At 41.1% G+C, this 57671-nt stretch carries 48 protein-coding genes and 1 tRNA gene (1 of these 49 cut by a window edge); 20 read left to right on the top strand and 29 right to left on the bottom strand.

Features of this window, described 5'->3' with window-relative positions; all coding sequences use genetic code 11:
* Window positions 1-32 precede the first annotated feature (32 nt).
* From dnaG to SJY38_RS00750, 11 genes are all read left to right on the top strand, one after another.
* Window positions 33-1784 (top strand): DNA primase, encoded by a 1752-nt coding sequence (gene dnaG / locus SJY38_RS00800; protein WP_024031414.1) that lies wholly within the window; start codon window positions 33-35, stop codon window positions 1782-1784.
* Between the two features lie 124 nt (window positions 1785-1908).
* A complete protein-coding gene (gene rpoD / locus SJY38_RS00795; protein ID WP_004588628.1) occupies window positions 1909-3756 on the top strand; it encodes an RNA polymerase sigma factor RpoD in 1848 nt (615 codons plus the stop codon).
* Between the two features lie 67 nt (window positions 3757-3823).
* Entirely contained in the window at window positions 3824-4705 is an 882-nt protein-coding gene (gene prmA / locus SJY38_RS00790; protein WP_004588629.1) for a 50S ribosomal protein L11 methyltransferase, read from the top strand.
* A 282-nt stretch (window positions 4706-4987) separates the two neighbouring features.
* Window positions 4988-5959, top strand: a complete 972-nt coding sequence (gene dusB, locus SJY38_RS00785; protein WP_004588630.1) for a tRNA dihydrouridine synthase DusB — start codon at window positions 4988-4990, stop codon at window positions 5957-5959.
* 19 nt (window positions 5960-5978) lie between these two features.
* Window positions 5979-6269: a DNA-binding transcriptional regulator Fis gene (gene fis / locus SJY38_RS00780; RefSeq protein ID WP_002957804.1), complete on the top strand. Its 291-nt coding sequence runs from the start codon at window positions 5979-5981 to the stop codon at window positions 6267-6269.
* A 190-nt stretch (window positions 6270-6459) separates the two neighbouring features.
* Window positions 6460-8046 (top strand): bifunctional phosphoribosylaminoimidazolecarboxamide formyltransferase/IMP cyclohydrolase, encoded by a 1587-nt coding sequence (purH, locus tag SJY38_RS00775; protein WP_377109097.1) that lies wholly within the window; start codon window positions 6460-6462, stop codon window positions 8044-8046.
* Between the two features lie 97 nt (window positions 8047-8143).
* Window positions 8144-8965, top strand: a complete 822-nt coding sequence (locus tag SJY38_RS00770; protein ID WP_121638028.1) for a class I SAM-dependent methyltransferase — start codon at window positions 8144-8146, stop codon at window positions 8963-8965.
* 16 nt (window positions 8966-8981) lie between these two features.
* A complete protein-coding gene (purD, locus tag SJY38_RS00765) occupies window positions 8982-10265 on the top strand; it encodes a phosphoribosylamine--glycine ligase (protein ID WP_377109095.1) in 1284 nt (427 codons plus the stop codon).
* A 374-nt stretch (window positions 10266-10639) separates the two neighbouring features.
* Window positions 10640-13180 carry an EAL domain-containing protein gene (locus SJY38_RS00760; protein WP_377109093.1) on the top strand — a complete coding sequence of 847 codons (2541 nt, stop codon included), beginning with the start codon at window positions 10640-10642 and terminating at the stop codon, window positions 13178-13180.
* A gap of 28 nt (window positions 13181-13208) precedes the next feature.
* Window positions 13209-14018 carry a DUF2797 domain-containing protein gene (locus tag SJY38_RS00755; protein ID WP_055252638.1) on the top strand — a complete coding sequence of 270 codons (810 nt, stop codon included), beginning with the start codon at window positions 13209-13211 and terminating at the stop codon, window positions 14016-14018.
* A 2-nt stretch (window positions 14019-14020) separates the two neighbouring features.
* Entirely contained in the window at window positions 14021-14314 is a 294-nt protein-coding gene (locus tag SJY38_RS00750; RefSeq protein WP_377109091.1) for a hypothetical protein, read from the top strand.
* Between the two features lie 48 nt (window positions 14315-14362).
* Here the strand turns inward: SJY38_RS00750 and SJY38_RS00745 are convergent, their stop codons facing one another.
* From SJY38_RS00745 to SJY38_RS00720, 6 genes are all read right to left on the bottom strand, one after another.
* Window positions 14363-15280 (bottom strand): histone deacetylase family protein, encoded by a 918-nt coding sequence (locus SJY38_RS00745; protein WP_377109090.1) that lies wholly within the window; start codon window positions 15278-15280, stop codon window positions 14363-14365.
* Window positions 15281-15357: 77 nt separating this feature from the next.
* Window positions 15358-16899, bottom strand: coding sequence for a serine hydrolase (locus SJY38_RS00740; protein ID WP_138579473.1), 1542 nt, complete (start codon window positions 16897-16899; stop codon window positions 15358-15360).
* A gap of 11 nt (window positions 16900-16910) precedes the next feature.
* On the bottom strand, window positions 16911-17405 hold the full coding sequence (locus SJY38_RS00735; protein WP_273611685.1) for a gamma-glutamylcyclotransferase family protein: 495 nt from the start codon (window positions 17403-17405) through the stop codon (window positions 16911-16913).
* Between the two features lie 15 nt (window positions 17406-17420).
* Window positions 17421-18047: a LysE family translocator gene (locus tag SJY38_RS00730; RefSeq protein ID WP_054983275.1), complete on the bottom strand. Its 627-nt coding sequence runs from the start codon at window positions 18045-18047 to the stop codon at window positions 17421-17423.
* Window positions 18048-18058: 11 nt separating this feature from the next.
* Window positions 18059-18832, bottom strand: coding sequence for a hypothetical protein (locus SJY38_RS00725; protein WP_377109088.1), 774 nt, complete (start codon window positions 18830-18832; stop codon window positions 18059-18061).
* 9 nt (window positions 18833-18841) lie between these two features.
* The gene (locus SJY38_RS00720; RefSeq protein ID WP_004588642.1) at window positions 18842-19324 is read right to left on the bottom strand and encodes a CreA family protein; all 483 of its coding nucleotides are present in this window, start codon (window positions 19322-19324) and stop codon (window positions 18842-18844) included.
* Between the two features lie 168 nt (window positions 19325-19492).
* Here SJY38_RS00720 and SJY38_RS00715 point away from each other — a divergent pair, with 168 nt between their 5' ends.
* Window positions 19493-19822 (top strand): 5-carboxymethyl-2-hydroxymuconate Delta-isomerase, encoded by a 330-nt coding sequence (locus tag SJY38_RS00715; protein WP_004588643.1) that lies wholly within the window; start codon window positions 19493-19495, stop codon window positions 19820-19822.
* 113 nt (window positions 19823-19935) lie between these two features.
* On the opposite strand, the gene SJY38_RS00710 is transcribed toward SJY38_RS00715, so the two are convergent.
* Together SJY38_RS00710 and SJY38_RS00705 are read right to left on the bottom strand one after the other, a co-directional pair.
* Window positions 19936-21816 (bottom strand): methyl-accepting chemotaxis protein, encoded by a 1881-nt coding sequence (locus SJY38_RS00710; protein WP_377109086.1) that lies wholly within the window; start codon window positions 21814-21816, stop codon window positions 19936-19938.
* A gap of 195 nt (window positions 21817-22011) precedes the next feature.
* Complete coding sequence (locus SJY38_RS00705; protein ID WP_377109084.1) at window positions 22012-22965, bottom strand: LysR family transcriptional regulator; 954 nt, start codon at window positions 22963-22965, stop codon at window positions 22012-22014.
* Window positions 22966-23109: 144 nt separating this feature from the next.
* Here SJY38_RS00705 and SJY38_RS00700 point away from each other — a divergent pair, with 144 nt between their 5' ends.
* A complete protein-coding gene (locus SJY38_RS00700) occupies window positions 23110-23931 on the top strand; it encodes a DUF4437 domain-containing protein (protein ID WP_377109083.1) in 822 nt (273 codons plus the stop codon).
* Between the two features lie 72 nt (window positions 23932-24003).
* Here the strand turns inward: SJY38_RS00700 and SJY38_RS00695 are convergent, their stop codons facing one another.
* The 4 genes from SJY38_RS00695 to SJY38_RS00680 all read right to left on the bottom strand — a co-directional run bounded on the left by SJY38_RS00695 (window position 24004) and on the right by SJY38_RS00680 (window position 25988).
* Window positions 24004-24585: an outer membrane beta-barrel protein gene (locus tag SJY38_RS00695; protein WP_377109082.1), complete on the bottom strand. Its 582-nt coding sequence runs from the start codon at window positions 24583-24585 to the stop codon at window positions 24004-24006.
* A 266-nt stretch (window positions 24586-24851) separates the two neighbouring features.
* A tRNA-Ile gene (locus tag SJY38_RS00690) sits at window positions 24852-24928 on the bottom strand.
* Window positions 24929-25197: 269 nt separating this feature from the next.
* Window positions 25198-25356, bottom strand: coding sequence for a YqaE/Pmp3 family membrane protein (locus SJY38_RS00685; RefSeq protein ID WP_004587604.1), 159 nt, complete (start codon window positions 25354-25356; stop codon window positions 25198-25200).
* A 65-nt stretch (window positions 25357-25421) separates the two neighbouring features.
* Window positions 25422-25988 (bottom strand): BON domain-containing protein, encoded by a 567-nt coding sequence (locus SJY38_RS00680; RefSeq protein WP_377109080.1) that lies wholly within the window; start codon window positions 25986-25988, stop codon window positions 25422-25424.
* A 317-nt stretch (window positions 25989-26305) separates the two neighbouring features.
* Here SJY38_RS00680 and SJY38_RS00675 point away from each other — a divergent pair, with 317 nt between their 5' ends.
* Window positions 26306-26962, top strand: a complete 657-nt coding sequence (locus SJY38_RS00675; RefSeq protein ID WP_377109078.1) for a LiaF domain-containing protein — start codon at window positions 26306-26308, stop codon at window positions 26960-26962.
* Window positions 26963-27032: 70 nt separating this feature from the next.
* Here SJY38_RS00675 and SJY38_RS00670 read toward each other — a convergent pair whose 3' ends face one another.
* Window positions 27033-27449, bottom strand: a complete 417-nt coding sequence (locus SJY38_RS00670) for a VOC family protein (RefSeq protein ID WP_121638041.1) — start codon at window positions 27447-27449, stop codon at window positions 27033-27035.
* 404 nt (window positions 27450-27853) lie between these two features.
* Between SJY38_RS00670 and suhB the strand changes: the two genes are divergently transcribed.
* On the top strand, window positions 27854-28657 hold the full coding sequence (gene suhB / locus SJY38_RS00665; RefSeq protein WP_004587608.1) for an inositol-1-monophosphatase: 804 nt from the start codon (window positions 27854-27856) through the stop codon (window positions 28655-28657).
* A 53-nt stretch (window positions 28658-28710) separates the two neighbouring features.
* Here suhB and SJY38_RS00660 read toward each other — a convergent pair whose 3' ends face one another.
* The 7 genes from SJY38_RS00660 to queA form a co-directional block, all read right to left on the bottom strand.
* Window positions 28711-29520, bottom strand: coding sequence for an ABC transporter substrate-binding protein (locus SJY38_RS00660; RefSeq protein WP_004587609.1), 810 nt, complete (start codon window positions 29518-29520; stop codon window positions 28711-28713).
* Between the two features lie 16 nt (window positions 29521-29536).
* Entirely contained in the window at window positions 29537-31327 is a 1791-nt protein-coding gene (locus SJY38_RS00655) for a bifunctional diguanylate cyclase/phosphodiesterase (protein WP_286743085.1), read from the bottom strand.
* A 318-nt stretch (window positions 31328-31645) separates the two neighbouring features.
* Entirely contained in the window at window positions 31646-32593 is a 948-nt protein-coding gene (secF, locus tag SJY38_RS00650) for a protein translocase subunit SecF (RefSeq protein WP_004587611.1), read from the bottom strand.
* A gap of 9 nt (window positions 32594-32602) precedes the next feature.
* A complete protein-coding gene (gene secD / locus SJY38_RS00645) occupies window positions 32603-34462 on the bottom strand; it encodes a protein translocase subunit SecD (protein ID WP_004587612.1) in 1860 nt (619 codons plus the stop codon).
* 19 nt (window positions 34463-34481) lie between these two features.
* Window positions 34482-34817, bottom strand: coding sequence for a preprotein translocase subunit YajC (gene yajC, locus SJY38_RS00640; RefSeq protein WP_004587613.1), 336 nt, complete (start codon window positions 34815-34817; stop codon window positions 34482-34484).
* 25 nt (window positions 34818-34842) lie between these two features.
* Window positions 34843-35967: a tRNA guanosine(34) transglycosylase Tgt gene (tgt, locus tag SJY38_RS00635; protein ID WP_004587614.1), complete on the bottom strand. Its 1125-nt coding sequence runs from the start codon at window positions 35965-35967 to the stop codon at window positions 34843-34845.
* Window positions 35968-36142: 175 nt separating this feature from the next.
* Window positions 36143-37174, bottom strand: coding sequence for a tRNA preQ1(34) S-adenosylmethionine ribosyltransferase-isomerase QueA (queA, locus tag SJY38_RS00630; protein ID WP_004587615.1), 1032 nt, complete (start codon window positions 37172-37174; stop codon window positions 36143-36145).
* Between the two features lie 201 nt (window positions 37175-37375).
* Between queA and SJY38_RS00625 the strand changes: the two genes are divergently transcribed.
* Window positions 37376-39907 (top strand): EAL domain-containing protein, encoded by a 2532-nt coding sequence (locus tag SJY38_RS00625; RefSeq protein WP_377109076.1) that lies wholly within the window; start codon window positions 37376-37378, stop codon window positions 39905-39907.
* A gap of 187 nt (window positions 39908-40094) precedes the next feature.
* A complete protein-coding gene (locus SJY38_RS00620; RefSeq protein WP_024031438.1) occupies window positions 40095-40307 on the top strand; it encodes a hypothetical protein in 213 nt (70 codons plus the stop codon).
* A 118-nt stretch (window positions 40308-40425) separates the two neighbouring features.
* On the opposite strand, the gene SJY38_RS00615 is transcribed toward SJY38_RS00620, so the two are convergent.
* The 7 genes from SJY38_RS00615 to SJY38_RS00585 form a co-directional block, all read right to left on the bottom strand.
* A complete protein-coding gene (locus tag SJY38_RS00615) occupies window positions 40426-41346 on the bottom strand; it encodes a hydrogen peroxide-inducible genes activator (RefSeq protein ID WP_004587618.1) in 921 nt (306 codons plus the stop codon).
* A gap of 82 nt (window positions 41347-41428) precedes the next feature.
* The gene (locus SJY38_RS00610; RefSeq protein ID WP_024031439.1) at window positions 41429-42697 is read right to left on the bottom strand and encodes an inorganic phosphate transporter; all 1269 of its coding nucleotides are present in this window, start codon (window positions 42695-42697) and stop codon (window positions 41429-41431) included.
* A 40-nt stretch (window positions 42698-42737) separates the two neighbouring features.
* Window positions 42738-43415 carry a TIGR00153 family protein gene (locus SJY38_RS00605; protein WP_004587620.1) on the bottom strand — a complete coding sequence of 226 codons (678 nt, stop codon included), beginning with the start codon at window positions 43413-43415 and terminating at the stop codon, window positions 42738-42740.
* A gap of 150 nt (window positions 43416-43565) precedes the next feature.
* Entirely contained in the window at window positions 43566-44267 is a 702-nt protein-coding gene (gene phoU / locus SJY38_RS00600) for a phosphate signaling complex protein PhoU (RefSeq protein ID WP_004587621.1), read from the bottom strand.
* Window positions 44268-44312: 45 nt separating this feature from the next.
* Entirely contained in the window at window positions 44313-45140 is an 828-nt protein-coding gene (gene pstB, locus SJY38_RS00595) for a phosphate ABC transporter ATP-binding protein PstB (RefSeq protein ID WP_377109073.1), read from the bottom strand.
* Window positions 45141-45166: 26 nt separating this feature from the next.
* The gene (gene pstA, locus SJY38_RS00590; RefSeq protein ID WP_004587623.1) at window positions 45167-46816 is read right to left on the bottom strand and encodes a phosphate ABC transporter permease PstA; all 1650 of its coding nucleotides are present in this window, start codon (window positions 46814-46816) and stop codon (window positions 45167-45169) included.
* A gap of 15 nt (window positions 46817-46831) precedes the next feature.
* Entirely contained in the window at window positions 46832-49066 is a 2235-nt protein-coding gene (locus tag SJY38_RS00585) for an ABC transporter permease subunit (protein ID WP_039972240.1), read from the bottom strand.
* A 656-nt stretch (window positions 49067-49722) separates the two neighbouring features.
* On the opposite strand from SJY38_RS00585, the gene SJY38_RS00580 reads away from it, so the two are divergent.
* From SJY38_RS00580 to ppx, 3 genes are all read left to right on the top strand, one after another.
* Entirely contained in the window at window positions 49723-50229 is a 507-nt protein-coding gene (locus SJY38_RS00580) for a glycine cleavage system protein R (protein ID WP_024031441.1), read from the top strand.
* Window positions 50230-50408: 179 nt separating this feature from the next.
* The gene (gene ppk1, locus SJY38_RS00575; RefSeq protein WP_377109071.1) at window positions 50409-52496 is read left to right on the top strand and encodes a polyphosphate kinase 1; all 2088 of its coding nucleotides are present in this window, start codon (window positions 50409-50411) and stop codon (window positions 52494-52496) included.
* Window positions 52489-53976 carry an exopolyphosphatase gene (gene ppx, locus SJY38_RS00570; protein ID WP_096042371.1) on the top strand — a complete coding sequence of 496 codons (1488 nt, stop codon included), beginning with the start codon at window positions 52489-52491 and terminating at the stop codon, window positions 53974-53976. Before ppk1 ends, ppx begins: the two co-directional genes overlap by 8 nt.
* 192 nt (window positions 53977-54168) lie before the next feature.
* On the opposite strand, the gene SJY38_RS00565 is transcribed toward ppx, so the two are convergent.
* Entirely contained in the window at window positions 54169-54624 is a 456-nt protein-coding gene (locus tag SJY38_RS00565; RefSeq protein WP_004587628.1) for a hypothetical protein, read from the bottom strand.
* Between the two features lie 293 nt (window positions 54625-54917).
* A protein-coding gene (locus tag SJY38_RS00560) for an efflux RND transporter permease subunit (RefSeq protein WP_377109070.1) crosses the window boundary here: on the bottom strand, window positions 54918-57671 show its 3' portion. Its footprint extends 369 nt past the window's final position; the window shows 2754 of its 3123 coding nt (coding positions 370-3123); the start codon falls outside the window, past its right edge; it ends in the stop codon at window positions 54918-54920.

Here is a 57671-nt window from a genome sequence, read left to right as displayed (position 1 = left end):
ACCTCACCAATTGTTAGGACTACTTACAAAACATGGCTGGAAAGATCCCACGAAATTTTATTGACGATTTACTCGCCAGAACAGATATTGTAGAGCTAATAGACTCTAAAGTTGGTCTTAAAAAAGCAGGCAAAGACTACCAAGCTTGCTGCCCTTTCCATAACGAAAAATCCCCCTCGTTTACTGTTTCTCAAGATAAACAGTTTTACCACTGCTTTGGCTGTGGTGCTAATGGCAACGCTATTTCGTTTGTTATGGAATACGACAAGCTTGAATTTGTTGATGCCATAGAAGAGCTCGCAAGCCTTTTAAATTTAGACGTACCTCGCGAGAAAGGCAGTAGCTCAGCACCTGAGCGCACGGCAGCGCAAAAGCGCTCAGATTACGATTTAATGTTACACACGGCACGCTTTTACCAGCATCAATTAAAGCACCACAGTAACTCTGCTGCGGTGATTGACTATGTAAAAGGGCGTGGTTTAAGTGGCGAAACCGTTAAAAAGTTTATGATTGGTTATGCGCCGAGCGAATGGGAAGCGCTGTGCCAACAACTTGGCCGAACAAAAGAGCAAAAAGAACAGCTGGTCGAGCTTAAGCTCGCCTCAGAAAAAACACCAGGTAGGCAGTTTGATTTTTTCCGTGATCGGTTAATGTTCCCTATTCGTGATAAACGTGGCCGTGTTATTGCCTTTGGCGGGCGTGTAATGCAAGCCGACCAAGGGCCAAAATACCTCAACTCACCTGAGACCCGCATTTTTCATAAAGGCTTTGAGCTATATGGTCTGTATGAGGCAAAACAAGCACATAAAAAGCTTGAACATGTACTCATTGTAGAAGGTTACATGGATGTAGTTGCACTTGCAGAGCAAGGTATTGAATATGCCGTAGCTGCGCTTGGTACCGCAACAACAAGCGAGCATATGCATACGCTATTTAGAACCACTGACAAAGTTATTTGTTGTTACGATGGCGACAGAGCTGGCCGCGACGCGGCATGGCGAGCACTAGAAAATGCCCTGCCCTACTTAAACGATGGCAAAGCATTACACTTTGTATTTTTGCCTGACGGCGAAGACCCCGATTCACTGGTTCAGCAAGAAGGTAAAACACAGTTTGAGCAACGTTTAAGCCAAGCAGATGATTTTACCAAAGTGTTATTTAATAAGCTTAGCCAAGAAGTAGACCTAACACTCGACTCAGGCAAAGCGAAGCTATTAAGTGCCGCCTTGCCGTTAATTGAAAAAATTCCGAGTGAATTTTACCAAGAAAATATTTTAGAGCAGTTAGGGCGATTAATTGGCCGTACGCGTGAGCAACTAAATAGCCGCTTAAAAACACCAAAGCAACAACACGCTGTTGAGCGAAAATTTAAAATTACCCCAATGCGCCAAGCTATTGGTATTTTAATTCAGCACCCACAGTTAGCTAAAAGTGTGCCCCATTTGCCAGAATTGGCGCAAATGAACATAGCGGGTATTGGTTTGCTACTGCGCTTACAAGAGCGCGCACTGCAAAAAGACAATGCGAACACAGCAGTTTTACTTGAATCATTTAGAGATTCCGAGGATTACGAACCGCTAGTAAAGCTTGCCACATGGCAGCACCAAATTAGTGATGAGCGTTTAGAGACTGTTTTTCAAAATACTTTTAAATTTATTGAAGATCAGTGTTTAAATTATCGACTAGAGACCCTATTAATAAAGGACAAGACACAGGGCTTATCAAGTGATGAAAAACTAGAATGTCATTTACTTATGACAGCGCTAAAAGCGAGTAACAGCTAGTCAGACTTGATTTAAACTGTTATACTGTGCTATTCACTGCGTCACATTATTAAAGTTAGTTAAAAGGCTAACTCTATGATGACGCCTGTTGTATCAACTTATCAGAGTGGAAGAAACAATCTCTATGGATCCAACTCCTCAGTCACAATTAAAACTTCTGATTCAAAAAGGTAAAGAGCAAGGCTACTTAACTTTTGCTGAAGTAAATGATCACCTTCCACAAGACATAATCGACTCAGATCAAGTAGAAGATATCATTAGCATGATTAATGACATGGGTATCAAGGTTAGCGAAAACGCGCCTGATGCTGATGAATTAATGATGCAAGAAACCACGACAGACGAAGACGCAGCAGAAGCTGCTGCTGCAGCCCTTGCAACTGTAGAAAAAGAAATTGGCCGTACAACTGACCCAGTGCGCATGTATATGCGTGAAATGGGTACTGTTGAACTTCTTACACGTGAAGGCGAAATTGTAATCGCTAAGCGTATTGAAGAAGGTATCAACCAGGTACAAATTTCTGTTGCCGAATACCCTGAAGCGATTACTTACCTACTTGAACAGTGGGATAAGTTTGAAGCAGAAGAAATGCGCTTAAGCGACATTATTTCAGGCTTTTTCGACCCTAACGAAGACGAAGCGCAAATCTCAGCAACTCACATCGGCTCTGAATTAAGTGAAGAACAACTTGATGAAGACGATAATGAAGATGACAAAGACAGCGATGACGATGAAGACGAAGAAGAAGTAGATACAGGCCCAGATCCAGAAGAAGCCCGTATTCACTTTGAAAACTTACGTGATTTATACGTTAAAGCTCGCGCTACCTTTGATGAAAAAGGGCGTTCGCACCCAGATTCTCAAGCCGCTATTTTTGAAATTGGCGAGCTTTTCAGAACCTTTAAATTAGTACCAAAACAGTTTGATCGCATGGTTAACAACATGCGTGAAATGATGGATAGAGTGCGTATTCAAGAACGCCTTATCATGAAACAAGCGGTACAAATTGCTAAGCTACCTAAGAAAACGTTTATTAAGCACTTTGCTAATAACGAAACTGACTCAGCGTGGCTTGACCTAGAAATAAATGCTAACGAAAAACATTCAGCTAAACTTGAAGAAGTGAAGCCTGAAATTATTCGTTGCATCCAAAAGCTATGTGTAATTGAAGAAAGCACAGGCTTAAGCATTGAGCGTATTAAAGACATTAACCGTCGTATGAGCATTGGTGAAGCAAAAGCGCGCCGTGCGAAAAAAGAAATGGTTGAAGCTAACTTACGTCTTGTAATCTCAATTGCTAAAAAATACACAAACCGTGGTTTACAGTTCTTAGATTTAATCCAAGAAGGTAACATTGGCTTGATGAAAGCGGTAGATAAGTTTGAATACCGCCGTGGTTATAAGTTCTCGACTTATGCTACGTGGTGGATTCGCCAAGCGATTACCCGCTCAATTGCTGACCAAGCAAGAACAATCCGTATTCCGGTACATATGATAGAAACGATTAATAAACTTAACCGTATCTCTCGTCAAATGTTACAAGAAATGGGTCGTGAGCCAAATCCTGAAGAATTAGCAGAACGCATGATGATGCCTGAGGATAAAATCCGTAAGGTACTTAAAATTGCCAAAGAGCCAATTTCGATGGAAACACCAATCGGTGATGATGAAGATTCGCACTTAGGTGACTTTATCGAAGATACCACTATTGATTCGCCAATCGACTCGGCAACTATGGAATCTCTTCGTGGCGCAACAAACGACGTGCTAGCAGGCCTTACAGCCCGTGAAGCTAAAGTACTTCGTATGCGCTTTGGTATTGATATGAATACCGACCACACCTTAGAAGAAGTAGGTAAACAGTTTGACGTAACACGTGAGCGTATTCGTCAAATAGAAGCGAAAGCACTGCGTAAATTACGCCACCCTTCTCGCTCTGATTTACTAAAAAGCTTTTTAGACGCTAAATAATTTAGCGCTTCATATAAACTAAAAAAGGCCGCTGTAGCGGCCTTTTTTCTATTTAAAGGAATCAACCATGGCTTGGATCCAAATCCGTATCAATGCCAATGCTGCTACCGCAGATGCAGTGAGTGACTTATTAATGGAAGCAGGCAGCGCCTCTGTTACTTTTATTGACGCTAAAGACACACCTATTTATGAGCCTAAAATTGGTACCGTTGAGTTTTGGGCCGATACCACTGTAATTGGTCTATTTGAAGCCAATCATGATATGAACGCGGTAATTGCATTACTTAAGCGTCATGATGAAATTAAAGACACACTGGTATACAAAATTGAGCAACTAGAAGATAAAGACTGGGAACGTGAGTGGATGGATAACTTTCACCCAATCCAGTTCGGCGAAAAACTGTGGATATGCCCAAGCTGGCGCGACATTCCAGACCCAGATGCAGTTAATGTACTGCTCGACCCAGGCCTTGCGTTTGGTACGGGTACGCATGCAACAACGGCACTGTGCCTTAAATGGCTAGAAAGCCAAGACCTAACCGGCAAAACGGTAGTTGATTTTGGTTGTGGCTCGGGCATTTTAGGTATTGCAGCCATTAAACTTGGCGCAGAGCGCATGATAGGTATTGATATCGACCCGCAAGCTCTAGAAGCAAGCTTAGATAACGCACAACGTAATGGCGTAGCCGATAAGCTTGAGGTATACCTACCAGAAAACCAACCTGAGTTTAGTGCTGATATTGTAGTCGCTAATATTTTAGCGCAGCCGCTGCGTGAGCTTCACAGTGTAATTTTGGGATTACTTAAACCGGGTGGCAAAATTGCTATGTCGGGCATATTAGAAGAACAAGCCCAATCGGTTGCCGATATTTACGCACCGTTTATTGAGCTTGACGATATTGCACTAGAGGGTGATTGGACCCGTGTAAGCGGTACAAAAAATAGCTAACCGCATACATTTATAAATTTAGAGTTTTAACTCAAAACTTGCATGTAAAGCCTGTATTTAACAGGCTTTACTATTTTTTTACAGTTAGAAAATTAGCACGCATAATTTGACAAAATTATTTTTTGTTTAAATTTCAAACAAATCGACCCACTTGTCATGCGGTTATCAAAAGTCAATACGAAAAGGGCAAAAAAAAGTCACTTTTGTTCAATTTATAGCCTTTGATTTTTCCTAAAAAAACCGTAAACTTAGCGCCCCTTGAAAAGAGGCCTATTGAATACAGTGCGTATCGGTTCATACCAACTTGAGAATAATGTAATAGTCGCGCCAATGGCAGGTATTACAGACAGACCATTTAGACAGCTTTGCCGCCGCTTAGGCGCAGGCTTGGCCGTGTCTGAAATGTTATCGTCAAACCCGAAGGTTTGGAAAACTGAAAAATCGATGAACCGTATGGATCACAGCGGTGAGTCGGGTATACGCGCGGTGCAAATTGCAGGAGCTGATCCTGAGCTTATGGCGCAGGCCGCACAATTCAATGTTGCTAACGGTGCACAGATCATAGATATCAATATGGGGTGCCCAGCAAAAAAAGTGAACAAGAAACTCGCAGGCTCTGCATTATTACAGTTTCCTGAACTTGTGGAAGAGATAGTTGATGCAGTGGTTAACGCTGTTGATATCCCGGTCACACTTAAAATCCGTACAGGATGGGATCAGGACAACCGTAATGGTGTAGAGATTGCGAGAATAGCTGAGCGTTATGGCATTGCGTCACTTGCCGTACATGGGCGTACACGCGCATGTATGTACAAAGGTGAAGCAGAATATGCCACGATTAGGGATATAAAACGCTCAGTGTCGATACCTGTGGTTGCTAATGGTGATATTACATCTCCAGAAAAAGCAAAGCAGGTTTTGGACTATACGGGTGCAGATGCCATCATGATTGGCCGAGCCGCCCAAGGTCGCCCTTGGATATTTAGGGAGATAGACCACTATTTGCGAACTGGAGAACACTTACCACCACCTGCTATTTCAGAGGTGCGAAGTATTTTAATGGAGCATTTAGATAACCTCCATGCGTTTTACGGCGAGCCAATGGGAGCGCGAATCGCTCGCAAACATGTATCTTGGTATTTGCAAACCCATGACAGTGACGGTCAGTTTAGGCGAGTATTTAATGCGCTCGACAACCCACAAGCACAGGTTGACGCATTAACGCAATACTTTAAAACACTAGCAGCTAACTAAGAAAGAAAGAGATTAAATAATGTTCGAACAAAACGTGACTTCTCCATTTATCACAAACCCTCATGTTCAGTCACACGAGAAACCGCAGCCATTGCGTGATGCAGTAAAAAAAGCTGTTCACCACTATTTAAAGCAGCTTAACGGTCAAGATGTGCAAGACGTTTACGACCTTGTTCTTTCAGAGCTAGAAGCGCCATTACTTGAAGAAGTAATGACATACACACGTGGTAACCAAACTCGTGCGGCAATTTTACTAGGTATCAACCGTGGTACTTTACGTAAAAAGCTTAAAAAATACGGCATGAACTAATATGCTGGCTGTGAGTTATCGCAGCTAATTTTAAAAAAGCACCTTCGGGTGCTTTTTTTATGCGTACAATTTAGTTGAGATGTTGCAAAATGCTCACGCTTATTGGCGCTTTATAAGTCGTTTTTTGAGTAGTAATCAGTTAAAATGCCCGCTTCTAAGCTAGCTCATTAACTGAGGAAATTAAACTACAATGGATACTCATCGTCCTATTCGTCGCGCACTATTAAGTGTGTCTGATAAAACCGGTATTGTTGAATTTGCCCGCGCACTAGAAGCGCAAGGTGTAGATATTTTATCAACTGGCGGTACCTGCAAACTCCTTGCTGATAACGGCATAAAAGTGACTGAAGTATCAGATCACACAGGTCATCCTGAAATCATGGATGGTCGCGTAAAAACCCTTCATCCTAAAATTCACGGCGGTATTTTAGCGCGTCGCGGACAAGATGAAAGCGTAATGGCAGATAATAACATCTCTGCTATCGATATTGTTGTAGTTAACTTATACCCCTTTGCGAATACTGTCGCTCAAGAAAACTGCAGCCTTGAAGATGCTATTGAAAACATTGATATTGGCGGACCTACCATGGTTCGTGCAGCTGCTAAAAACCACAAAGACGTCACCATCGTGGTAAACGCAAACGATTACGAGCGCGTTATTAGCGAAATGCAAAGCAACAATGGCTCAACAACGTACAAAACACGTTTTGATTTAGCCATTGCCGCGTATGAGCACACAGCTCAGTACGATGGCATGATTGCTAACTACTTTGGCAAAATGGTACCTGATTACACTGAAGAAGCCGCTGAAGAGACTAAATTCCCACGCACTATCAATATGCAGTTCACTAAAAAGCAAGATATGCGTTACGGTGAAAACTCGCATCAAGATGCTGCTTTTTATGTTGAAAACAACGTAAGCGAAGCGTCTGTTGCAACAGCTACTCAGCTACAAGGTAAAGCCCTGTCGTTTAATAACATTGCAGATACCGACGCAGCACTTGAGTGTGTTAAAGAGTTTGATGTACCTGCATGTGTTATTGTTAAACACGCAAACCCGTGTGGCGTTTCAATTGGCGGAGATATTCTTAGTGCATACGACCGCGCCTTTAAAACAGATCCAACCTCAGCGTTTGGTGGCATTATTGCCTTTAACCGCGAGCTTGACGCTGCAACAGCACAAGCCATTGTTGAGCGTCAATTTGTTGAAGTAATTATTGCTCCTAGCGTTTCAAGCGAAGCAGCAAAAATTGTTGAAGCGAAAAAGAACGTACGCTTATTAGTGTGTGGTCAATGGAGCGGCAAAGCAACTGGCCACGATATTAAACGTGTTAACGGCGGTGTTTTAGTACAAGACCGCGACCTAGGCATGGTTACCCAAGGCGATTTAAAAGTCGTATCTAAGCGCCAGCCTTCTGAGCAAGAACTTAAAGATTTACTATTTTGCTGGAAAGTGGCTAAGTTTGTTAAATCAAACGCGATTGTATATGCTCGCGACGGTATGACCATTGGCGTAGGCGCAGGCCAAATGAGCCGTGTTTACTCAGCTAAAATAGCGGGTATTAAAGCCGCTGATGAAAACCTAGAAGTACCTGGCTCTGTAATGGCATCAGATGCGTTTTTCCCATTCCGTGATGGTATAGACGCAGCCGCAGCCGCTGGTATTACTGCGGTTATTCAACCGGGTGGTTCAATGCGCGATGAAGAAGTTATCGCCGCCGCTGACGAAGCTGGCATGGCGATGGTATTTACCGGCATGCGCCACTTCCGCCACTAATCACACAAAGGGTTAAACACAACGTTTAGCCCTTTTTGTTTGCAATCAATTCACGTATTCTGGTTCAACACCTATATAAAATGTTAAGGAACAAACGATGAAATTTGCACTAAAGTCACTACTTGTTGCCTCGCTTACGCTGACCTCAACAATGGCACTTAGCCATAACCATGAGTCAAGCCTTAGCCATGCTATTCAATCAAGCGAGCGTAGCGCTAAAAATAGCGCCCGCGATGAATACCGTCACCCTGAGCAAACACTGGCATTTTTTGGTTTTAAACCAACAATGACTGTGGTTGAAATTGCCCCAGGCGGTGGTTGGTACAGCGAAATTTTAGCCCCAGCACTTAAAGAGCAAGGCTTATATTACGCAGCGCATTTTCCGAGTGATTCATCGGTAGGTTACTACCAGCGCTCTTTAGCTGGCTTTAAGAAAAAAGTGGCCGAAGATGAGCGTTTTAGCAAAGTAAAAATTTCTGAGTTTGCCCCATTAACGCACACTGATATTGCCCCTGCCGGCACTGCCGACATGGTATTAACCTTTCGCAATGTACATAACTGGTACATGGGTAAAGACACTAAAGGCGCACTCAGTGCATTTAAGTCTTTTTATAAAGCGTTAAAACCAGGTGGCGTATTAGGTGTAGTTGAACACCGCTTAGATGAAAGCCGACCTGATGGGGATCAAAAATCAACCGGCTACATGAAGCAAAGTTACGTGGTCGATTTAGCTAAAAAAGCTGGATTTGAATTAGTTGCAAGCAGTGAGATTAACGCCAATCCAAAAGATACAGCCGATCACCCTAAAGGGGTGTGGACGCTACCACCTAGCTTACGCCTTGGCGAACAAGACGCTGATAAATACAAAGCTATTGGTGAAAGCGACCGTATGACGCTGAAATTTAAAAAACCGCTTTAAATAGGAATATTTCGCCATGAATGTATTAGTCATTGGCAGCGGCGGCCGCGAACACGCACTTGCGTTTAAGGCCGCTCAAAACACGAAAGTAAACACTGTATTTGTAGCACCGGGTAATGCCGGTACTGCACTTGAGCCAAAACTAGAAAACGTTGCAATTAACGTTGAAGACCTAGATGGCCTATTAAGCTTTGCACAACAAAACAATGTAGAACTTACGATTGTTGGTCCTGAAGTACCGCTTGTATTAGGCGTAGTAGATAAGTTCCGTGAACACGGTCTCGCTATTTTTGGTCCAACAGCCGGTGCAGCGCAGCTAGAAGGCTCTAAGTCGTTTACTAAAGACTTTTTAGCTCGCCATGCCATCCCAACCGCTGATTACCAAACGTTTGAACAAATTGACCCTGCCCTTGCTTATTTAAAAGAAAAAGGCGCGCCAATTGTAATAAAAGCAGATGGCCTAGCAGCTGGTAAAGGCGTTATTGTGGCAATGGATGAACGCGAAGCTGAAGATGCTATTCGCGATATGCTTGCCGGTAATGCTTTTGGCGAGGCTGGCAGCCGCGTCGTGATCGAAGAGTTTTTAGAAGGCGAAGAAGCCTCTTTTATTGTTATGGTTGATGGTAAAAACATTTTGCCATTTGCAACAAGCCAAGATCATAAGCGTGCATACAATGGCGATGAAGGTCCAAATACTGGCGGCATGGGCGCATACTCACCGGCACCTGTAGTAACCGACGAAATCCACCAGCGCATTATGAACGAAGTAATCGTTCCTACCGTTGAGGGTATGGCAAGCGAAGGCCATCCTTACACTGGCTTTTTATACGCAGGCTTAATGATTGATGCTCAAGGCACGCCTAAAGTAATTGAGTACAACTGTCGTTTTGGAGACCCAGAAACGCAACCTATGATGCTTCGTCTTAAATCAGACTTAGTTGAACTAGTTGAAGCGGCAAACCGCGAAGAACTTGATAAAACAACCATTGAGTTTGACCCGCGCGCAGCCGTAGGTGTTGTAATTGCCGCTAAAGGCTACCCAGGTGATTACCCTAAAGGTGATGCAATATCAGGCCTTAAAGTTAACTACCCTGCTGATGAAAAAGTATTTCATGCGGGTACTAAGCAAGATGGCGAAAACGTTGTCACCGCAGGTGGACGTGTATTATGTGCAACGGCACTCGGCAATACCGTTACCGAGGCACAGCAACGTGCATACGAGCTTGTAAAACAAATTAGCTGGGAAGGTATGGAGTACCGCACCGATATTGCTTACAGAGCGATTGCTCGAGAGCAGTAGCCTGTAACTAAATTATTGGTTTAACTTAGGGCCTGTTTATCTTTCGAGATTAAATTTGCAGCAGTGTGTTTGGCATTTAGGCAAGGCAGAGCCTATGTAGTGTGGTTATTCCCCATAAATAGGCGATAACGCAGTATAAATACCAAACACGCGCTGCACGAAGGTTCGTCCTAGGGACGATTAACTCTTTGTTGCTCGGTTTTTACTTAGCCCACTAGGTTACAAACCTCGCGCCACGATTAAATCGTCCCTAGTTAGAACAAATTTTAATCCTGAAGGATAAGCAGGCCCTAAAAATTTAACTAAAAAAGCGCAGTTTATATGCGCTTTTTTAGTGCTACACTAATTAAAAGATTTATTACAAGTATACAACGTTGGAAACGAAAACTTTACGTTATCATGCCGCGGCCATAGCCATACTGATTTTCATATTTTATATTATTAGCACACTCGCTTCTAACCTGGTTGTGCCGACTCGCTATACCATCGATAAAACCACGCCTGTATATTTAGACTTTGCCTACTACATAGATGAAAGTAAATCTCACACACTCAACGATATTATTTTAAATCCCGAGCTAATCACCCACCAGCCGTTAACCGATATTCAATGGAGCTTTAAGCAGCAAAACTATTGGCTATTTATAGACCTTGAAAATAAAAGTTTAGATGCTCAAGACATTGTTGCCCATTTTGATAACCCGATGGTTGATCACCTAAGCGTGTATCGGTTAAACAAAAGAAATGAGCTTATAGAAAGCTATAAATTAGGTGATAAAGTAAAGTCTCTCACGCTTTTTCAATATAGCGTACCGCATATACGTTTTGCACTTGAGAGTAAAACAACAGAGCGCTTAGCCATAAAAATAGATACAACGGGGATCAGCAAAACGCCGGTTAATTTGTATCGCCATAAAGAATTTGTTGATTTAGTTCGCTCGCAAACCGGCATTTGGGGGATATTTGCCGGCGTTTTATTAATGGCTGCTCTGTATAATTTAGTGCTTTATTTTGGGATTAAAGACCGCGTTTATTTAGTTTATATAGGCTATATAATTAGTGCGCTGTGTTTAATGGGCATTGTAATGGGCTTTGGCTTTTACTTGTGGCCCCTAGAGTGGCAATTGTACTTACACGAAAAAGTGATTTTTTCAAACTACGCAATGGCCTTTTTTACGCTCGCCTTTTGCACCATGTTTTTGCGCTACCACAAGGACAAATGCTGGCGCTATAAAATGAGTAAAGCGCTACTTATTTTAATATCTTTATTATCAATCACCACTTTATTTATACCCGAGTACATTGCAGCACCCATCTTTTTTTGTGTATTAAGCTTGTTATATATTACGTGTGTTATTTTAATTTATAACAAACTACGCACGGGCTTTAGGTGGGCGAAGTTTTACGTTTTTTCGTGGGTTCCCCTCATTGTTGGCGCGGCAATACAGCCGTTAGAATTAACGGGCTATTTGGATTATAGCTTTGCGATTCGTCACGCGTTTTTAGTGGCTATATTGTGTGAAGTTATTTTAATGGCTATGGCACTTGCCGATAGAGTGCGCTACCAGCGCGAGCGTGCGCTTTATCATGCTACACATACACAGCAAACTAAATTACTTAACAGTGCCAAATTAAAACAAGCGTTTATGAGCTTACAAGCACAGGGGCGAAATACCACCTTGTGTTTAATTAAAATTCGCCATTTTAACTCGCTCAATACCATTATTACCCCATCGCAAGGCTACACTTTAATAAAGCACGTGGCTAAACAAATAGAGTTAGAGCTTAGCCATGAGCGCGAATTTACCAATCTCGATACAGATTTTAATAACAGCCCCCGCTTAGCCGACTTAGGCAGCGGGGTATTTGCCTGCATATCTACTAAAAACCAAAACCAGGAGTCACTTGAAGGGGCCTTAATTAAAGTTATAAATAGCCTGCCCAAGCAATACGAAATTCAAGGTTTAAACTTACAACTTACCTATAACATAGGGATTAGTAGCGCAGCCCACAGTGACGACTTTGAATACTGGACCAAACGGGGTTACTTGGCACTTAAAAAAGCTAAAAGTAATAACGATTTAGTAGTAAGCGCCTCTAACGGCAGTAATATATTAATGGATGTGGCATTGGCCGCTAAATTACAAAAAGCAATTAAAGACAACCAACTAGCGTTGTATTATCAGCCTCAAATAGGGTTGAACTTTAATCAAGTATGTGGCGCCGAAGCGCTGCTACGTTGGCCCGACCCGGCTTTTAAAGGCGTACCGATAGAAGAGCTGATCACCCTTGCTGAGCACACAGGTATTATTAACGAGCTTACCTTATGGGTTATTGAGCAAGCCTGTAAGGATATCCTCAAACTAACCGAGCAAGGCTATAACGATCACCCAATTAGCGTAAATTTAAGTGCTAAAAATCTGTCGATTAAAAACCTAGCCGAAAAAGTCGAAAACGTCCTTATAAAATACCAAGTTCCGGCGCAGCTTCTTAAGTTTGAATTAACGGAGTCAGCATTAGTCGAAAGCCACGAAGCGCTTATTTCATTGGTTAATGAGCTTTCTGATTTAGGGGTGCGCGTGGTCCTTGATGACTTTGGCACTGGCTATTCATCGCTAAGTTATTTGGTTAATTATCGCTTTACGGAGCTCAAAGTAGATAAATCGTTTGTATTTGATTTAACGAATAACACCGCCAATAAAGTGATTGTGCAAACCGCTATAGATATGGCACATAACCTAGGGCTATCTATAACTATGGAAGGCATAGAAACCCAAGATGTGCACCACTTATTAAAAGAAATGGGGGCCGACAGAGCGCAAGGTTACCTATACGCTAAGCCCCTTCCCTTAGATGACTATTTGTATTTCTTAAAAAGCCAATACAGTTTAAAGATGTTAAACTCCACGTTTTAATATCAACATCTTTAGGGGCCAAGTAAAGATGCAAGGCACTTTGCGTAAATTAAAATCGAGCTTAACAGAGCCGGTTCAATATCATCTTCCTGTGGGCGACAACCTAGTCGACCTAAACGCACTCATTGGTAAAGAGTTAACGCTGACGTTTAGCGGTACCATTTTATGCTCAAACTGTGGCAAAAAAACCAAAAAGAGTTACTCGCAAGGCCACTGTTTTGTGTGTATGCGCAAGCTTGCTAGCTGCGATATGTGCATTATGAAACCAGAAACCTGCCATTACGATAAAGGCACTTGCCGCGAGCCGCAATGGGGCGAAGAAAACTGCATGATCCCGCATTATGTGTATTTAGCCAATACCTCAGGGCTTAAAGTAGGCATTACTCGCCATACACAAATACCGACACGTTGGGTTGATCAAGGCGCCACTCAAGCACTGCCTATTTTTAAAGTACAAACACGTTTGCAATCAGGTTTAGTTGAGGTGGCATTGGCCGAGTTTATTGCCGATAAAACCAATTGGCGTAACATGCTAAAGGGCCAAAACGAAGCCATTGACCTTAAAGCCGCCGCGGCAGAGCTGATCCCGCAAATTAGCGATAAATTAAACGAGCTAAGCGAGTTATTTGGTGCCACAGCCATAGAGCAACTTGATGAAGACGTGGTTGATTTAAACTTTCCGGTAACAGAGTACCCCACTAAAATTAGCTCGTTTAATTTTGATAAAAACCCAGTAGTAAGCGGCGTGCTGCAAGGTATAAAAGGTCAGTACTTAATTTTTGATACTGGCGTTATTAATGTGCGTAAATTTACCTCATACGAGGTAACAGTAGGGTAAGTATGCTAAACAGCTTTCCACAATTATTAATTGTTTATAATGAGCTTGAAATAGCGCACGATAAACAAGAACAAGAAGCGTTTTTGCACAGCGTTACGCAAAGTGAGCTTAGTAATGTGCGCGTGTTAAACAAGCAAGGTGAGTACGTTGGCCTACACGGCGCTGCATGCGCCCCTCTTTCACAGGAGCAGCTAGCGCAACTGGTCACTACTTATTTATTAAATGAAGGGCAATGCTGCCTTGGCAAAATTAAAACCCTTAATACCAAGCAGGCGTTTGATTTACTGGGTTTATAAACCTTAGTTATACCAATTCGCTTAATTAAGTATTATTGCGGATTAGTCTTAGTACTCACTAAGCACTTTTATATGCGCTACAGCACTTCTTCCTAATGCTGATAGCGCATAGCCCCCTTCAAGGTAAGATATAACACCTTTGCAGCCACTCTCTTTTGCAACGTCGCATAATTGCTCTGTAAGCCAGCTGTAGTCATCTTCTACAAACTTTAAACTTGCCATGTCATCTTCTAGGTGGGCATCAAACCCTGCACTAATAAATAGCAGCTCTGGCTTAAAGGCTTCTAATTTTGGCAACCATTGGGTATTAAACACTTCTTTTAAATCATCGCCACTACTGGCAATTGGCAAAGGGGAATTAACTATGTGGCTGTTATTTTTTACGGCTGTGTTTGGGTAAAATGGGTATTGAAATAACGAACAAAGTAATACGTTTTCATCGTTTATAAATATGTCTTGGGTGCCATTACCATGGTGTACGTCAAAATCAGCTATTGCTATACGCTTAATGCCTTTGCTTTGAGCATACTTAACTGCTATTGCTAAATTATTAAATACACAAAACCCAGAAGAAGCGTGTGCATTGGTATGATGCCCTGGCGGGCGTACAGCGCAAAACGCCGCATCGAGTTTATCTGCGAGTATTTCATCTACAGCCAACAACCCTGCTCCTACGGCGCGCTCTACCGCTTTAAACGAATCAGGGCAAAGCCAGGTGTCGCCATCAAGGTTATGTAGCCCCTGCTCAGGAACTAAGCGCTCCACAAGGTTAACTAATGACTCATCATGGGCTAATAAGTAATGCTCACGCTGCGCTTTAGGCGCTTGTAGATGCGTTAAGCCAATATCTACCCCACTTGCCAAAAGTCTATCTGCAATAGCGTCTAGGCGCTCTGGGCACTCAGGATGATCGTCAATCATTTTATGTTTACGGCAATGAGGATGTGAAATAACTGCAGTACGCATAAACGCTCCTTTAATGTGAGTGCTTAATATAACAAAGCCACCTTACGGTGGCTTTGCGACTTTGGTGTATAGCATCACTACTTAGCTTTTAAATTAAGGTTTCTAAAATCAAAACTAAAGTCTGTTACCGCTGTTGATACGGCGCGCATTTTTGCGCTATTAACACGGTTGTTTGCGCCCATATCAAAACGAATAAACGCATCGGCCTCGAGTAGCTTTTCATCCCACTTAACAATAAACGTATTACCTGTGTAATGCTCAAGCGTGCCTTTTAAGCGTTTGGTATGGGTAAAATCAATACGTAGTTTGCCATCGAGTTGCTCAATAATTACATCGCCGTACCAATCGTCATGTAACGTGCCGGTGTAATTTATATTAGGTAACTGTGGCTGGTAATCTGCTGGGGTGTCGGGTTTTGCATTGGCGTAGGCTTTTTGTTTACTCGCAAAATGTTTTTTAGCCAACTCTTCAACCCAGTCTTTATCTTCAAGTTCAAGGGCATCTTCAAGCACTTCGTGGGTTACTGCCGAAAGTGCACTAAATGCTTGCTGATTAGATAAAATAACAATGCCAAGTTTTTTCTCAGGCAATAATGTGACTTGCGACACCATACCTAAAATGCCCCCGCCGTGGCCTAGCTTTTTAAAGCCGTGGTAATCTTCAATGCTCCAACCTAGCCCATAGCCTCTAAATTGCTGATGATAGGCCTCATACGCACTTTTAGAAGCCATAGAGGTAATATGCGGATGCCACATTTGCGCTTGCTGTTTTTCACTAAATAGTTGCTCGCCGCTTGGCATTTTTCCGCCAGCTAACTGCGTTAGTAACCATTGGCTCATATCGTTTACGCTTGATGCAATAGCCCCTGCGCCTCTAAAATCTTCTAGGTAGTTAACAAAAAAAGGATTGAGCTTGCCATCCATTGGTATGTGGCCAATTGCCCAGTTTTTATTGCTTTTTGGAATACGCGAAAAGCCCGCGCGAGAGTTATCCATGTGCAAAGGCTGTAATATATTTTTTTCGATGTAATCGTTCCAGCTCATACCTGATACACGTGCCACCACTTCGCCTGCGGTTACAAACATTAAGTTGTTATAGGCATACTGGCTGCGAAAGCTGCTGGCTGGCTTTAAATACTGTAGGCCGGCTAAAATATCCTCTATAGATTTATCAGTACTTGGCCAAATCATTAAATCGCCCTGCCCAAGCCCTAAGCCACTGCGATGGCTTAATAAATCACGAACACGCATTTCGCGGGTGACGTAGGAATCGTACAACCTAAACTCAGGTAAGTGGTCAATTACCCTGTCATCCCAACTCAACTTACCTTCATCAACCAACTTAGCCAGCGCTGCACTGGTGAACGCTTTTGTGTTTGAGGCAATACCAAAAAGTGTGTCTTTGTTCACTTTTGCATTTGTATTGAGGTTGCTTGTCCCAAACCCTTTGGCAAATACAACTTTATCGTCTTGCACAACCGCTACCGCCATACCCGGTACGTCAAAGCGTGCCATTGAGGTGTTAATAACCTCTTCTAAGTCCGTGGTATTAATTTGTGCCCAACTATTAAAAGTGGCACTGGCAAGCAACGCTAAACTGGCTAATTTGGTGAGTTTCATGATTATCCTTATTATTTTTGGTGCACTGCAAATTCAATATCAGCACGCTCTTTATTTGTATCGGGCTTATGCGGCCGATTAAGTATTGCATCACTGTATTCTTTTGGTACGCCCGCCTCAAGCGCCCCGCGATGAACGTGCTGAATATACCAGTCGTATGGCAGTACATCGTTATCGTGGGTGTTAGCAATATAGCAGTGGGCCTCTATTTGCTCCCCATCTAACAAAGCGGGCTTAATAGCCACGCAATCGTAGCCTGGGCCCTCTATGGTGTCTAAAATTGCTTTTTCGGCTTCATCAAGTTCATACACCACGCCATATACCAAGGCGTTTTTGTCATCACTTTTTTGAATACTGCACTTGCCCGAGCCATCTTTAAATAACATATTAAACGTAAGCTCGTAGCCTTTTAGTACAGCCGTGCCGACTCGCTTTGCTTTTGGTAAACGCGCAAGCAAGCGGTTAGAGGACATATTCGATCCAAACGAAAAATTATAAATAGGCATGACTTCTCCCTAGGGTTAAATTACTACACGGATGGCTAAAGCAATTAAAATAACACCTATACCCCGGTCAAACCAATAGCCGCTTTTTTGAAAAAACGCCCGTACACTGGGTTTTGACAACACTAAAGAAAGCATAGAAAACCACACCCACGTTGCCAAAGCCATATAAACCCCATACACAATTTGCACGCTAGTTGGTGTAGTTACACTAATAACTAAGGTAAATAACGACATAAAAAAGAGAGTGGCTTTAGGATTAAGCGCGTTGGTTAAAAAGCCACGTCTAAATGCATGCCATACGCTTTCTTGTGGGGTTGTTTTGTTTTCTATGTTGTCTGTTTTATTTACCGGTGGTTTGGCAGCCCTTAATGCTTGTACGCCTAAATAGGCTAAATACGCCCCCGCAACGTACTTTAATGCCATAAATAAATTAGGCGATTGCGTTAAAATTAGCGCTACCCCTAATACGCAGTATCCTACGTGTAATAAAATAGCAGCGCCCACGCCAGCGCTTGTCCATAGGGCGTTACGCCTGCCCTGCTGTATACTTTGTTTGAGCACCACGGCAAAGTCGGGGCCTGGGCTGGCTACTGCAAAAAAGTGGGCGATGGCAATCAGTAAAAATTCGTCTAAGTAGTTCACAAGTATCCGGTTTAAGTTGGTGCATAGGCAAGCAATAGCGGATTAGCAGAATTATCAACTAATGCTTTGATCTCTTTTTGGGCTTTTTTAAATTGGCTGCGCAAATGTGGCTTTAAATGTTTTTTAGAGTCACGATCGTTTTTAAAATAACTAATCAGCGCGTGCATAAATACAGTATGGGTTTCGCTTAGTTTCGCTTCACGATTAGCATAAGGGTTATAGCACGAGCCACACCCGCCTTTAAATTGATACACAGTGTTGCTCATCATTACCCCAAACCCTAAAAAACAGGCCAGCGCATCTGCTGCTTGTGGCAAGTAGTCTTTACCGCCTGGCGGTAACACCCCAACATGATGAATTAATACAGTAGCCAGCGTGCCGGCAAAGCTGGCTACTAAATCTTGCGGCTGATTAATTTGATTAGTGTTAAATGAGATATTAATCGTATGGCTTGGCGGTACAATAAGTTGGCTTTGCTCTCCGCGTAAGTGCTCAGCAAATTCAAAATGCGGAAATACTTGCGGCTGTAACTGTTGTGGCGCAACTAATTGTATTGGCCACGCACTCATACCTGCGTAATCACGTACTCGTACAAATACCTTAGTGGCCATTTCCTCAATACTCGATACCGAATCAGGAAAATGCGCCACCGTTGGCAATATTATTTGCGTGTGCTTGGTAAAAAATGCAGCATCAAAGTGCTCTACCGCCCAAATAAAGGTATCAATTAGCCACTGCTGCTCGGCTTGTTCTAGCAGCGGCTTTGATTTAAATAACGCTAACATAGTGTGCTCTTATTTTTGTTCAAGTGCCCAGTTCCAAGCTTGTGTATTGTATAAAGGCACAGTTGAAAGTGCGTGGTGGTGGCTGCCGCTCGACTCTTTAGTCGAGTACGATAAGTACAGTAATGTGCGGTTTTGTGCATCGTAAATACGGCGCACTTTTAGCGATTTAAATAAAATACTTTTTGATGACTTAAACACCACTTCGCCCGACTTACTGCGATCTATTGCTTGTAACATATCGGCTGTAATTGGCCCTGTTTGGCGACACGCAATAGACATATCAGAGGGATCTGAAAAATCTAGGTCGGCCTCAATATGGCTAATATGGCACGTAACCCCTTTCACTAACGGGTCTTGCTGGGAATTTACCACTACATCTTTAGTAGTAAACAGCCCTAAGCTCACCGATGCAACATCATCTGAGCAGGCACTTAAGGTAACCACTGCACTTAATAGCACAGCTAAACGTTTAAAGCGGTGAGGTAATTTCATATTAATCCTTAATTTTGCTTTATAAGCGAAGGTTCACGTGACTGTTTTTATACTACCATCAAAAATTAATACAACTAAATTTAGGCCATTGAGGGGTTAGCGCACAGTTCAGGCTTTGGTACAATTATACGTACGCCCACGTAGTAACTCATAATAGGAAACGCGTAAATGCCGCACATTATTATTGAACACTCTGAAGATCTTCCTGTATTACCGCAAGTACTTGTTGAAAAAGTGCACAACGCGACTTTTCAAAGTGGTTTATTTGACTTAGAAACCATTAAAACCCGCGCTATTGCTTATCAGCAATACCAGCTAGGTGAAGGAAAAGAAGGGTTTATTCATATTGCGGCGCATATCATGGCCGGGCGCTCTATTGAACAAAAACAAATGTTAAGCGAGAGCTTGCTTGAGTGTTTAAAAACTTATTGCCGAGATTCTGACAGCTTAAGCGTTAATATTTACGACATTCAACACGAAATTTACCGTAAAAATTAACCCTTTTAAAAAACGCGTTGTTATTAACCTAAACTTTGGATAATAAACCTCTTAACCAAAGCTTAGATTAACTAAGTTACAACGCGTTTTTTAGCTTAATGTTGTCACTTTTTTTAAAGCGTAAACTTACCCAGTAAGTCTTTTAATATATTCGACTCTTCATTTAGCCCATTGCATAACTGCTCTGAGGTTTTCATATTTTGTTTTGTTTGCTCAGCAGAATCAGAAATCATCACCACATTTTGACTAATTTCTGAGGTAGCCAACGTTTGCTCGCGGGTGGCTGTTGCCACTGAGCTATTTAGCTCACTTAGCGTAACAATTTCTTGAGATATACCCGTTAAGGTACTCCCCGTTACTTTTAAACGTTCGGCGTTTTCTAGGGTATTTTTACTGCCAAGCTCTATAGCCGACACCGTACTTGAAGCCTTAGAATTTAACGTGTCTATCATTTCGTTAATTTGCTCGGTCGACTCTGCAGTACGCATAGCAAGGGTTCTTACTTCATCGGCTACAACGGCAAAACCACGGCCGTGTTCGCCTGCCCGCGCGGCTTCTATGGCAGCATTGAGCGCCAGTAAGTTAGTTTGCTCCGATATTGCTTTAATAACATCAAGCACCTGCGTAATTGACTTTATCTCTCCTGAAAGCTCAGTTACCGAGGCAACCGAGGTAGCCATGGCGTTTTCTAGCTGCTCCATTTGCTTTATCGTGCTATTTACAAACTCCACCCCTTTATGAGTCGCTTCTTCTGTTGAAGTCGCAATGTCAGAGGCGTTACTGGCACTGTTTGAAATGTCTTGTACGGTTACTTCCATTTCGTTAACGGCTGCCGCCACCGTTTGCGTGCTAGATGATTGTACCTCGGCCAAGTTGGCCGCGCCCTGTACTTGTACTAACACATTTTCTGAAATGCTTTTAACATGGTTTGCTGAGTCCGACACTTGCTTAAACATGCCATGTAACTGCTCTAAAAATAAATTAAAGTTAGCGGCAAGTTCTGATATTTCGTTGTTATCGTTAGTAGGCAGCCTTACGGTTAAATCGCCATCTTTTTTAGTTAACGCGCTCACTGCAGCAGTTATGTTTTCAATGGGTTTAAATATTTGCGACACTAAAACTCTGGCCAGAGCAAAGCCAATAATGGCAATGATCACACCAAATAATAAATTGCTATTAATGGCACTATTTATTGGCCCGTATAACTGCTGCTCGGGCACTTCTGCCACTAAATGCCAACCTAATGACTCAATAGGCGTACTCGACACAACATAATCTTCGCCTGCCATTGTTTTACTAATAATGGCGCCATTTTTAATATCGTTAATATTAATTTTTTGACCCATTTTACTTCTGTCACTGTGAAGCATTACCTCACCTTCATCAGAGACCAAATACACCACCCCGGCTTCGCCAATACGGTATTCGTTAATTAAGTTGATCATAGAATCGAGCGAGCGCCCTACGCCGGTAATGGCGGTACGCTCACCATTAATTTGCAGTGCATAGTTAATAAAAACCACCATGCTATTTGTGGTTTTATCTATATCCAGTGCTATCTCAAAGGGTCTGTTAGAGGATAAAAACTGATCAAACCATACTTCTTCGCTTCTATCTATCTGTCTAGATATGCCAATATCGGTGTAATAGTTGTTGGTGTTTTTGGAAATTATAAAAGCAATAACTGCGTTGTTATCTTTTTTAATACTGGCTAAATAATTAATATAATCGGCTCTTGCTTGCTCACTTTCACCGTTGCTTAGCCACTGTTTAACAAAGCTGTTTTGCGCAATTTCTTTGGCAACAATTATAGGTGTGGCAAGTTCGAGTTCAATTTTGCTTTTTACTTCACTCAGTGCGGTGGGTAAATCAACCTTTGCGAGCTTTTCATCGGTATGATTTTGAATACTATTTGAGAATAAAAATGTAGAAACCGCTAACGGCACAACAATAGCCAAAATAAGACTAATATAAACTTTTTGTTTAAGTAACATACGATACCTGTAAATGGATAAAGGACTTAACTAACACTTGCTTAGAATAAATATAGGATCGGCTGAGCAATAAGCCCAATAATTAGAAAAATAGAACATAAAAGAAGAGCGTGTATTTTAATTTAATCCACCACAGGAAAGCGAATTAAATTTTAAAGGCGCAAGGCTAGCAACACTAACCTCGCGTAAGAAGCACTAGGGGGAATCGGGCCACTCTTGCTCGTTAATTATCCCTTGCGCAATCAGGTTTTTTCTTAATTGGCTAATAGTGTGTTTTAACTCATCACGAATAAGCCTAATGGCAGGCGTTATAAGCTGGCGGCTAGGTAGTACTAACCACATTTCAGTGAGGGGGATTTTGTAATCGGGCATTAACCTTTTTAGCCTGCCAGCTAATAAATCTTCAGCTACATCAATGGCCGATTTTTTGGCTATCCCGGTGCCATCAACACACCAACGCCTTACTATATCGCCATCGTTAACGGCGCGGTCGCTGCTCATTTTAACCTTGTATTTTTGGTTATCGTTATACAGCTCCCACCCATCATGCACTACCTCGTAGAGCTTATATAAAAGGGCATTATGATTCAGTAGGTCATCTGGCGTTAACGGCTCACCGTGCTTTTTAATGTAATCAGGCGAGGCGCATAGCACGTGTGCAATGTTACAAATTTTAAAGCCGTATAAATTTAGCTCCTGTGCGGCCTCTTTAGTTAAGGCGCGCAGCGCAACATCAATTCCATCACGGTAAAAATCAGCGCGACTGTCGCTTGCTTGTAAGCGCAGCGTCACTTCACTGTGTTTATCCATAATATTATTTAGTAATACCCGCATAAGGTTGCGCCCCATTTCCGATGACACTGCTAATCGCACTTCACCACTAATAGATTGCTGCTCCTCATGAATAAGCACTTGCCCTTGTTGCAATAAATCGAGTGCCTGCTGACACAGAGGTAAATACCGTTCCCCTTCAGGCGTGAGGCGAATTTGCCTTGTTGTGCGCACAAATATTTGTGCCCCAAGCGCCTGCTCTATACGCTTTAACGAGACACTTGCAGCCGATGAGCTCATATCTAACTGATTTGCAGCAGCTGTAATTGATTGCAGCTCAGCCACTTTGAGTAATACTTGTAAATCAGCTATTTTCATCAAACCCTCTTATTACATAAACCAGCATGCGTAACTATAACGTTATTATCCACGTTTTTGCGAAAGTGTATTTAACTTATGCCCATTTATTGACTGAATTTTAAGCCGTACTATAGCGCTATACCAACTTAACGGAGCTTTTAAATGAAATTTTTACTAAACGCATCAACTCTTGCACTGGTTGCAACACTGATATCAACGCCAGTCTCTGCAGAGCAAAGCGCATCAAAAGTTGTTGCTGCAAGCAATATTGACTGGGGTTACTTAAACCCGCTACGTGGTGATAAAAGCCCTGGCGCTGCAGATTTATGGGGAAACCGCACAACCGACACTGCAACAGGCATGTTAGTACGCTTTAAAAAAGGCTTTGAATCTCCGCCGCACATTCACAACATTACCTACCGCGGTATCGTTATTGAAGGGCAAATGCATAATGACGACCCAACAGCCGAAAAAATGTGGATGCCAGCGGGTTCGTTTTGGACACAACCAGCAGGTGAAAACCACACCACTGCAGCCAATGCTGAAACAAATTTAATTTACTTAGAAATCGACTCGGGGCCGTACTTAGTTAAACCAACTAATGCCCAGTTTGATAATGGTGAGCGCCCGTTAAACCTACATGCAGACAACATGGTATGGTTAAACAGCAGCGATTTAAACGACATTAACGCCCAAGGCGTGCAAACCGCCTATCTTTGGGGAAGTACAGCCGATATGAACGGCTCAATGATTAAACTTCCTGCCGGCTTTAAAGGTGAAATAAAAACAGATGCAAGCGAATTTCGTGCTGTTGTTATAGCCGGCGCCGTTGAGTACAACTCAAGCGAGCAAGATAAAGCGCAAAACCTAAGCGCAGGCAGCTATGTAGAATCAACCGGTAACTTTACCCACACGATTGAGAACACTAGCGACAAAACAGCCACTATTTACATTCGTACTAACAGTAAGTACCAAGTAAATTAGAAACTACTTATAAAAAGTAAATGGCATAAAAAAAGCGCACTGTTTAGTGCGCTTTTTTTTATTTATTAATACTTAAAAGCTATAACGAGCAGTTAAGCTAACTAAATCTAGCTCGTCCAATGAGGTGTAATTAGCCCCAAGTGAAACGTTGTTATTAATGTAGTAACGTGCGCCCACACTGAAAGATGTTTTACTCTCATCTGCAATATCGACATTGCCTACTCGGCCATCTAGCTCAATATTATCACTTACCATAGAGCGAACACCTACAGATAGACTATAGCCATTTTCATCATTCGAAGCACGACTTCCACGATACGATGCCTCTAGCTCTACGTTTTCGTAAGTTGCTAAACCATAAAAGTCAGTGTTCGCGCCAATAGCTGTGCGATAACCTATTCCAGCACTAAGCCAGTTTAAGTCCACATCAACACCATCATCTGAATTACCCAGAGTTTGGTATTGACCAGATAGGAAAAAGTTTTCGCCTAATAGCGTACTACCATCAAATGTCCATCCATCTGCATCATCGCCATCAATATCACCGTCAAGATAACCTGCAGCAACATAGTTAAAGTTAGGTGACTCTGCAAAAGCAGCTGGGCTTGTAATAACAGCAGTCACTAGCAAGATTGCAATTTTATTCTTTTTCATAATACTTCCTTTTAAATTTATTTTAACAACCTTAAATTGCCCCTAAAAAGTACACAACTAGGTTCTTGATTGCAAATATGAATCTAGCAACCGAACCAACATATGTCGCTGTTATTAGTAAAAAAGAAAAATGATTGAAGCTGGCTTTTGAATAATAGAGACGGTATAGGCACGTAAACAACTAACCTAAATGCTGTATAAAAAAGTATAGTAGAGAATATTTTGTATTGGCTATAACTATTTAAAAATTGGAAAGCTTTGAAAAGTGGTGGCCCCTCCCAGACTCGAACTGGGGACCTAACGATTATGAGTCGTGTGCTCTAACCAACTGAGCTAAGGGGCCAACTTTGTATAACTACGAGGTAGTTAATTTTTGAAGCGTTTAGCCACTGAGCGACTAAAGCGGGTTGCAGTATAAAAAGTTTTTTAAGGCTTGTCACTAGCAAAAACCTTTATTTTAACAATCAGTAAGCTGACTGCTTAAATAGTAATCTTTTTGCATGCGAATAGGCAGGAAATAACAGAAAAATAAACGCAGAAGTATGTAAGCCGCTTTTTTACAATTTTAATAATTATAAAAAAGTGGCCGGCTCACATTGAACACACCACACATTATTTTTTAGCAATAATGTAGATAGCGTGAATTAAACCAGGGAAGTAACCTAGTAAAGTTAGTAAAATATTTAGCCAAAAGTGCATACCTAAACCAACTTGTAAAAATACACCCAGTGGCGGTAATAAAATCGACAGTATTATACGAATGATATCCATGATGTAGCTCCTTTAAAATTGACAAGCAAAAAGCCCAGCTAAGCTGGGCTTTTTAGTATAGTGTATTATTCAGCAACAATAGTTAGTTCATCTACTACGTCACGAACATCTTCAGCATTTTTAGCAATTTTTACTGCTAACTGCTTTTCAGCTTCTGTTTCAACAGAACCTTTAAGTTTTACTATACCGTTGTCGGTATCAACGTCGATATCTGTACCGTCAACTTCTGAGTCAAATAAGAAACGTGTAGTAATTACTGTGGTGATTTTAGCGTCAGTTAAGTCGTTATCATCATCATCCATAGCATCACGATCTTTGTCGTCCATATCCATGTTTTTCACAACAGTTAGGTTGTTTTCTACATCAGATACGCCATCTAGGCTAATTACAAGTTCTTCAGCTAGCTCTTTATCAAGGTCGCTGTTTACTTTACCTGTAAGTACTACCTTGCCATTTTTTACATCAGTGTTAATGTCAAAGTTGTTTAGATTAGTGTTCATAAGAAGCACTGTTTCTGCCTTACCATCAATCCAAGCATCTTTACTTTCATTTTCCCAAGTGCCCGCTTGAGCACCCATAGCTGTAGTACCTAGAACTAAAGCCGCAATCATAGATTTGTTGAATGTTTTCATAATCTTTCTCCTTTTGATTAAAGACACTTTTATATATGCGAGCTTTAGGCCAACTTTATTAACACTTTAAATTCATGATGTTAGCTATTTTATTGGGTATAAATAAAAATACCTCCGAGTAAACATTTACAGGCTATTAGGTAAAACTTTCTTAAGTGGTGAAAATAACGATTATATTGCTGTTCTGGTTAATCTATCGTTAATATAATAAATTAAGCGGCGCTACTAAAATAATAAGCCATTGATATATAAATAGTTAATTTTTGGTACACCACTTGCTATGTACAGTGGTAACTCATATAAAAAGGATTATTCCCATGTCTGTAAAAATTGAAGACCGCCCAATAGAGCAAGTTCGCGAACAAGTGATAGATCAACTTATTTATAACTACAGCCATGGCGTTATTTCAGCTGAAGCCTTTGAAAGGCGTTTAGACAGTGCAATGGAAGCAACCGATAATATCGCGCTACTTAATTTAGTAGAGGATTTAACCCTTACTACAGATACCCACTACAGTGCTCAAAAGCAAACGCAATTTGCCCCTAACTACAGTGCCCAACAAGCGGATGAAGAAAACTTAACACTGCGAAGCATTTTAGGATTAAGCGAGCGTAGCGGCCAATGGGTGGTGCCTAAAGATATTTATATTCAAAACTATATGGGGTCGATTGTTTTAGATTTTACTGATGCCATTTTTGCCCACCAACATGTTACCGTGCATGTAAATTGTATTTTTGGCAGCGAAGAAATTTACGTACCAGAGCACGTCAATGTAGTTTCTAAAATGTTTTGTATATTAGGTAGTTTTGAAAACAAAACGGTGTCGCTTAATAAGCGCCAAGGCCCCACAATTAACCTAGAAGGTAAAACAGTTTTAGGTTCGGTGGAGGTAAAAGTTAAACGCACCATTAAAGAAAAGTTTGTGAGTTTTGCTAATGATTTAAAGGCCCAGCTTGGGGTGAGTAATAAATAATACGGGTAAAAACACAATGGGTAGAAAAGCCATATTATGCGCTTTTCTACACCGTTAGTTACTGCCTATTTTATAAGTCGTTATTACGCTCGCTTGGAATGTCACTCATATACTGCACAAACTCAACCTCGAACCCGGCTGGGTCTAAGTAATATACGTTTTTTCTAAAAGGGTTTTCTGCGCCCTCTTTATCAATGTTAAACCCGGCGTGCTTTAAGCGCTGTATAACAGCATCTAGGTTGTTTGTAACGTAAGCAAAGTGAGCCAGTCCGACTTGGTGCCCTGCCAAATCTCTGTTTTTATGCTCGCCATTATCGCTTATAGCAATGTAGTGATTATCGTCGCCAAAATGTACCCAGCGCTTAGGTTTACCATACCAAGTGTTATGCCCTTCACTTCTGATAGACCAATAAGGAAAGGCTGCTTGGTAAAATTTAAGCATGGCATTTATATCGTTTACTACTAAATGTACGTGTTCTAATTTCATTATTATTTACCCTAGTTGATTGCTTAAACACAAGATAAAACCTCAAGCTAACTTTAGGTAAAGCACTTTTTTTAGTTTTTAATAATATTGGCGAGTACTGCCCTTTTAAGATTAATTTTTACAACAATATGTTTGCTAGCAGGACGCGCAAGCTTTGCTTCATGGAAGTTATTGAGCCCCCAAGGCTTCGCACTTCGCGCTGTGATTAAGTCGCCCTTTGGTTGAACAAATTTCAATCCATACACGCCAACACGTCTTAGATACGAATAAATTTACATGCATTTCAAGGCCGTACAAAAAACGCACAAAAGTATTTAGGGTTTATTGTTTACTTTATGGCAAAAGTCGCTAAAATACGCCGGCTTAAATATATAAACGTTCTTTTACAACCCAAAGGTAATACCATGCATCCAATGTTAAACATTGCGGTTCGCGCTGCGCGCAACGCAGGCAAAATTTTACTTCGCGCAAGTGAAGATTTATCAAAAGTTGAAATTCAACAAAAAGGCACTAACGACTTAGTGACTAACATTGATAAAGAAGCCGAAGCCGTAATTCGTGATACAATTTTAAAATCTTACCCTGATCACTGCATTGTTGGTGAAGAACTAGGTGAGCACAAAGGCAAAGATGCAGATTACCAATGGATTGTTGACCCGCTTGATGGCACAACTAACTTCATCAAGGGTATCCCTCATTTCGCGGTTTCTATCGCACTTAAAGTAAAAGGTCGTTTAGACCAAGCTGTAATTTACGATCCAATTCGTGGCGAGCTTTTCACAGCATCTCGTGGTCAAGGCGCACAGCTAAACAGCAAGCGTTTACGCGTTACTAAAACCGTAGAATTAGCTGGTTCAATTTTAGCAACAGGCTTCCCTTTCAAACAAAAACATCACTTAGATGCATACACAGACGCGTTTAAAGCATTGTTTACACAAACTGCTGATATTCGTCGTGCAGGTTCTGCAGCGCTAGATATGGCATATGTAGCGGCGGGCCGTGTTGATGGCTTTTTTGAAATTGGTTTAAAACCGTGGGACACAGCAGCAGGCGAGTTACTTGTAAAAGAAGCTGGCGGCATGGTTGTTGATTTTGCAGGTGGCGTTAACTACAACAATAGCGGTAACATTATTTGTGGTGCACCTAAGCTTACGCAAGCAATTATCCGTGAAATTCGCCCTGTATTACCTGAAGCGTTACTTCGCTAATAAAGTGCATGTAACCCTATTATAAAAAAGGAGCCTATGGCTCCTTTTTTGTTTTAAAAGTAAGGGTTATCGAGCTTTAGCTCCGTGGTATAACCTTTTGTAAAAGGGAGAGAGTTTATGTCTTTTGCAAAATACTCATCAAATAACGCATCAAACTCTCCGCTGTTTTGCATGTTTTGCAACCCAAGCTCTATGGCTTGCGCTAATGCTGGCTTACTACTTACAACAAAATAATAAATACCGGTGGGATAACTAATAAATAAATTAGGCACAATAACTAAGTTACTCTGCGCATTGGCAACAAGCTCAGAATTAACTTCGATAAATGAGCGAGGAAAGTAATCGATTCTGCCCCGGCTAGTAAGCGTAAACATAGCTTGATAGTTACTCAGCGGCCTTACATGTAAGCCGTTATAGGCCATTATTTTTGTATCTGGCCAATCATGCCCTTGCACTGCCGAGAGCTCACTTAATTGCGCCAAAGTGGTAATGCCTTTAAATTTTTCGACATTTTTTTTACTGGTTAATAAAACGCGCTTACCTATAAAGCCTTTAAATAGCGGGACTTTAACGGCTATTGCCCGTGCCTCTCGTTCTGGGCTGCTCATGCTCCAATAAACATCTAACTCTGTTTTATCTAGCTCAATCAGGTCACGCTGTTGCTGTAAGCTCACTGGCTGCATTTTTATGTCTACAGGGTAATTAGCCCGCTCTAGGGCTCGTGTTAATAGCTCACTTAGGTATTCTTCACGGGCATTTTGCACACTTTGCTTTTGAGCAACATTAACAATCTCTACCCCTTGCACAAAAAAACTAACCGCAAATAAAGCAAACCCACCAACAACTACTTTTAATGGCAACATAATAATTACCTATTTTTTATACCACCTGTTTATTCTCTGGTGCTAAGCGCACTACGGCAGGCGCAGGCTTTCTGCGCTTACAAATAAACAAATAACTATGGCGATATCGCTTAGCCTCTTTTTTAGCATCTGTTGCAAGTGCTGCAACTTGATGGCTGTTTTTACATTCTTGTAAGTCGGGCTCCACAAGGCCAATTGATAACGTAAGTAAAGGTACAAATTGCTTTTCTCCCTCACGATTTGTAGCCCAGTAGCCTTTGCTCTTAATGTGCTCAGGCGTAAAAAAAGTGCGTGATTGCAGTTCAAACTGCTCAATTATGGTATTACAAATATACACAGCATCTGATTGGTCAAACACAACCATAAAGTCATCACCACCTATATGTCCTACAAAGTTAGCACTGTTTTCGCATGCTTGCACGGTTACATCTGCCAATAATTTAATCACACTATCGCCACTGGCATAGCCGTATAAATCATTGAACTGCTTAAAGTGATTAAGATCTATATAGGCAAGCGAAAACGCACTTTGTGAGCGTAACCTTTGCTCTATTGCCTCATTAATCGCTACATTACCAGGGAGCATGGTGAGTGGGTTAGCATGCTGGGCGTGACGAATTTTTTCTTCTGTTATGTGCTTTAAAATATCACGCAAAGGGGCAAGCCCTAGGTAACGTTTATTACGGGTGATCACAATATGGCGGCGAATATCAAAGTCTTGCTCTGTAATTTGCTGACTCACGGTATCAAGAAGTTGGTTTTCATCCACCACTAAAGGTTGTTTATCCATAAAATCGGTTACGGGGCACTTGTCGTAAAGTGCATGGCCATAGGGCGCTGCAAACACCTCAGTGAGCTGATCTTTATGTAGTAAGCCAACCGGTTGGCCGGCTTTATTTAAAACCGCTAGGCTCATCACGGCTTTGTCTTTTTCGAATAGCTTGTGGGCGTCTTTGCAACGGGTTTCGCTGTCTATTGCTTCTTGTGTAACAGCAAGCCAGCCAATCGCCATTGATTGATCAAACGTATTGCTTGGCTGTTTAAAGTTTAATGCTTGTAATTGCTCTGAGCTGTAATCAAGGCTTGGATTTGAGTTTGGTTCTTCCAGTAAAAAACCTTGTACGTTTGCTATTCCTAAGCTTTCAACATAGGCAAGCTCTTCTACTCTTTCTATGCCTTCGGCTATTACGGCGGTGTTTGTTGCTTTTGCTAGTACCGTAATCGATTTCAAAAACTCTTTTTTAACTTCGCTTTCATCGCAATGATCAATAAAGTAACGGTCGATTTTTACAAAATCCGGGCATAGTTCAGACCACTGTTTTAAGCCCGAGTAACCAGCACCTAAATCGTCAATGGCAATGGTAAAACCCAGCTCGCGGTAGTGTGCAATTGTTTTTAATAATAAAAAACCATCGTCGACCTTTTCTTGCTCTGTTACCTCAATTACTACTCGGTTTGCTGCTAAACCAAACTGCTCTATTAAGTGCAAGGTTTCACCTTTTGGGTGGCAAGGGTCGAGCAAGGTTTTAGGGCTTACATTTAAAAATAACTTACCGTTTAGATTAAGCTTTACAAAGTTTTCAATTGCTTTTGAGCGGCACAATAGCTCAAGCTCTGAAATTAAAGCGTGCTCACTGGCCGCTTCAAACAGTCGGTTAGGCATTTCCAAAGGGCTGTTTTTAGGCCCTCGACTTAGCGCTTCGTAACCTATAATTGTTTGATTAGCTATATCAAAAATAGGCTGAAATAACGTGGTTATTTCACCGTTACTTAAAATGTACTCTAGTACTTTGCGCTGCATCGTCACTGCAAAACCTGATTGTCGTTTAATAGGGGCATTAAAGTAGCAAGCCTGTATGACAATTTTATGGCATTAGGCGCTATTGACCATTCAGGATTAAATTTGCTCAATTTAGGGGCGGTACAATATAAGCACTAAGTTTATAGCCTAATATACTGTTAACTATTCATACGTTATTGTAATGGCTTAATTATATAATCGGCTTTAGGCTTTAAGTTCAGCCTAAAAAGCGTGTACGTTTAATCTTAAAGGCAACCAAGCTCTATAAAACCGCGCGCAATAAAAAACCGCTCAATTGAGCGGTTTTATTTAGCGTTAACTCTATTACGGCAATGCGTCTAGGTCTGCGCCTTCTTTTTCAATTACCTCTGGTATTAAATCTTCTTTACTTACGCCCATGGTAATAGCTACCGAGCTTGCAACATAAACTGAAGAATAAGTACCAATGAACACACCAAATAACAGGGCTGTAGCAAAGCCGTGAATAGTTTGTCCGCCCCACACAAATAGCGCAATCAATACCAAAATAGTGGTGATTGACGTTACAAGTGTACGGTTAAGTGTTTGCGTTAACGACATGTCGATAATTTCAATAGTGTCGTCGATGCGTACTTTACGGAAGTTTTCACGAATACGGTCAGATACAACAATAGTATCGTTAAGTGAGTAACCAATTACCGCCAATATTGCCGCTAAAATAGTTAAGTCAAACTCTAACCCTAATACAGAAAACAAACCAACTGTAATAATTACATCGTGTAATAGTGCACCTACCGCGCCCACAGCAAAACGCCACTCAAAGCGAAATGCCACGTAAATCAAAATACAAATAAGCGCAGTTAACATGGCAAGGCCACCCTGCTCTTTTAAGTCTTCCCCTACGCTTGGGCCTACAAACTCAATGCGGCGCATTACCACGCTCTCATCAGCTTGCTTTAAGGCAGTAATAACTTGGTTACCAATAACTTCGGCTTTTACTTCACTGCCACGCGGCGCTAAACGAACCAAAATATCTTGGCTAGAACCAAACAGCTGCACTGAGGCATCGGCAAACCCGTTTTCAGCTAATACTGAGCGTACTTTTTTCAAATCTGCAGGTTGCGAAAAACCAACCTCTACAGCGGTACCGCCAGTAAAATCTAAACCAAAGTTTAAACCTTTGATAAAAATTGAGGCAAACGACGCTAAAATTAATAGCGTAGAAAAACCCATAGCCACTTTACGAAGTGACATGAAACGTAGGGTTTTACCACCCAAACTTAAAATTTGCATGTCCGCTCCTTAAATTGAAAGTTTATCAATGCGCTTACCACCAATAAATAAGTTAATTACCGCACGGGTACCAACTATGGCTGTAAACATTGAAGTTAAAATACCAATTGCCAGTGTTACGGCAAAACCTGCAATAGGGCCAGTGCCCACTGCAAATAAAATAACCGCAGCAATTAAAGTGGTAATATTGGCATCAAAAATAGTACTAAAGGCGCTATCGTAACCAAAATGAACAGCTTGTTGAGGGCTGCGGCCATCGGCCAGCTCTTCACGAATACGCTCAAAAATAAGTACGTTAGCATCAACCGCCATACCCACTGTTAATACAATACCGGCAATACCTGGCAGTGTTAATGTGGCTCCTGGAATTAACGACATTACACCTACAATAAGCACTAAGTTAGCTGCTAGTGCAATGTTGGCAACTAAACCAAACCCTTTGTAGTAAATAAGCATAAAGGCAAGTACAAACGCAAAGCCAAGGGCTACAGCTGTCATACCAGCTTCAATGTTTTCTTGACCTAAGCTTGGGCCTACTGTGCGCTCTTCAACAATTTGAATTGGCGCTACTAATGCACCGGCGCGTAATAGTAAGCTTAAGTTGTGGGCTTCGGCTGGGTTATCAATACCTGTAATACGGAATGAGCGGTCAAGACGAGCCTGAATAGTCGCAACGTTAATAACCTCTTCTACCTTAATAGGTGGAAGTGCTTTACCGTCAGCATCTTTTTTACCCGATGGCTTGTATTCAATAAATACCGTTGCCATGCGTTTACCAATTGCACGCTTGGTAAAGGCATTCATTTTTGCCCCGCCTTTGCTATCTAAGGTAATGCTTACTTGTGGGCGCTGGTATTCGTCGTTTCCTGATTGTGCACCAGTGATATGGCTACCTTCAAGAATGACACGTTTTTTAAGTACCACAGGGTAGCCATCACGGCTCATGATCATTTCTGTGCCCGCAGGAATACGTCCTTGAGCAGCAGCACTTGGGTCTGCGTTTTCGTCTACTTCACGAAATTCAAGCGTGGCCGTTGCACCTAAAATTTCTTTAGCGCGTGCTGTATCTTGTACACCTGGTAGTTGCACAATAATGCGCTCAGCACCTTGGCGCTGTACGTTAGGCTCTGCAACACCAATTTGGTTAATACGATTACGAATAATGGTTTCGTTTTGCTTAATAGCGTAGTCACGTATTTCTTTAAGCTTTTGCTCACTCATAGTGGCAAAAAATGCGCGATCGTTACTGCTATCATCAATGTATACGTTTAGTGGGTAGCGCGATGCTAAAAAGCGTTCAGCCGCCTCTTTATCTTCTTCGGTACGCATTTCTACACGCATACGCTCAGATCCCGCTACGCGGCGAACACTACGGTAACGAAGTTTTTCTTCGCGTAGGTCGCTACGAAAATCTTGCTCCATTTGCTCTAGCTGATTATCTACTGCGGTTGCCATGTCGATTTCCATGGTGAAGTGAACACCACCACTTAAATCAAGACCTAGCTTCATAGGGTTACCACCCAATGATTTTAACCATGCAGGTTGCGCAGGTGCCATATTAATAGCAGAGATATAATCGTCGCTAAGAGAATTACGCAGTAAGTCTTGCGCTTTTAGCTGTTCTTCAACATTTTTAAAACGTACTAATACTTGGCCGCCTTCAAGCACGGTAGACTTAGCTGTTACATTATGTTGTTTGAGGGTTGCGTTTACTTTGTCTACTACACTGAGATCGACATCTGCGCCTTTTGCCCCCGAAACCTGAATGGCCGGATCGCGGCCATACAAGTTTGGAGAAGCATATAAAAGGCCAATGGCTACCACAGCTAAAACAAGTAAATACTTCCAAATTGGAAACTTGTTTAACACAGGCATGTCCTTTTTATTTTTATAGTGACTTCATTGTGCCTTTAGGCAATACAGCAGATACTGCCGATTTTTGTACTGTTACTTCAGCTTGCTCATTTAAAGAAATCACGATGAAATCTTTATCTTCAGTAATTTTAACAATTTTACCTACTAAACCGCCTTGGGTAAGTACTTCATCACCTTTAGCCATCGCGCTCATAAGGCTTTTGTGCTCTTTAACACGCTTAGCTTGTGGGCGGTAAATTAAAAAGTAAAAAACTAAACCGAAAATAGCTAACATAATTAGCATTTCCCAACCACCACTTGCAGCAGGTTGACCAGCAGCGGCGTGTGCGTTTGAAATAAATAAACTCATAATACTTCCTCTATATTTTTAAATTTTAATTTATATCTGCAAGCTCTGGCACGTCTTGGCCACGGCGAGCATAAAAATCACTAACAAATTCTTCTAGTTTACCTTCGCTAATTGCATTGCGTAGGCCTTCCATAACACGTTGATAGTAACGTAAGTTATGGATTGTGTTTAATCGTGCGCCTAAAATTTCGTTACATTTATCAAGGTGATGCAAATAAGCACGCGAATAGTTTTTACAGGTATGACAATCACACTCAGGATCAAGTGGGCCAGTATCTGTTTTATGTACTGCGTTACGAATTTTAATTGTACCTGTGGTAATAAATAAATGACCATTACGTGCATTACGGGTAGGCATTACACAGTCAAACATATCAATACCACGGCGTACAGACTCAACTAAGTCTTCAGGTTTACCTACACCCATTAAGTAGCGCGGTTTGTCTTCTGGCATTTTGTACGCACAATGATCAAGAATATTCATCATTTCGTTTTTAGGCTCACCAACCGATAGGCCGCCTAATGCGTAACCATCAAAGCCAATTTCTTCTAGGCCTTTTTGTGATTGTGCACGTAACTCTGGGTACATACCACCTTGGATAATACCAAATAAGGCTGATGGGTTATCGCCGTGGCCTTCTTTAGAGCGCTTAGCCCAGCGAAGCGATAGCTCCATTGAGTCTTTTGCTTCTTTTTCGGTGGCAGGGTATGGCGTACATTCGTCAAAAATCATTACGATGTCTGAGCCTAAATCACGCTGTACTTCCATTGATTTTTCAGGCGACATCATAATTTGGTCACCATTTACCGGCGATTGGAACAACACGCCTTCTTCGGTAATTTTACGCATAGCACCAAGGCTAAATACTTGGAAACCACCTGAGTCGGTTAAAATTGGAAAGTCCCAATTCATAAAGTCGTGTAAATCACCGTGTTGTTTAATGATTTCAGTACCTGGGCGTAGCATTAAATGAAAGGTGTTACCCAAACAAATTTGTGCCCCTGTGGCTTTAACTTCATCTGGGGTCATGCCCTTAACAGTACCGTAAGTACCTACTGGCATAAATGCAGGCGTTTCTATTACACCACGGTCAAAAATCAAGCGGCCGCGGCGCGCTTTTCCGTCGGTGCGGTCTAATTCAAATTTCATATCATCCTCAATGTCGGAAAAACAGTCCAACAAGCTATAATTTAACCGCTCGATTCTACCCTTTTTGCCCCGTTATTACTATTAGCTGCGCTAAATTCAATGCGTATTAGCGCAGGCAAATAAAAACCCAGCGTGCGAGCTGGGCTTTTAAAAACGGTATCGGATAAAAACGTGCTTATTTACGTGTTAAAAACATCGCATCGCCGTAGCTAAAAAAGCGGTACTTTTGTTCTATAGCCGTGTTGTACGCGCCCATAATGTTATCTTGGCCACTAAAGGCACTTACTAGCATTATGAGGGTTGATTCTGGCAAGTGAAAGTTAGTCACCATGGCATCAACTACATTAAACTGATAACCCGGAAAAATAAAAATATCGGTATCGCCAAAATAGCTCTCTAATTTACCGCCGTGTACTTTTGCTGCCGACTCCAGCGAGCGTACAGAAGTAGTTCCCACAGCTATAACACGCCCACCGTTAGCTTTTGTATTAGCAACAGCGTGAACCACCTCATCAGGTACTTCAATGTATTCAGAGTGCATTACATGCTCATCTACGCTTTCTACACGCACCGGCTGAAACGTACCTGCGCCAACATGTAGCGTAACAAACGCCATGTTTACGCCTTTTTGCTTTAATGCCGCCATTAGCTTATCGTCAAAATGCAGCCCTGCTGTAGGCGCTGCTACTGCACCGGGCTTTTCGCCATAAACGGTTTGATAACGCTCGCGGTCAGCTTCGGTGTCTGGGCGGTCAATGTAAGGAGGTAAAGGCATGTGGCCAATGTCGTTTAGAATATCGAGTACATTTTGGCTGCGATCAAATTCAAGCTCAAATAACGTATCGTGACGCGCAATCATTGTCGCTTTGGCTTTGCCTTCTAAGATAACTTCGTTACCAGGCTTTAACGACTTACTTGCTCTTACATGGGCAAGTACGCGGTGTTCATCAACTACACGCTCTACAAGTACTTCGACCTTACCGCCAGAGGCTTTTTGGCCAAACATACGAGCAGGAATAACGCGGGTATTATTAAATACTAATAAGTCACCTTCGTTTACTAAATCAAGTAGGTCGCTAAACACTTTATGTTCAACGTTGCCAGTTGGACCATCTAGGGTTAGTAAACGGCTGCTGGTTCTGTCTTGTTTAGGAAAACGAGCAATTAATTCATCAGGTAAGTCAAAGCTAAAGTCAGCCACGCGCATAGTCGGTATTCCACATCATTAAAATCGCGCCAAGTGTATATCTATCCTCGGCTAAGCTCAAGATATCTACCACAGTTGAGAGGATTCACCCTATTTTAGATACATTTGAGTAACTACTTTAAATAATCTTGTTCTTATTGGTAAATATCATTATTCTTACTGTCCTTAATAATGATGGTTTAGTTTTGGGGTTATAAAAAAGTGGCAGATAAGCTGAAGTTGCTCATTCTAAACGCAAGTAGCGAAGAACGCCGCACTATACGCGCCACTTTAGAGTACTTAAACGTATTTGAATTTATTGAAGCCGCAGATAGCCTAGATGCACTCACTCTGTTAAAAAAGCAGCCAGTAAATATGATTATTACAGGCTTAAGCGTGGGGAAAATAGATGGTTGGCGTTTTTCTCGCATGATCCGCTCAGGCTTACTTAAAACACCTAAAAACACCCCTATTTTACTTATTCCCCCTATTTATTGTGAGCGTATAGCAGAAACCACCGCTCGTAGTTATGGCATAGATGCCGTACTGCCTTTTGAGCACCAAGATATGCTGCCGCAGGTGCTGGCTAATGTTCTGTCTACGCATTTAGAAAAAAGCAGCCGCCTTAATTTACTCTTGCTTGAGCCAATAGCGCAAAAAGCCGATGAAATCGCGGAGCAACTTAAGCTTAATTTTGCCATTACCCATGTCACCTCAAGCCAAAGTGCTTTAAATGCTTACAACCAACAACAATTTGCTATTGTACTGCTTGATGCAACCGCGTCGCGCGCAGATACTTCAAGTGTTTTAGTTGAAGAAATACTGCAACATAACCCTAAACAAGCCATTGTAACTATTATTGATAATAACGATGCCGACTATGCAGAGCAGCTGCTGCTATCCGGTGTTACCGACTTTATAAGAGCGCCATACGACCCGTCGTTTTTAAATAAAGTATGTGACCATGCTGCGCGCCGTGAAGACTTTATGGTTAGTTATGCTGAGTTTGCGCAAAAGGTTGAACAGTTAAGTATTAGCGAAGTACGCTACAAAGAGCTGTTTTCGGCGCACCAACGTATTTTGCTGCATTTAAATACGGTGGTTTTAGAGCTTGACCAACAAGGTAAAATTCGCTTTATCAATCCTGCTTGGGAAACACTAAGTGGCTTTGGGGTTAAATCGTCTTTGCAAAAATCATTAATCGATTATTGCTCTGATGAATGCCAAGTAAAACTAAATACGACCATTAACGATATTCTTAATGGCGGCATGCACCAACAGCAAGTCGAGATTCAACTTAATCATAAAAATGGCAATCAGATTTGGGTGGAATGCCGCTTACAGCTAATAAAAAACAGCCGTAATAATGCCACCATTACTGCCACAATCGACAACATACACGAGCGTAAACAAGCTGAATTAAAGCTGCGCCACTTAGCCTTGCACGATACGCTAACAGGTTTACATAATCGTTATTATTTTGATCAACAACTCAATAAAATATGCCAAACCAAGCACACCTATGGTGATGTAGAGCACGCACTTATTTACATCGATTTAGATCATTTTAAAATAATTAACGACAGCAAAGGCCACCAACAAGGCGACATTGTACTAAAAGATGTAGCTCAATTATTTGAAGCAAACATTAGCGCTAAACATTTAGTGTGTAGAATAGGCGGTGACGAATTTGCTGTTATTTTAAAAAATACGCAGCTGCTTGACGCTCACCTAATTGCAGAGAGTATTTGTAGCGCGATTGAACAGCACGAGTTTAAATCTGAAGACCAAGTGTATTCAATTAGCTGCTCTATTGGCTTAACGCAAATAACGGCTAAAAATTGCGACCCGAGTGAGTGCCTCAAGCAAGCCGATATTGCCTTATATATTGCTAAAAGTTTAGGCCGTAACCTAGTGCACTGCTACTCAAAAGAAGATGCACAAAATAACACCTTGCAAACCGGGCTTGAGTGGGGGCATGAGATTCGACAAGCACTTCAGCAAGATAACGTAGAGCTGCACTATCAGCCAATATGGGACTTTAAAGCCAATAAAGTGGCTTATTTTGAAGCGTTACTGCGTTTAAAAGTAGACGATAAACTTATTTTCCCTAATCAATTTATTCCCTCTCTTGAGCTGCTAAACGACACCTTTTTAATGGACCAATGTGTTATTCGCAATGCCATTGCTAGCGTGGCTGAACACCCAGATTTAAACCAAGTGGCTATTAACCTTTCTGCTCAATCGTTTTTAGATGAGCGCTTAGTGCCACATATAGAATTGAGCCTAGAAAAATACCACGTACCGCCTTCGCGTATTATTTTTGAAATTACCGAGTCAGCCTCAGTTAACAATTTAAAAGCCACCCGCAAAATGATAGAAAAGCTAAACAGTTTAGGCTGTCATTTTTCTATTGATGATTTTGGTACAGGCTTTAGTACATTTAACTATTTAAAACAGTTACCTGCACAGCATGTAAAAATAGATGGCTCGTTTGTACGCGACATGATTAACGACCCCATTGACTTAGCACTGGTTAAGGCCATTAACGATATAAGCCGCTCCCTTGATAAGCGCTCTGTGGCAGAATACGTAGAAAGCGAAGAGATATTTTTTGCACTAAAAGAGATTGGTGTTGACTACGGACAAGGCTATTTTATTGCCCGTCCTGTGCCTGTAGAAAAAGTACAATCGACGCTTAAAATTATTTACCAGAAGAAACCTTTTATCCAACAACACACTAGCGCCAGCTAAACATTTTTAAACAGTTTTAAGCATTTTATTACTATCATTATTGCACTTATTGCCTATACTTTACGTACCACTTAGCAAATGTCTTGTTATTTTGATGATTTAACAATAAAAACATGACATTACCTATAAGCATACATGACTAGCAATTACATAGAGGTTAAAGCTTGTCAGGTTTAAGGAGGAAGGTATGGCGCAGTTGATTATTTTACTTCTCGTAATACATTGTGTAATTGCGTATCAGTGCTATCGGTACGCGCAGCTAAAGGGCTACCCAGTAGGCGTATTTGCTACTTTAGGCCTACTCCCTTATTTTAATGTAGTGGTTTGGATTTACTTGCTTTTCCTACCCGAACTCGAACCCTTTGAAAGCCAAACACATAGCAAACAGCAGCCCTTGTAGGCTGCTGTTTTGTTTATGCTACGCTGGTGCTTAATAGTGGCCAATAACCACACTGCACAAACCTTGTTTACCAAAAGCAACATATTACTGCTGCACTTTAACCTTAAGGTAAATAGGCTTAACTCTCAAAGTCTAAACTACATTGGCGAGCCAAAAACACTTCTAGCTGCTGGCTGAATAACTTAAAGTCGCGAATTCTTCCTGTGGTTTTACGCCACAGTATGCCTATATCTCTGTAGGCATCGCCTTGCGATGGGGTTGCTATCATGTTTTTATCTTTAAGAATGCCCGCATTAATCGCCATTTGCGGTAAAAATGTAACCCCTAACTGATGCTCTACCATGCTTAATAAGGTATGTAAGCTTGCAGCTTCAAAAGGGTTAATACAGCTTGAGCGGTTTAGATGACACGCACTCAATGCATGCCCCGTCATACAATGCTCTCGCTCTAATAAAAACACACTAGCATCGGGTAGCAAGTTAAAGTCTTCAACGCCTTTAGCAGGGCTGTAATCTTTATGGTGCACTAAACTAAAGTGATCTTTAGCCAATACTTGAGTATGAAACTTCTCCGTTTGGTACGGTAAGGCTAATAAGGCTAAATCAATATGGCCGTGTTCAAGCTTATCTAATAACTTGTCGCTGGTATCTTCAACAAGTACCAACTCTAAATCACAAAAGGTTTGCTTACAAAAGTGATACAAAGGCGCCGCTATAAAGCTGGCGATAGTGGGTATAACCCCTACCACTAACTTACCACTGAGTGGCGTTAAAAAGCTTTTGGTTAGCTCTTTTAAACTAATTGTATCGTTAATAATTTTACGAGAGCGCTCAACGACCTCTTCACCAATACTGGTAAACATAAGGCTGCGATTTTCTCGCTCAATTAGCTGACAACCGAGTGTTTCTTCAAGGTTTTGAATTGCACTGCTTAAAGTAGATTGCCCAATAAAGCACGCACTTGCTGCACGGCCAAAATGCTGGTGCTGATGTACAGCTAATAAATACTGTAGCTGTTTAATACTTGGTAGGTTGGTCATTTTTTCTTTCCACAAATAAAAAGACCCCAACACCTAGGGCGTTGAGATCTTTTCAAGCTAAAAGTCTTTGAGTACTTTTTTGTTAAACCCCAAACGCGGTTCTTAGTACGTAGAAAATAACAATAGCAAGGGCAGCGCCAACTGGCAATGTAATTACCCAAGAAACTACAATGTTTCTGATAACACCCATGTTAAGTGCAGCAATACCACGTGCCATACCTACACCTAATACCGCACCAACTAAGGTTTGTGTAGTAGAAATTGGCATACCTGTACCTGATGCAATAACAACGGTAGACGCAGCAGCTAATTCGGCAGCAAAACCACGGCTAGGCGTTAAGTGAGTAATACCTTCACCTATCGTTTTAATTACCTTTTTACCTAAAATAGCAAGACCGGCAACAATACCAAAACCACCTAGTGGTAAAATCCACCAAGCAATAGCCGCTTTTTTAGCAATTTCACCGTTGCTTTCAACAATGTTCACAACCGCAGCAAGTGGACCAATTGCATTCGCTACATCGTTTGAGCCATGCGCAAACGCCATACAACACGCTGTTAATACCATTAATACCGCAAATACTTTTTCTACGTTATTAAATTGCATTTGTTTATCGGCTTTAGGGTCGATATTTAAACGTGAAATCGCAATTTTACCAATAATAGCTACAATCACAGCAATCGCTATCGCAATTAAATAACCTTCAGTAGCGCCTAGGTTAATACCTATATGCTTTAAGCCTTTTTTAATTGTTACTAGCGCCATAATAAAGCCCGCTAAACCCATGTACAAAGGTACAAAGCGTTTTGCGTTTTTAAGCGGTGCATCAGTATCAAAAATCAGCTTTTGCGCACTCATAAAGATTAAGTAAGCAATAAAGCCCGAAATAGCAGGTGTAATAATCCAGCTACCTACAATACCACCTACTTTATTCCATTGAATAGCCTCTGTACCCACTGCAACTAATGCAAAACCAATGATTGCACCAATAATTGAGTGAGTTGTTGAAACAGGCCAACCTAAAAATGAGGCAATTAATAGCCAAGTACCTGCTGCAAAAAGTGCAGAGATCATACCTAAAACCATTAAATCAGGGAGAGCAGCAAAAGGCGCAGCATCAATAATACCTTTACGGATTGTTGACGTAACCTCACCACCTGCTAAGTAAGCACCAGCAAATTCAAAAATCATAGCAATAATAATTGCTTGTTTAATTGTTAACGCTTTTGAACCTACCGAAGTACCCATCGCATTAGCAACGTCGTTCGCGCCAATACCATAAGCCATAAAAAAGCCGACTGCTGCGGCAATTAAAACTAATACCGTGCCGTAAGATGCAATGATATCCATTGTGTAACCTTAATCTTTCGTTTGAACTGATTTTTATAAATTAACGAGCTAGCATCAGCTCAAGACGTGATCCTACGCGCTCTGCAATATCTGCAAGTTCGCCAACCCATTCAATTATTTTGTATAAAAACATAACATCAATTGGGTTTAGCTCGCTTTCTACATCGCGTAGTTGGCGGCGTACTTTAATTTGCATTTCATCCGTGTCTTGTTCTATGGCATCCAATTCTACGAGCATTTTTTCTACTAAAGTCACCTCGCGACCTTTAAAGCCCGTTTCTAACAATTCTTCTAACTCATTAATTGCTTTTGATGCTTGTTTAGTCGCATCAACACAACGTGTTAGATAAGCTAAAAAGTCTGCTTGCATAGCACTAGGAATTGTCATTTCACGGCCAATTACGCGCCCTGCAATGTCTTTAGCCTTATTTGCTATTTTATCTTGTTGAGTTACGAGTTCGAGCAGATCTGTACGCTCTACCGGCATGAATAAACCACGCGGTAATTGTAAGCGTATATCTCTTTTCATATCATCAGCTTCACGCTCTAAATTACGAATAGTTAAGCGAAGCTCTTCTGCTTGCTGCCACTCTTCTTTAAATACGTGATTAAAAAAAGGTATCAAGGCTTTACTTGCTTGATGAACCTTCTTGATGTGTTCTTCCATTGGTTTGATAGGAGATTTTGCAAATACTCCTAAAAACGCGTTTGTAGGCATAACTGACCCTTTAATCAAATTGATATGCTTTGCAGCATGAATTTTACAGTATTAGCCGCGATTGTGAACGCTTTTTATTATTTCATCATGGCTAACAATGCATAAAGCGGCACTAAGCCGCTTTAATAAAAAAGAATGATAGATAAAAACCTACAACGATTTTTCTATATCTTCTTGAGATGTATGACGAATATCTTTGCCGTTTACAAAATAAATAATGTATTCCGCAATATTTTGGCAACGGTCGCCAATACGCTCTAATGAACGTACAGACCACACTAAATCCATAATTTTAGGAATTGAACGTGGGTCTTCCATCATGTAAGTCATAATTTGACGCGTGATTGCTTCATATTCACGGTCAACTTTTGCATCTTCTTTATGTACTTCAAAGGCGCGTTGTACATCCATGCGCGCAAACGCATCAAGTACATCGTGTAGCATTTTTAAAACTTGGCGACCCATGTTTTCAATATTCACTAATAAATCTTGCTGATCTTTAGTAAATGAATCCAAAGCCACTTTAGCAATGCGCTCTGCTTCATCGCCAATGCGTTCTAAATCGGCAATCGTTTTTGCAATGGCTATTACTAAGCGTAAATCGCTCGCTGCAGGCTGACGACGAGCAATGATGCGCGTACATTCATCATCAATGCTAACTTCCATCGCATTTACTTTGTAATCGTTCTGGCGTACTTTTTGTGCCAGTTCAGCATCATTGCGACTTACTGCATCTAATGCACTGCTTAGCTGCTGCTCAACTAGGCCACCCATGTTAAGTACATGGTTACGAACATTTTCTAGCTCTTGGTTAAAGCGCCCAGAAATATGCTTATTTATATTATGTTCCATAATTACCTTCTCTTAAATTCGTTTACAACACTAAAACGTATACGACTAGCCGTAACGGCCTGTAATGTAGTCTTCCGTTTTCTTTTTGCTTGGCGTTGTAAATAAGGTATTTGTGTCTGAGTATTCAATCAACTCGCCCATGTACATAAAGGCCGTTTGATCAGATACACGCGCTGCTTGTTGCATGTTATGTGTCACAATAACAACGGTAAATTTGTTCTTTAAATCGTTAATTAGCTCTTCAATAACCAAAGTAGAAATTGGGTCAAGTGCCGATGTTGGTTCATCAAGTAATAGTACTTCAGGTTCAATCGCAATTGAACGGGCAATAACTAAACGCTGTTGCTGACCACCCGATAGACCAAATGCACTATCGTGTAATCTGTCTTTTACTTCATCCCATAAAGCCGCACCGCGAAGTGATTGTTCTACCACTTCATCTAGCTTACGCTTTTCTTTAATACCTTGTAAGCGTAGGCCATAAACCACATTTTCATAAATTGATTTAGGAAATGGGTTAGGACGCTGAAACACCATACCTACGTTACGACGAAGCGCGGCTACATCTACAGTTTTATCGTAAATGTTTTGGCCGTGAAGTAATATTTCACCTTCAATACGACACACATCAACTAAATCGTTCATGCGGTTAATACAACGCAATAGCGTTGATTTACCACAACCAGACGGGCCGATAAACGCCGTAACTTGGCCTTTCGGGATATTCATATTTACTTTGCTAAGCGCTTGCTTTTCACCATAGTAAAGATCAAGGTCCTTAATCTCTAACGCTTTTTGGTCATCAGTTAAGTTTTCTAAGTCTAACTTCAAGCTTTTGTTAGCTTGGTTTACTTGTGGAGCGACTGTAATCATGTTTGTTACCTATAATTCTTTACTAATTAGTGTTCAAGCGATCTGAATTTTTCACGTAAATGGTTACGTATGCCTATCGCTGTTATGTTGAGGGTAATAATCACCGACACTAATAAGAAGGCCGTTGCGTATACCAGCGGGCGTGCCGCTTCAACATTCGGGCTTTGAAAGCCCACATCATAAATATGAAAGCCTAAGTGCATGAACTTTCTATCTAAGTGAAAATAAGGGAAGTTGCCATCAAGTGGTAACGTAGGGGCCATTTTTACCACACCTACGAGCATTAACGGCGCAACTTCACCGGCCGCTCGAGCAACAGCAAGTATTAAACCTGTCATAATTGCTGGGCTTGCCATAGGAATAATTATACGCCATAAGGTTTCAACTTTGGTTGCACCAAGCGCTAATGAACCATCACGCACTGTACTTGGAATACGCGATAAACCTTCCTCGGTTGATACAATAACAACCGGTAATGTAAGAATAGCTAATGTAAGCGCAGACCACATAACACCTGGCGTGCCAAATACTGGCGTAGGCGCAGCTTCTGGGTAAAACAGTTGGTCAAGGCTACCACCTAACATGTAAACAAAAAAGCCTAAGCCAAATACACCGTAAACAATAGACGGTACACCGGCAAGGTTAATTACCGCAATACGAATCATCTTAGTTACTGCATTTTTAGCTGCGTATTCATGTAAGTAAATTGCAGCAACAACACCAAATGGGGTCACAATAACGGCCATCAGCATAACCATAAATACTGTACCAAATATAGCAGGGAATACGCCGCCTTCGGTATTTGCTTCACGTGGGTCGTCTGATACAAACTTACCCAGTTGCACAAAGTAATGACCTAATTTTGAGAAAAAGCCCATGTCGTTAGGCAACCAAACATCAAGCACTTGATACAGTGGAATGGTGACTACTTCACCGCGCATGTCCTTAACTAAAACTTGGTCACGTTTGGCTTTTTTACGCAGTGCAAATAACTCTTTTTCAAGTACTGCGTATTCGTTACGTAACTCGGCACGTGCTTGAGCAAGCTCAGCCACACGCTCATCGGTTAGTTCGTCATCAAGTAGGTACGCCTTTTCTTGTAAGCGAAGACGTTCTAATTCGTAGTTGATATGACCGATGTCGCCATTTTGTAAATCAAGCGCTTCGTCGTTTAAATCAACCGCACGCTCTACTAGCTCATGTAAAGTTTCGATTTTATCGCCAGTAACCGGCTTTCCATCTTTAATTACACCTTCTATGTAGCCATAAAAGTTACCGTTTTTACTGCGCTCAAATACAGCAAGCGTAGCCGGTGTACTTTGCTCAGTAATATCGGTTTCTAATATCCAACGAAAATCTAAATCTACATATTCGCGGTTACCTGTTTTTATAAGTAAACGCTCAACTTCGTCTTTATTAAAATCTGATACATCAATACCTGTTGCAGCTAAACGCGCTGTAGGCACAAGTTCTCGGTCGTAAACTTCACCAATTATGGTTTGTTTTGAAATAGACCCTTCTAGCTCAAATTGAACTACCTCTGATGGCCAGAAAAAGCTTAATCCCTTCCAAGCTATCATTGCTAATAAACCGAGAACTGAAATTAAGCTGATACTTACCGCACCACCTGTCATCCAAATCCAAGGAGAACCAGACTTAAACCACTGCTTTACCATGTCGTGTCTCTCCACTTACATTGAGCTGTATTTTTCACGCAGTTGCTGACGAACAAACTCAGCCACTGTGTTGAAAATAAAGGTGAATATGAATAGTACAAATGCTGCTAAGAATAATATTCTATAGTGCGAGCTGCCTACTTCTGATTCAGGCATTTCTACCGCAATGTTTGCTGCAAGCGTACGCATACCTTGGAAAATACTCCAATCCATAATTGGCGTATTACCTGTTGCCATTAATACAATCATGGTTTCGCCTACTGCACGGCCAAGCCCCATCATCACGGCAGAGAAAATACCTGGGCTTGCTGTAAGTAGTACAACACGTACTAGCGTTTGCCACTGCGTAGCACCAAGTGCTAGTGAGCCATTTGATAAGTGTTTAGGAACACTAAATACAGCATCTTCTGCAATCGAGAATATAGTAGGAATAACGGCAAAGCCCATCGCAATACCAACAACTAATGAATTACGTTGGTCAAACGTCATACCCAGCTCATTTGTTAAGTATTGACGTACATTGCCATCAAACATCCAAAGCTCTACGGTTTCGCTCATTGCAAACGATACCCAGCCTATAAATAATACAACCGGAATAAGTAAAATAGAGTGCGACCCTTCAGGGATTTTATGGCGAATACTCGCTGGCAACTTAGTCCAACCTAATGCTGTTGCTAATACACCTAACGGTAATAAAATCAATAAGCCGACAATAGCAGGTAGGTGCTCTTCTATAAGTGGCGCTAACCACAGGCCTGCTAAAAAGCCTAATATTACAGTTGGGAGGGCTTCCATAATTTCTACCGTTGGCTTTACCACTTTACGCAGCTCGCTCGACATAAAGTAAGCGGTGTAAATAGCGGCAGAAAGCGCAATGGGTACTGCAAATAGCATGGCGTAAAGCGCTGCTTTTAACGTACCAAACGAAATAGGAACCAATGAAAATTTAGACTCAAAGTCATCACTTGCCGATGTAGATTGCCAAATATAACCAGGCTCAGGGTAACCTTCGTACCACACTTCTTGCCATAGTGCAGACCAGGTAACCTCTGGGTGCTCATTATGAATTTCTAATACGGTTAGTTGGTTATCGGCTAAAATAAGGGCGGCATTTGAGCGCGGAGCTATAGCAAAGTTTTTAATCTCGCCATCACTTACTTTACCTTGCCAAAGTTTTGCCTCACTTGTGGTGTAATACACACCTAACTCACCGTTACTGCTTGTAGTGAAGAAAGTTCTACGATAAAACTCGGTAAAAATGTTCAGCTTGCTTTGTTTAGTTGTTTCAAACGAGCGAATTTTTTGATACTCACGGCCGCTGTCTGTATTTACTTCAAACCACTGCGATACTTCACCGTTATCGTTTGCAAGCATGAGTGAGTTAGCACCAGCAAGTAGCTGCGCAGACACTAAGTTAGCACTTTCTTCGTTAGCCGAAAGCAGCTGAATTTGCTCTACTTCGCTTGGGTAGCGTGTATCGTAAACATAAATTTGATTTGCAGAACGTACAAATGTGCGGGTGGTATCTGGCGAAATTAAAAGCTCATCAACACGGCCTTCAATATTAAGCTCAGTGCGCTCAACTACCCATTCTACTTCACCGGTAAACATGTTTTCTTCAGCAACAAAGCTGCTAAATAAAACGCGTTTGTCTTCGGTTAAAGCAACCACAGCTGTTTTATCTTCGTAATGACTAAATGCAAAACGCTTAATGGCAGCACCTTGCTCGTCAACTTCTAATGCCATTTTGCCAAGTGGGTAATCTAAACGTGGCGTTAGCTTTCTTTCGTTGTTAGGAAAAGTAACTAAAAACTTAGGTGCTACCAGCACCACTGAGCCATTTTCTAAACCAAACGCATAATGCCCCTGAAACGGCGCACTGTTTGCAAAGCTTGATGCATCACTAGGTAGCTCGGCGCTTAATGTTTTAAGCTTTTTACCAAAGCTGCCATCTTGCACACTATAAAAATCTACCTTTCCTTGCTGAGAGAGTAAAAAAGCAACCTCAGTTTGCTCCTCAACACCTAAGCCCACAATTTGTTCAGCATTAGCAACGTTAAAACTGTTACGTTTTTCTACTTTTGCTGATTCAAAAATTGGTTGTACTACATAAAGAAGGTAAAAGAATATTAATAACAATGCTATTAATACCATTACTCCGCCTGCGGAAATACCCCACTTTGCAAACCGGTCTTTAAATAGACGGCTTCGATCCGTATTTAAAGTCGGCTTATTCGGATTGGAAGTCATCAAAACACCCTTTAATTCTGTCGTTGCGCAAATTATATTTCATCAAGATGACAGTAATGTTACAGATGTAATAAATACCCGCCTAAATGCTTTAAAATCAGTCCTTTTTTCTAATGACAGCGCTTGCTTAATTGTTACTCACTGATATGCCACAACATAAATCGATACTAAAAAGGGGAAATATTTAATATAAATGCCCTAAATTAGTGCCTATTTAGCTATTTAATAACGCGTTTTACTGCCCTGCTGGAGATGACTAAATTTATGCCTTTATGGCGCATTAGTTGTTAACACTTTTATGGTTAAATAAAGTGCATAGCGCTCAAAGCATGGAAAAAATAAATGTTATGGTCATAAATGACACTTATTATCAAAAGTGCTATAAAATTGTTAATAAATTCAGTGTGAGTTTATCTTCTTATGGGAACTAATTTGTGCTTTTATTGGACAAACAATTTAACGCAGACAATACTAAATCTATGTATAACGAAACCAGACCGCAGCGCTAAAGTTAAAAAAACTCAACGATAAAGACACAAATAAGTAATAATAAACAATTAGTTTTTATGCGTTTATATTACCCACTACAATGATAGAAACGTTATAAACACTTAATGCCTACGCATTTACATTTTCAGGCTTAGAGAGAGCTATTTATGAAGCAGTTGGTGATCACCATTTTAGGGCAAGACCGGCCCGGATTAGTAGAAAGTATTTCATCGGTTATCTTGCAAAATAAGGGTAACTGGCTGAGCAGTAATTTAAGCCACTTACTAGGCCACTTTGCCGGTATTATTCAGGTAGAAGTAGCGCAAGAGCACTTTGAAGCATTGCAAAACGCATTAAATGCCTTACCTAAACTCGACGTACGGATTGAAACTGGCAACACAGAAGTAGAGCCAAGTAGCAAAGAGCAAATAAATTTTGTCATTACTGGCAATGACCGCCCGGGCATTGTGCAGGAGCTGGCAAGTGTAATACGCCACAAAGGCGCTAGCATTACTCACTTAAACTCAAGGCAACAAAGTGCGCCAAATTGGGGAGTGCCTATTTTTAGTGCCGTAGCGACTGTAACCTTACCTAGTGGTATGAATAAAGAAGAAGTTATTGATGCACTTGAATCGATTACCAGTGATTTAATTGTAGATATTGAAGAGGCATAGCCCAAACGCCGTTGACATAAAAATGACATGGTAGTCATTTTTATGTCATCTAACTGGCGTATGTTTAAGTTAAAAAGGGCTGATTATTACTACTTTTATCGCTTTTTACATTGTTAACCTCATAAGCGCAGACACAGCCCCAAATTAAATTTGAAACATATCCTGATAACGGAATAGATATGAATGCCCATATAGAGCCCCCTCAAACAACTGAATATTTTGCAAAAGAATTAAGCTGGCTGTCATTCAACGAGCGTGTACTACAAGAGGCTAAAGATAAAAATAACCCGATTATTGAGCGCATGCGCTTTTTGGGCATTTTCTCTAATAATTTAGATGAATTTTTTAGAGTACGGGTTGCTGATGTAAAGCGCCGAATTTTATTAAATAAACTCCCCGATGCTAATTTTGAAGAAGACGAAATACTGCTTAGTGAGATACAAAAAAAAGTACTCCAGTTAGGTAAAAAATTTAACCACATACATCAGCAGGTATTAACAGACTTAAACCATCATAACATTCATGTTAGTCGCCCCGATGAGCTCAGTGAGTTTCATTTAAACTGGTTAAAAAATTACTTTCATGATCACGTTTTGCAACATACCTCTCCTATTTTGCTAAACGAGAACAAAGACTTCTCTACCTATATAAACGACACCATGACCTACTTATTTGTAGAAATGAGTGATGAAAAAAGTTATTACGCAATGCTTGAGGTACCCACCGACAGGGTTGATCGCTTTATAAACCTGCCTCCAGAAAAAACCCGCCGCCATAAAACCATTGTAATGCTTGATGATGTCATCACTTACTTTTTAAACGATGTATTTAGTAGCTTTTTTTCTTATAAAAGCATTGCCGGTTATGCAATAAAATTAACTCGCGATGCAGAGTACAACCTAGACGACGAGCTAGAGGCTGGCTTACTTGATAAAATGTCCAAAGGGTTAAAACAACGTATTTATGCTGAGCCGGTAAGATTGGTTTACGATCAAGCCATGCCTGAAAACATGCTAAAAGTGATGAAAAAGCGCCTCGGTGTCACGCATCATGATGCGTTAATCCCCGGGGGGCGTTATCGTAATTTTAGAGACTTTATATCGTTTCCTAATGTAGGGCGCCAATATTTAGAAAACAAACCCCTCCCAGCCTTGCAAAGTAGTGCGTTTAATAAACATGCCAGTGTTTTTGACGCTATTAGCGAGCAAGATATTTTACTGTATTACCCCTATCATACTTTTAATCATGTGCTTGAATATGTGCGCCAAGCGGCCTTCGACCCTAAGGTTACGCAAATAAAGGTTAATATTTATCGTGTAGCGAGCAAATCTAGGCTGATTTCATCGTTAATTAATGCCGCTCAAAACGGTAAATTAGTGACCGTTATGGTTGAGCTAAAAGCACGTTTTGACGAGCAAAATAATATTGAATGGGCAAAGGTGTTAAGCAGTGCAGGTATTAAAGTAATTTTTGGTATACCCGCACTAAAAGTGCACAGCAAATTATGTGTGGTGCACCGTAAAGAAAAAGGCCAAATAGTAAAATATGCTCATATTGGCACAGGTAATTTCCATGAAAAAACAGCCAAAATTTACACTGACTTTAGCCTATTTACTCGCCACACTGGTATTTGTGAAGAAAGCGACAGCGTATTTAGATTTATAGAAAGCAGTTATAAACCGTTCAAATTTGACTACTTAATGCTTTCGCCAATTAATGCCCGTGAAACGCTGCTTAATTTAATCAATAACGAAATTGACCATGTTAAAAACAACAAACTAGGCAAAATAACGGTAAAAATAAATAACCTCGTCGATAAAGAGCTGGTAGACAGGCTTTACCTAGCTGGTCAAATCGGCGTTAAAATTAGAATTATTGTACGTGGCATGTGCTCGCTCATCCCTGGCGTGCCTAAACTTAGCGATAATATTAAGGTAATTAGTATTGTTGATCGCTTTTTAGAGCATCCTCGCGTAATGGTATTTGGTAACAATGGCGATGAAAAAGTATTTATATCTTCAGCTGATTGGATGACACGTAACCTAGATCATCGTGTTGAAGTAGGTGTTCCTATTTTGGATGTTAAGTTAAAACGCCTTATAGTTGATATATTAGAGCTACAATTTAAAGACCGTACCAAAGCACGCATTATTGATAGCGAGCAAAAAAACGCTTATGTAAGAAGGGGTAACCGTAAAAAAATTCGCTCTCAGATAGCAATTTACGATTATCTAAAAAAATGGGAACACACTTATTATAATGAATGATCACCCTTCAATAGCCGCAGTTGATTTAGGCTCCAACAGCTTTCATTTAGTGGTTGCCCGAGAAGTAAACGGCACTTTGCAAATTTTGCACAAAGAAAAACAACGCGTTTATTTAGCCGATGGACTAGATGATAAATTTCGCTTAAGCCAAGCTGCAATAGACCGCGCCCTCGTGGTACTAAAGCAATTTGCAAAAACCTTACATGAGTTCCCCGCAAGTAATGTAAAGGTAGCTGCCACTTACACTTTTAGGCGCGCTAAAAATATTAACGCCTTTTTAGCCCAAGCTAGCGCTGTGTTTCCTTTTCATATTGATGTAATTGCAGGTCAAGAAGAAGCGCGCCTTATTTATCAGGGCGTTGCGCATTATGTTCATAATGAAGAAAACCGTTTAGTGATCGATATTGGCGGTGGCAGTACCGAGCTTATAATAGGTAAACATTTTAAGCATAAGCTTTTATCTAGCCGTAATATGGGCTGTGTTAGCTTTACAAAGCAGTTTTTTAGCGATGGAAAAATAACGGCCAAACGCTTTAACAAAGCGCAAATAAGAGCCGAGCAAGAGCTTGAAGCCATTTTTTCTAATTATATAAGCGAAAATTGGCAAACAGTAATTGGCACCTCGGGCACTATAAAGTCAATATTAGCGATGATAAGCGCCACAAATCCGCAGCAACCTAACATCACTTACGACGATTTACTCGCGTTAAAACAGCAATTTATTAGTGCTAAACATATTGATAACTTAGCTATTGCAGGGCTTACACCCGAGCGCCAACAAAGTATATGTGGTGGCTTAGCAATTTTAATTGCGATATTTACAGAGTTTGCCATTAAAGAGCTGACCTACAGCGATTTTTCGTTGCGCGAAGGGTTGCTGCACGAAATGCAGCAAAAGCTGGCCGACAAAGATATTCGCTCAAACACCATTAATAATTTAAGTGAGCGCTACACCGCTGATAAAGCGCATGCAGCGCGTGTTGCTGATACGGCTATTTGGCTCTATAAACAGTTAAAAAATGTATGGCATTTAGATAATAACGACGATATTGCTTTGTTAACTTGGGCAGCAAAATTACACGAAATTGGTTTATCTATTAACTCATCGGGGATTAACAAACACAGCGCTTATATAGTGGCGAATAGTCAATTACCCGGTTTTACGCAGCAAGAGCAACTTATTTTAAGCTCACTTATACGCTTTTATCGTAAAAAAATTAAACTGACTGAGCTGCCAGAGTTTTTAACTATTTCTCAAAAGCACGTGCTTAAACTGATTGTTATTTTACGCTTGGCCATTTTATTTAATCAAAAGCGCCAAGTGAGCTTAAAGCCGGATATGGAAATAAGCGCAAGCAACTTAGGCTTATTTATTAAGTTTAGTAACAGCTATTTGCAAGAGCATACATTGCTACAAGCAGACCTAGAGCAAGAGCAGCTCTATCTTAAAAAAGCAGGGATTCAGTTTGAGTGCGTTTAATTTTATAAGGCTATTAAAAGCCCGTGACATTGTTTGTTCTAAAGTAATGTAACTGCGACGCGCGCCTTTTAAAGTGAGCTTGCTGCTTTACTTTCCCCATGTAAAGCACACATAATAAAGCGCCCTTGGGGTAAACCCAAGGGCGTTTGAAGCTTTACCGATAAAGATAACAACCAGGTTATTTTATCAGGTTTACATATCCATATGGCGGTTTGAGCTTTGCATCATTTGCTTAACGCCTTGCTTTTCAAGCTCTAAAATTTGCTCGAGCTTTTCTTTACCGTTTTCTGTCTCAGCGCGCTCTAATAAGTACTCGTAAAGTTCGATTACTTTTTTGTGCTGCTCAGAGAGGTAGTTTTGAATCACCTTTTCATCAAATTCTTGGTCTTTGCTAATATCGTTAAACGTAATTAACTCGGGGTTGTCTGCAAAGTATTCGTAGCTGTAAGTATCTAAGGTGTTGATCTCTGTAATTGCTTTAAAGCCAACTAAGTCTTCAGCTAACTTTTTTTCATAATCTAAATAATAGTCCACTAGCATCGCGTTACGTTCATCAAGTAACTCCTTAACGCTGTAAAAATTTGCCGCCATTTGTGTGTGAAATAAAACGGTCCAATCGTACACTTCTTTAATTGTTTTAACTTGCATGTGCATTCCTTACTAAGTTGACTGTATAAGGTATAGGTTGCGTAAACCGTGCCAACATAAACTCAATTAAAAACAATGCATTAAAAATAAAAAAACAGCAGCTAGGTGGGTTATTTGGTACAAGTTACAAAATACGGGTAATTTTTATAGGGCAATAAAACAGATATTGCCCACAGTGTGCTATTAGAGCCTGCTGAATTAGGGGCAGCTATCAAGCTCACAAGGGTAAAAACCGTACACCGCGATTTAAACGCCCCTTCATTCAGCAAATTTTAACTCACAAAGAACAACACCTATTGACTAATATGCTGCTTTTTCCACAGTAAATACACCGCAGGTATAACCAATAACGTAAGCATAATTGCGCTTAGCATCCCGCCTACCATCGGCGCAGCTATTCTGCTCATCACTTCGCTACCGGTGCCGGTGCCGTATAAAACGGGTAATAAGCCAGCAATAATGGTAGCTACCGTCATCATTACGGGGCGCACTCTTAGCCCTGCACCTTGCATAATAGCGTGTTGTAACGCTTGTAAGTTAAATGCAGTTCCAGTTTGCTCGCACTGCTGGCGCTGCTCTGTATAAGCTTGGTTTAAATATACAAGCATTATGACGCCTATTTCTACGGCAACACCGGCCAATGCAATAAACCCTACACCCACTGCCACCGAAAAGTTAAACGCTTCAAAATACATCAGCCAAATGCCGCCCACCATAGCCAAAGGAAGAGTGGCAATAATAATAAGTACTTCGCTTAGGCATTTAAAATTAAGGTATAGCAGTATTACAATAATTGCGAGTGTAAGCGGGATCACATAAGTAAGCTTTGCTTTTGCGCGTTGCATGTATTCGTACTGCCCTGCCCAAGTAATTGAATAACCAGCGGGTAATTGTAGGTTATCGCCAAGTACTTGCTGAGCTTGTGCTACATAGCTGCCAATATCACTGCCTTTAATATCAATTAAGCTCCACCCATTTAAACGCGCATTTTCGCTTTTAATACCGGTAGGGCCATCTTCAATAAATACTTTAGCAACATCACCAAGTGCAATATGTTGGCCTGACGGTGTAATAATAGGTAATAATTTTAAATCTTCAGGCGAAGCACGAAAGCTCTGCGGGTAGCGTAAATTTACCGGGTAACGCTGTTGCCCTTCAATTGTTTCAGTCACGTTTGAGCCGCCAATTGCAGTGGCTACAACCTGTTGTATGTCGGCTATATTTAGATTATACCGTGCTGCTTTTTCACGGTTTATATCCACTTTAATATAACGCCCTGTGGCTACACGCTCTGAATACACTGAGGCTGTGCCAGGCACATCTTTTAACAATTGCTCAATTTGCTGCCCAATGTTTTGAATTTCTAACAGGCTTGGGCCCGCAATTTTAATACCTACAGGCGTTTTAATACCGGTGGCAAGCATATCAATTCGCGTTTTTATTGGCATAACCCACGCATTTGTAAGGCCCGGTAATGTAACTAAGCTTTCCAGCTCTGCTTTAATTTTTTGCTTCGTCATGCCCTCTCGCCACTGTGATTTGGGCTTAAATTGAATAAAGGTTTCAATCATTGTCAGCGGTGCGGGGTCAGTTGCGGTATCGGCGCGCCCTATTTTACCAAATACAGCTTTTACTTCAGGTACAGAGGCTATGAGCTTATCTGTTTGCTGTAAAATTTTTCGCGCTTCACCAATAGAGAGCCCTGGGTAAGTTGTTGGCATATACATTAAGTCGCCTTCATCTAGCAAAGGAATAAACTCACTGCCTATTTTATTTACCGGATAAAAGCCTATAACCGTCACTATAAATGCAATAAATAACGTACTTTTTGGAAATTTAAGTACGGTGGCTAACAGCGGTTTATACCCTGCAACCAAGGCTCTATTAACTGGGTTTTTATGCTCAGGAATGACCTTACCCCGAATAAAGTAGCCCATTAACACCGGCACTAAGGTTATAGCTAAGCCGGCAGAGGCTGCCATCGCATACGTTTTTGTATAAGCAAGCGGGGCAAACATGCGCCCTTCTTGCGCCTCTAAAATAAATACAGGCATAAAACTTACAGTAATAATGAGCAAACTAAAAAATAACGCAGGGCCTACCTCGGTGGCCGATTTAGTCACTATTTGCCAGCGGTTTTGCTTGGTCAGTGGCGTTTTTTCCATGTGTTTATGCATGTTTTCTATCATTACGATAGCACCATCTGTCATAGCGCCAATAGCAATAGCAATCCCGCCTAACGACATAATATTAGCGTTTACACCTTGCCAATACATCACAATAAAAGCCATTAATATACCCATAGGCAAGGTAATAATAGCCACCAGCGATGAGCGCACATGAAATAAAAATACCACGCACACTAAGGCTACAATAATGAGCTCTTCAAACAATTTACTACTTAGGTTATCAACCGCGCTTTTTATTAACGTGGAGCGGTCGTAAACCGGAATTATTTCAACCCCTTTGGGTAACCCTTGTTTTAAAGACTCAAGTTTTGCTTTTACCCGAGAAATTGTTTCTTGGGCGTTTTCGCCATAACGCATCACCACAATGCCACCCGCAACCTCGCCTTCGCCATTTAGCTCGGCAATGCCTCGTCGCATTTGAGGACCTAAGCGCACATCCGCTACATCTCGTAATTGTAATGCACTTCCTTGGGCGTTAATTCCTAATGGAATGGCTTCTAAGTCGGCAACACTTTTAATATAACCTGTGCTGGTTACCATGTATTCGGCTTCAGCCATTTCGATTACTGAGGCGCCAGTTTCTTGATTACCTTGGCTAATTGCAGTTTGTATCAAACTAAGAGGAAGGCCATAAGCACGTAACTTAACGGGGTCTACAACCACTTGGTACTGCTTTATCATGCCACCTACAGCGGCTACCTCAGATACACCTTCAACGCTTTGCAGTTCAAATTTTAAAAACCAATCTTGCAAGCTACGAAGTTGGCTAATATTGAGCTGATTTGTTTTATCGACTAACGCATATAAATAAACCCACCCCACTCCTGTGGCATCGGGGCCAAGTTGTGCCTTTGCACT

The sequence above is a fragment of the Pseudoalteromonas sp. R86517 genome (genome assembly GCF_042466295.1).
In the GTDB taxonomy this organism is placed as follows: Bacteria; Pseudomonadota; Gammaproteobacteria; order Enterobacterales; family Alteromonadaceae; genus Pseudoalteromonas; species Pseudoalteromonas atlantica.
The sequence above is the reverse complement of the archived record's forward strand: the minus strand, read 5'-3'. Positions and strand labels throughout refer to the sequence as shown.

Bases quoted from the DNA above. Each gene is read 5' to 3' on its own strand.
- tgt (WP_004587614.1), bottom strand. From the start codon at position 35,967: ATGAAATTTGAATTAGACCGCACCGACGGAAAAGCGCGCCGCGGCCGC.
- SJY38_RS00610 (WP_024031439.1), bottom strand. From the start codon at position 42,697: ATGGATATCATTGCATCTTACGGCACGGTATTAGTTTTAATTGCCGCA.
- SJY38_RS00700 (WP_377109083.1), top strand. From the start codon at position 23,110: ATGAAATTTTTACTAAACGCATCAACTCTTGCACTGGTTGCAACACTG.
- ppx (WP_096042371.1), top strand. From the start codon at position 52,489: ATGAATGATCACCCTTCAATAGCCGCAGTTGATTTAGGCTCCAACAGC.
- SJY38_RS00705 (WP_377109084.1), bottom strand. From the start codon at position 22,965: ATGAAAATAGCTGATTTACAAGTATTACTCAAAGTGGCTGAGCTGCAA.
- SJY38_RS00675 (WP_377109078.1), top strand. From the start codon at position 26,306: ATGTCTGTAAAAATTGAAGACCGCCCAATAGAGCAAGTTCGCGAACAA.
- SJY38_RS00670 (WP_121638041.1), bottom strand. From the start codon at position 27,449: ATGAAATTAGAACACGTACATTTAGTAGTAAACGATATAAATGCCATG.
- SJY38_RS00710 (WP_377109086.1), bottom strand. From the start codon at position 21,816: ATGTTACTTAAACAAAAAGTTTATATTAGTCTTATTTTGGCTATTGTT.
- SJY38_RS00735 (WP_273611685.1), bottom strand. From the start codon at position 17,405: ATGCCTATTTATAATTTTTCGTTTGGATCGAATATGTCCTCTAACCGC.
- pstA (WP_004587623.1), bottom strand. From the start codon at position 46,816: ATGGTAAAGCAGTGGTTTAAGTCTGGTTCTCCTTGGATTTGGATGACA.
- SJY38_RS00585 (WP_039972240.1), bottom strand. From the start codon at position 49,066: ATGACTTCCAATCCGAATAAGCCGACTTTAAATACGGATCGAAGCCGT.
- SJY38_RS00615 (WP_004587618.1), bottom strand. From the start codon at position 41,346: ATGACCAACCTACCAAGTATTAAACAGCTACAGTATTTATTAGCTGTA.
- SJY38_RS00720 (WP_004588642.1), bottom strand. From the start codon at position 19,324: ATGAAATTACCTCACCGCTTTAAACGTTTAGCTGTGCTATTAAGTGCA.
- fis (WP_002957804.1), top strand. From the start codon at position 5,979: ATGTTCGAACAAAACGTGACTTCTCCATTTATCACAAACCCTCATGTT.
- SJY38_RS00620 (WP_024031438.1), top strand. From the start codon at position 40,095: ATGGCGCAGTTGATTATTTTACTTCTCGTAATACATTGTGTAATTGCG.
- pstB (WP_377109073.1), bottom strand. From the start codon at position 45,140: ATGATTACAGTCGCTCCACAAGTAAACCAAGCTAACAAAAGCTTGAAG.
- purH (WP_377109097.1), top strand. From the start codon at position 6,460: ATGGATACTCATCGTCCTATTCGTCGCGCACTATTAAGTGTGTCTGAT.
- ppk1 (WP_377109071.1), top strand. From the start codon at position 50,409: ATGAATGCCCATATAGAGCCCCCTCAAACAACTGAATATTTTGCAAAA.
- SJY38_RS00750 (WP_377109091.1), top strand. From the start codon at position 14,021: ATGCTAAACAGCTTTCCACAATTATTAATTGTTTATAATGAGCTTGAA.
- SJY38_RS00565 (WP_004587628.1), bottom strand. From the start codon at position 54,624: ATGCAAGTTAAAACAATTAAAGAAGTGTACGATTGGACCGTTTTATTT.
- SJY38_RS00725 (WP_377109088.1), bottom strand. From the start codon at position 18,832: ATGTTAGCGTTATTTAAATCAAAGCCGCTGCTAGAACAAGCCGAGCAG.
- rpoD (WP_004588628.1), top strand. From the start codon at position 1,909: ATGGATCCAACTCCTCAGTCACAATTAAAACTTCTGATTCAAAAAGGT.
- SJY38_RS00695 (WP_377109082.1), bottom strand. From the start codon at position 24,585: ATGAAAAAGAATAAAATTGCAATCTTGCTAGTGACTGCTGTTATTACA.
- SJY38_RS00680 (WP_377109080.1), bottom strand. From the start codon at position 25,988: ATGAAAACATTCAACAAATCTATGATTGCGGCTTTAGTTCTAGGTACT.
- queA (WP_004587615.1), bottom strand. From the start codon at position 37,174: ATGCGCGTGGCTGACTTTAGCTTTGACTTACCTGATGAATTAATTGCT.
- SJY38_RS00770 (WP_121638028.1), top strand. From the start codon at position 8,144: ATGAAATTTGCACTAAAGTCACTACTTGTTGCCTCGCTTACGCTGACC.
- SJY38_RS00715 (WP_004588643.1), top strand. From the start codon at position 19,493: ATGCCGCACATTATTATTGAACACTCTGAAGATCTTCCTGTATTACCG.
- SJY38_RS00580 (WP_024031441.1), top strand. From the start codon at position 49,723: ATGAAGCAGTTGGTGATCACCATTTTAGGGCAAGACCGGCCCGGATTA.
- prmA (WP_004588629.1), top strand. From the start codon at position 3,824: ATGGCTTGGATCCAAATCCGTATCAATGCCAATGCTGCTACCGCAGAT.
- SJY38_RS00755 (WP_055252638.1), top strand. From the start codon at position 13,209: ATGCAAGGCACTTTGCGTAAATTAAAATCGAGCTTAACAGAGCCGGTT.
- SJY38_RS00685 (WP_004587604.1), bottom strand. From the start codon at position 25,356: ATGGATATCATTCGTATAATACTGTCGATTTTATTACCGCCACTGGGT.
- secF (WP_004587611.1), bottom strand. From the start codon at position 32,593: ATGCAAATTTTAAGTTTGGGTGGTAAAACCCTACGTTTCATGTCACTT.
- suhB (WP_004587608.1), top strand. From the start codon at position 27,854: ATGCATCCAATGTTAAACATTGCGGTTCGCGCTGCGCGCAACGCAGGC.
- dnaG (WP_024031414.1), top strand. From the start codon at position 33: ATGGCTGGAAAGATCCCACGAAATTTTATTGACGATTTACTCGCCAGA.
- phoU (WP_004587621.1), bottom strand. From the start codon at position 44,267: ATGGAACATAATATAAATAAGCATATTTCTGGGCGCTTTAACCAAGAG.
- SJY38_RS00740 (WP_138579473.1), bottom strand. From the start codon at position 16,899: ATGAAACTCACCAAATTAGCCAGTTTAGCGTTGCTTGCCAGTGCCACT.
- SJY38_RS00745 (WP_377109090.1), bottom strand. From the start codon at position 15,280: ATGCGTACTGCAGTTATTTCACATCCTCATTGCCGTAAACATAAAATG.
- SJY38_RS00660 (WP_004587609.1), bottom strand. From the start codon at position 29,520: ATGTTGCCATTAAAAGTAGTTGTTGGTGGGTTTGCTTTATTTGCGGTT.
- SJY38_RS00605 (WP_004587620.1), bottom strand. From the start codon at position 43,415: ATGCCTACAAACGCGTTTTTAGGAGTATTTGCAAAATCTCCTATCAAA.
- purD (WP_377109095.1), top strand. From the start codon at position 8,982: ATGAATGTATTAGTCATTGGCAGCGGCGGCCGCGAACACGCACTTGCG.
- yajC (WP_004587613.1), bottom strand. From the start codon at position 34,817: ATGAGTTTATTTATTTCAAACGCACACGCCGCTGCTGGTCAACCTGCT.